Origin of the sequence: Pseudomonas fluorescens, assembly GCF_902497995.1 — a bacterium.
GTDB classification, from domain to species: domain Bacteria; phylum Pseudomonadota; class Gammaproteobacteria; order Pseudomonadales; family Pseudomonadaceae; genus Aquipseudomonas; species Aquipseudomonas fluorescens_BK.
In genome coordinates, this window is the sequence record NZ_CABVII010000025.1 from 1 (window position 1) to 57,671 (window position 57,671).

The following is a 57,671-nucleotide window of genomic DNA, read 5'->3' on the forward strand; positions in this document are numbered from 1 at the left end:
TTCGCCGGCCAGCTGGAAAACATGCTTGGCCAGGTCGACCGCCACGGTAGTGCAGGCCGACAAATCGGCAGAAGACAATGATTGATCAATCGAAGTATGCTTTTTCATGGACTCGCCCTCGCTGTCGATGGCTGTTTAGACTGCCACCGTGGCGCATTGACGCCTCGGCGTGGGCGAGTCCATCCAATTACAGGGGATCGCGTTTGTCAGGCCATTGCGCGGCGTTTAAGTAACAGGGTCAAACCGAGGCCGATCACCGACAACAGCGCCGCGCTAAAGAAAATCCACGAGTACCCCAGGTTCAAGGCGATTGCGCCCATCAACGGCCCGGCAATCGCCAGCGCCAGATCGAAAAACACCGCATAGGCACTCAACCCCGCGCCGCGACTTGAGGTAGGCACCTGCTTGATCGCCTCGACACCCAGTGCCGGGTACACCAGCGACAAGCCAAAGCCGGCCAGCCCGGCGCCGATCAACGCATAAGTGGTCGAGGGCGCAAGCCACAGCAGCACCAGGCCCAAGGTTTCAATGCTCATGCAGACGATAGCCGAGGTGAATCCACCAAAGCGGCCGATGCTGGAAATGAACAACAGCCGCGCCAGAATGAAACAGACGCCGAACACCGTCAGGCAGTAGGCCGCGCCAGCCCAGCCGCGGCTGACGTAATATAAGGTGATAAAAGTGGTCAGGGTTCCGTAGCCGATGGAGGCCAGGCTCAGGCTCGCGCCGAACGGCGCAATGCGTCCGAACACCGCCTTGAACGGCAGGCGCTCGCCGCGAATCACCGGCACCGAGGGTTTGTTGCGGATCAGCAGCAATGCCGCCAGCGCCAGCAGTGACAGCGCGATGCCCAGGCTGGCGAATCCCAGCTCACCGACCATCAGCACCCCCAGCGGCGCACCGATGGCGATGGCGCCGTAGGAGGCGATGCCGTTCCAGGATATCGAACGTGCAGTGTGTTCAGCGCCCACCAGGCCCATGCACCAGCTGATGGTGCCAACGCCGATCAGACCCTGGGCGACCCCCAGTAACAAGCGGCCGGCAATCAGGATCAACAGGCTCGGCAGGGGAAACCCTTGCAGTAGCGTTGAAATCAGGGTCAACACGCCGCTCAACACAATCCCCGATAGCCCGTAAACAATCGCCCGCTTGGTGCCGATGCTGTCCGACATGCGCCCGGCCATGGGCCGGCTAAGCAGGGTGGCGAGATACTGGCAGCCGATGGTCAATCCCGCCACGACGGCGCTGAAGCCCAGCTGTTCGTGCACATAGCCTGGCAAAACGGCGATCGGCAGGCCAATGCACAGGAAGGCAATGAAGGTATAGAAGACGATGGAGACGATCTGCAAAGTGATCGCCATGGAGCTTTGCGGGGGCAGTTGCTGCACAGACATGAGGGCTCGTTCGCGGGCGGCGGTAGGAGAACTGCATCATGGCGCGGGTGTGGGATAAAAGAAAGCAGGCTAACTATGTTGATTGGGATCCGGGGTGAGTCTTCAGCATTTTCATTGGCTGTCTTGGCCTCTTCGCGGGCAAGCCTCGCTCCTACAGGGGTTAAGTCGTGCACAGGATTTGTGTACGACATAAGCCCTGTAGGAGCGAGGCTTGCCCGCGAAGAGGCCCTCGGCACCGGCAAATCATCGACCATGAAATGCAAAAAGCCCCGTCACCAGGACAGGGCTTTTACTTGCAGCTTGAACCTGACAGCTGCCCTTAGAACACCACCCCTTGGCTACGCAGGTAGTCATCATAAGTACCGCTGAAGTCGATCACGCCGCTGGCGCTCAACTCGATGATGCGGGTGGCCAGGGACGATACGAACTCACGGTCGTGGCTGACGAAGATCAGCGTGCCCGGGTAGTTCTCCAGCGCCAGGTTCAGCGCCTCGATCGATTCCATGTCCAGGTGGTTGGTCGGTTCGTCCATGATCAGCACGTTCGGCTTTTGCAGGATCAGCTTGCCGAACAGCATGCGACCCTGCTCACCACCGGAGATGACCTTGACCGACTTGAGGATCTCGTCGTTGGAGAACAGCATCCGGCCGAGGGTGCCGCGAACCAGTTGCTCGCCGCCCTGGGTCCATTGGCCCATCCAGTCGAACAGGTTGCAGTCGTCTTCGAAGTCGTGCGCATGGTCCTGGGCGTAGTAGCCCAGTTCCGCGGCGTCGGTCCACTTCACGGTGCCGGCATCCGGGGTCAGTTCGTTGACCAGGGTGCGCAGCAGGGTGGTTTTACCGATACCGTTCGGGCCGATGATCGCCACGCGCTCGCCGGCTTCAACAACGAAGCTGAAGTCCTTGAACAGTGTCTTGCCGTCGAAGCCTTTGGCCATGCGCTCGACGATCACCGCCTGACGGTGCAGCTTCTTGGTTTGTTCGAAGCGGATGAACGGGCTCACGCGGCTCGAAGGCTTGACCTCGGCCAGTTGGATCTTGTCGATCGCCTTGGCGCGGGAAGTGGCCTGCTTGGCTTTCGAGGCGTTGGCCGAGAAGCGGCTGACGAACGATTGCAGTTCCGAAATCTGCGCTTTCTTCTTGGCGTTGTCCGACAGCAATTGCTCCCGGGACTGGGTCGCCACGGTCATGTACTCGTCGTAGTTGCCCGGGAACAGGCGCAGCTCGCCGTAATCCAGGTCAGCCATGTGGGTGCACACGCTGTTCAGGAAGTGACGGTCGTGGGAGATGATGATCATCAGGCTGGAGCGCTGGGTCAGGATATTTTCCAGCCAGCGGATGGTGTTGATGTCCAGGTGGTTGGTCGGTTCGTCGAGCAACAGCACTTCCGGATCGGAGAACAGCGCCTGAGCCAGCAATACGCGCAGTTTCCAGCCTGGGGACACTTCGCTCATCGGGCCAAAATGCTGCTCGATGCCGATGCCCAGGCCCAGCAACAGTTCACCGGCACGGGATTCGGCGGTGTAGCCGTCCATTTCGGCGAACTCGGTTTCCAGCTCGGCGACGGCCATGCCGTCTTCTTCGGTCATTTCCGGCAGCGAGTAGATGCGATCGCGCTCGGCCTTGACCTTCCACAGCTCTTCGTGACCCATGATCACGGTATCGATCACGGTGAATTCTTCGTAGGCGAACTGGTCCTGGCGCAATTTACCCAGGCGCACGTTCGGCTCCAGCATGACCTGGCCGCCCGACGGCTCGAGGTCGCCACCGAGGATTTTCATGAAGGTCGATTTGCCGCAACCGTTGGCGCCGATCAGGCCATAACGGTTGCCCGCGCCAAATTTCACCGAAACGTTTTCAAATAGCGGCTTGGCGCCGAACTGCATCGTGATGTTAGCTGTAGAGATCAAAGGTTTTTCCTGCGAAGCTTTAAGAGTAGCAAGGGTTGCGGCAGTACCGATTCAGTACCCGTTTCCGGTATCCGGACCACGGCAAATTCATCCCGGTCAGAAGCGGAAGGTCCATCTGGCAATAAGTGGACAGCAGCATAAGGAGCGCTTGGCCCGAGTCGAAGTGCGCTGAGGCGGGGTTCATTCCCGTCATCAACCAAGGGGGGCGCATAATGTTTGGCGGCGATTGTACTGGTCTGGCTCTTTAAACGATAGGGCGTTGAGACCGTACGGCAGCTTTGACGCCATCAGCGGACAGATTTTCACCGCTAAATACTAACAACTGGTTACAAACAGCGGATAAAATGCAATCTTTCATCCTTATGCCGACAGTCGGCATGCGCTCAGGGACGCGCCACCGGGAGCGCCGTTTCGAAATCAGACGCTGCACAAGGCCCCTGGCCGCAAGGCATCCAGGGGGCGCAGTTTGTTCACTTCTGACGTGTGACGATTTCCGTGAAGCTCATCATTGCTGTTATTTATGTTGCATCGATTGCGTACGTTCATCTGCGCGGACGCGTGCGTCACAAATTGGGCCGCCAGCTGAGTGATCACTCGACGTTTCTGGCACCGGTCAATTGCTTCCTTTACCTGTTCTCGAAAATCCCCAACAGGCCTTATCTCGACCCCGCCGATTTCCCTGACTTGAGTCCGTTGCAGACCCATTGGCAAGACATTCGCGCCGAAGGCCTGCACCTGCTCCGCGCCGGTGAGATCAAGCGCTCGAACCAGTACGACGATGTCGGCTTCAACTCGTTCTTCAAGACAGGCTGGAAGCGCTTTTATCTGAAGTGGTACGGCGACAGCCACCCTTCGGCGATGAAACTCTGCCCGCGCACCACTGCACTGGTGCAGAGCATCGGCTCGATCAAGGCTGCGATGTTCGCCGAGCTGCCGCCGGGCTCCAGGCTGGTCCGCCACCGCGATCCGTACGCCGGCTCTTATCGTTATCACCTGGGGCTGGACACGCCGAACGATGCCGGTTGCTACATCAACGTCGATGGCGAGAACTACTACTGGCGCGACGGTGAAGCGGTCATGTTCGACGAGACCTTCATTCATTACGCCGAAAATACCACCGATCAAAACCGCATTATTCTGTTCTGCGACATCGAGCGGCCGATGAAGTACCGCTGGGCAGCGGCGTTCAATGGCTGGTTCAGCCGCAATGTGATGGCGGCGGCGGGCGCGCCGAACGATGTGGGCGACAAAACCGGGGGGATCAACCGCCTGTTCGGCAGAATCTACAAGGTTCGCCTGCGGGGAAAGGCGCTCAAGAAGCGCAATCGCAAGCTTTATTACCTGGAGAAGTGGGCGATTTTGGGCGGGTTGCTGGCGGTTTTTGTGCTGATCTGAATGTTGTGTTGCAACTGATTACGCCTTCGCGAGCAAGCCCGCTCCCACATTTGATCTGTGTCGTTCACAGGACCAATGTGGGAGCGGGCTTGCTCGCGAAGGGGCCGGCACTTACACCGCATAACTCATGGATGCCCTGAGATCGATCAGCCACTGGAACGCTTTGAAGTTTTTTTGGCCGGCGCCGGCTTGTCGGTCGATTTAGCTTTCCCTGCAGGTTTGGCAGCCGCCTTACCCCCCAAACTACGCTTGAGCAACTCGGTCAAATCAATCACATCCGCAGTCTTGCGCTCTTCTTCCCCGGTCGTCGTTTCCACATCCTCGATCTTCCCTTCATGGGCCTTTTTCTCCACCAGCGCCATGATCTTGTCTTCGAAGCTGTCGCGATAGTCCTCAGGGCTCCACTCGGCGCTCATGTCTTCAACCAGCCGTTTGGCCATGTCCAGCTCGCCCTTGACCAGCTTCGCATCGGTGACGTCGCTGCCCAGTTCGAGCGTGTCCAGACTGCGCACTTCGGCCGGCCAGCGCAGCATCACCAGGACCATGGCCGACTCCAGTGGCATCAGCGCGGCCAGGTGCTGGCGAGTATGCAAGACCACATGGGCGAGGGCGACCTTGTTGGTTTTGCTGAGGGTTTCGCGTAGCAGCGCGTAGACCTTGCCGCCGCGTTTATCGGGTGCGAGGTAATAGGGGGTGTCGATGTTTTGCAGGGGAATCTGTTCACTGTCGACAAAGGAAAAGATGTCGATCGTTTGCGTGGATAGCGGGTGCGCCGACTTGATCTCCTCTTCACTGAGCACCACGTAGCGACCCTTTTCGTACTGCACACCTTTAACGATGTGCTCCTTGGTAACTTCCTTGCCGGTGACCTTGTTCACGCGCTTGTAGCCGACCGGCTCCATGCTCCGGCTGTCGAGCCAGTCGAAATCCACCCCTTGGGACGACGTCGCCGAGACCAGCGCGACCGGGATATGCACCAGCCCGAAACTGATTGCCCCTTTCCAGATTGCCCGTGCCATCGTCGTCTTCTCCCAAGTGATGATCAGGTGACCCGTGGCCCGGCGCAAAAGTTTCAGCCGCTTTGGGCCGCGTCTCGTGGGCGGATCAGCGGTACGGTCAAAGGGTGTTACATCTTGCCGGGGAGGTTTTGATTAACAAATGCGAACCCCGGGCGTAGCGTGCTATCGAAGACTTTATCCACGCTTACTTCCAGAGGCCTCCCGATGAACCGATTAATGCTTGGCATCACCGCGCTCGCATTGAGTGGTGTGCTGAGTCATCCGGCCCAGGCAGACGCTTCATCACTAATGCTGGCACAGAGTCCGACGGGCAATTCAAGCAATCCCTACAACAGCCCGATCCGCCAGGCCAACCCCAACAGCATGCAGGGCACCCAACCTGGCGCTCCGATCATTCGCGGGCCCAATACCGTACCCGTGCCGCGACCACCGACCCTGGACAATGGCGGCATTGGCAACCGCTATCCCCAGGACCGATCGGTTCCCGCCAGCCCACCAAAATTCATACCCAATCCGCCTCATCGAGACGCAGGCACCAGCAACCGTTGAGCGGCAAGACGCAAGCCCTGCCAGTCATTCTCACGACAAAAGGAATCGTGCATGTTGCGTACAACCGTCCTGGTCACACTCTGTGCCAGCGCATTGATCACCATCACCGCGCCGGCTTTCGCCGCGTCCGCTGAAGAACTGAAAAGCGAACAGGGCACCCTGGAGGTGACCCCGGTCGTCCAGGGACTGGATCATCCCTGGGCGCTGGCATTTCTACCCGATCGACAAGGGATACTGGTGACCGAACGCCCCGGCAACCTGCGAGTGGTCAGTTCCGACGGCAAGCTCTCGGCACCGCTCGACGGCGTGCCGAAAGTCTGGGCCAAGGGGCAGGGCGGCTTGCTGGATGTGGTGCTGTCGCCCGACTTCAAGCAAGACCGTACGGTCTATCTGTCTTATGCCGAAGGGGGTGGCAAGGGCGACAAGGCCGGGACAGCGGTCGGCCGCGGACAATTGTCGCAAGACCTGAAGACAATCAACAACTTCAAGGTGATCTTCCGCCAGGAGCCCAAACTCTCGGTCGGCAACCACTTTGGTTCGCGCCTGGTGTTCGACCGCGACGGTTATCTGTTCATCACCCTCGGTGAGAACAACGACCGGCCGACGGCCCAGGACCTTGACAAGTTGCAGGGCAAGGTCGTGCGGATCTATCCCGACGGCCAGGTGCCGGACGACAACCCCTTTGTCGGTCAGGCCGGCGTGCGCCCGGAGATCTGGTCCTATGGCCAGCGTAATTCACAAGGTGCGGCGCTCAACCCCTGGACCGGCGTCCTCTGGGAAAACGAACACGGCCCCCGGGGCGGCGACGAGATCAACATTATCGAGCGTGGCAAGAATTACGGCTGGCCGATGGCAACCTACGGCATCAACTATTCCGGCCTGCCGATTCCGGAAGCCAAGGGCGAGACCGCCGAAGGCACCGTCGCGCCACACCATGTCTGGGAAAAATCCCCTGGCCTGAGCGGCATGGCGTTCTACGATGCCGATCGCTTCAAGGCCTGGCAACACAACGTGTTTATCGGCGCGCTGGTCAGTCAGGAGCTGATTCGCCTGCAGTTCGACGGCGACAAGGTGGTTCACGAAGAACGGCTGATGGGTGAGCTGAACAAGCGCATTCGCGATGTGCGGCAGGGACCGGACGGCTATTTGTATGTATTGACCGATGAGGCTGACGGGGTGCTGTACAAGGTTGGCCTGAAGTGAAGATCATTAGCCGCCTTCGCGGGCAAGCCTCGCTCCTACAGGGTTTGCGTCGCCCCCATTCGGCTGGCAAACGCGGCTCCTGTAGGAGCGAGGCTTGCCCGCGAAGGCAATCTCAACAGCACCACAGAGCCCGGATTAGACCTTTTGATGGGCGATAGCGACTTGTTTCCGATCCTGTAGTCCACGCACCACCAAATACAACAACGGCCCAATGGAAACAAAAACTGCGGTAATCATAAGATACGGAACCACCGCTAACCCTGACCGCCCGCGCTTGCGTACATCCCTGTACATCCAGATGCCGGCAAGCGTGGCCAATAGATAAAGGTCGATCACCACTTGGGCAGTATCGGGCCGCGACATCAGGCTGATGCCGAAATCGATCAACGATTGCTCGGTCTGCAGCATCACTGAAAGGGTGTAGCCGGCAAAGGCGATCAGGGCAACGAGGGGCAAGGCGACAGCTTCATGATTTCCTTCCTTGGGATTGGATGAGTGCAATTGTCAGCCTACAGAGGCCGAAGGAATTCGGCGATGATTACTCTGTTGCCGAGCGCTCTCCTTGGCGAAGACGGTCTGGCAAGCAACGTGCTCATCGGACCAATGACTTTTCAGTCGACAACATTCAGCCCGACGGTAGTGATATAGGTCAAAAAGAACCCGTGATGGGCCTTGCGTGTGCGTGGGGTCGGCGGATACTGAGTCAGCGTCGTTACAACGTTATGGCCGGGGATCTTGCAAATTGCAGGGCCGCCATCGGCCTTTGTTGCATTTTGCATGAAAAGGCCAGCTGTCAGTACCGTTATATCGTTGAATTTACCGATGAGCTGCACGGCGAAATTCGCGGCATGTTTTATGCTGTAGCTGATCTTGAGCTGACCGGCTTTTCATTTGAGTCAGCGTTAAACCAGAAACCCGTCAGATGAGGCCTTGAAAAAGCCTGCAAGGAACTTGAGCGGGGATTTGGCACTGATCGACGTGGACATTCGATTGCATTATCACAAAAGGAGAGGGTCGTAATGTTTCTTTCTGCCTTGGAACTTCGAAACATCATTGAAAGCAGTTTTCTTCCGAAACGTTGTCAATGTACGCTGTCGCCGGACCTGTCGATGACTGTAAAAGTGTATTCCGATCGTAAAACCGATCACCTCGATCTGATGGTGACCGGAATAAATGCCAAACAGCTCAATGGCTGCCGGGAGATCAACGACCTGATTACTGGATTGCGTGTGGACATGCAAAACAGGGCCGATGTCCAGACTCTGCATCCAGACAGAAAAGCGCTTTAATTCACGGTTCCATGACTCGCGCTGGGTCTGGAGAAAAGCCATACCCAGCGCCAGCTCAACCCTAAGCAAGCAATATGCCCGGACCGGCATGGCGATCGAGCCATTCGCCGATGCTCTGTCCTGGGCGAAACCCCCGACTGGTCAGCTTTGCATGCTGCAAGCGTCGGACAGTTTTCGATAAGTGATTTGTGCAGGTTTGCCTGACGTGTCGATGTACTTCATTTCAGCTGTGATGACTTCGCAATACGGGGTCGAAGGCTCGGTCAGTGCGATCACCCTGGCCACGTGCAATGGCATCCCGTAGTAGTACGCAGGGGCTTGGGTGGAGGACGTATCGTCGGCCTGAACAAGACCGGCAAAGGCGGTGCAGGCGAGGGCGGCTGTCGACAACAATGTGCGCGTGTTCATGAACGATCTCCAGTGCAGGCGAAAAGTCAGCTCGACCTTGGGTCGAACCTGCCGCACTGGGCATCAGAGAGATCTGAGGGCGTGCGGTCCAGTACAGCTTTGGACCGCGGCGTTAAGAGATGGTTAACCCGGCTAAGTGCCACCTGTCGGCAGTTTCCGGTCTTGCTGCATGTTCGCTGTTTAAAGGGTTGCGACATGCTGTTGATAGCGTTCATAGGCCTGCTGACAGGCTGCCACATTGGCTGCGATCGGCAGGGTTTCGCTGGCTGGATCAAGCTTCACGCAGCGCTCGCACAGGTCTGCCAGGCTGTGTTCATGGCCGTTTGCCCAGGACTGGCACCACGCCGCCTGAATCGCAGCGCCCAGCGCCGCGGATTCGCTTTGCCCGGTGCAGATCACTGGGGTGTTCATGATGTCCGCGACCATCTGCCGCCACACCGGGCTTTTCGAGCCGCCGCCGGTCAGGCAGATGCTGCGGCTTTGCAGGCCATTGCGGCGCAACAGGTCCAGCCCATAACGCAAACCGAAGGTCGTGCCCTCTACCACGGCGCGACACAGGTTGGCCTGCGTCAGGTTGGTCATGGTCAGTCCCAGCAGGCTGCCCGTGGCATGGGGCAGGGCAGGCACCCGTTCACCGTTGAGAAACGGCAGCACGCACACGCCTTCGGCACCGATCGGCGCTTGCGCGACGAGTGCGTTGAAGCGCTCGATATCCAGCTCGAACAACTCGCGAATCACCCCGGTGGCATTGGTCAGGTTCATGGTGCAGATCAGCGGCAGCCAGCCGCCGCTGGAGGAGCAGAAGGTCGCGACCGAGGCGTCCGGGCTGATGTTCGGCTGGTCGGCATAGGCGTAGACCGTTCCCGAGGAACCGAGGCTCATGGTGATTGCGCCGGGCTTGATGTTGCCAGTGCCGATGGCGCCCATCATGTTGTCGCCACCGCCGCTGGACACCAATGCCCGGGGGTTGATGCCCAGGTGCTCGGCGATGCCCGGCAGAAGGGGGCCAACGGCCTGGTGGGCGTCGATCAACTCCGGCAACGCGGCTTGAAGGCGGCCGGTGGGGTCGATGTCGCGCAGCAGCTGCAAGTCCCACTGGCGGGTGCGAACGTTGAAATAGCCGGTGCCCGAAGCATCGCCATACTCGCTGCAACTGCGGCCGGTGAGCCAGAAGTTGAGGTAATCGTGGGGCAGCAGGATGCGGGCAATGCGGGAAAAAATTTCCGGGTACTGTTCTTTGGTCCAGAGCAGCTTTGAAACCGTGTAGCCCGGGGCGATGACCACGCCGAGGCGTTCCAGCGAGCCGCTTGCGCCGCCCAGATGGGTCAGCAGGCGGTCGTTTTCCGGGGTGGATTCGGTGTCGCACCAGAGCTTGGCGGGGCGCAGCACCTGGCCGTGATCATCGAGCAGGACCAAGCCGTGTTGTTGGCCGCAGACGCCGATGCCGAGGATGTTCCGGCCGTCGACATTGGCCGCAATCAGCGCTTGGCGAGTCGCCGAAGCGAGCGCTTCCAGCCATTGCGCCGGGTCCTGCTCGCGACGGCCATTGGCGCCACTGATCAGACTGTGGGTGGCGGCGCCCTGGCCGAGGACCTCGCCGCTGATTGCGTCGAGGACGATGGCCTTGGTGCCTTGGGTGCCGCAGTCGATGCCGAGGAACAATTGTTGGTTTGCCATGGAAGATCCTTGGATCGTCAGGTCGATATCAGTGCACATTCAATATATAGGGTGTCTGTCAGTCAGCCATCGCGGGCAAGCCCGCTCCCACAGTGTCCGGGGTGGAACACAGATTTGTGAACGACATTGATCCCTGTGGGAGCGGGCTTGCTCGCGAAGACGGCTTCAGTTGCACCGCCGTATTTACGCCAGCACCCGCTCCAGCGTCCGCGTCACACCCACATCCCGCAAGCTGTTGCAGCACCACTCGAACGCCGCGACAAACTCCGGCGAATGAGGTATCGCCGTACCAAAAATCTCCTCAACCGCCAACAACCGCTGGGTGATCAACGCATCATCGGCCACCAATGCCTGACAAAACGCCCCACGCGGATCCGCAATCGAGTACGTTTCGCCATTCTCATCCACACCCTTCAAATACAAGGCCCAGGCCGCCACCACCAACGCCGCACGCTTCGTCTCGCGGCCATCGGCAATCAAGCGATTGATGGTCGGCACGGTGAACTTGGGAAACTTCGACGAGCCGTCCGAACACACGCGCTCCAGCTGATCGGCAATCGCCTGATTGGAGAACCGCGCGACCAGGGTGTTCTGGTATTCGGTCAGGTCGATCCCCGGCACCGGCGCCAACTGCGGCGCCACATCCAGCTCCATATAAGCACGCATGTACCGGACAAACAGCGGGTCGTTCATGGCCTCGTGAACGAAGCGGTACCCCTTCAGGAAGCCCAGATACGTCAGGGCCAGGTGGCTGCCGTTGAGCAGTTTGATCTTCATGTCTTCGTAAGGCGTGACGTCGTCGGTAAACTGCACGCCGACCTGTTCCCAGGCCGGGCGCCCGTTGACGAACCTGTCTTCCAGCACCCATTGCGCAAAGGGTTCGCAAACCACCGGCCAGGCATCATCGACGGCGTGTGTGTCGGCCAGTCGCAGGCGATGATCAGTGCTGGTCATCGGCGTGATGCGGTCGACCATGGCGTTGGGAAAACTGACGTGGCTGTCGATCCAGTCGCGCAGGTCGGTATCGCGCAGGGCAGCAAACGCCAGGAGCGCCTTGCGGGTGACCGCGCCGTTGTGCGGCAGGTTATCGCAGGACATCAAGGTGAATGCAGGCGTGCCGGCGGCACGGCGTTTGACCAGGGCGGCGCAGAGAAAGCCGAACACGGTTTTCGGTGCGTCCGGATGGGCCAGGTCATGTTGGATCTGCGGCAAATGGGCCATGAATTCGCCGTTGCTGTCGTCAATGCAGTAGCCGCCTTCGGTGATGGTCAGCGAGACGATGCGAATCTCGGGGCTTGCCAGTTTGTCGATCAGCGCCTGGGCACCGTCTTCGGCCAGCAGCATGTCGCGGATCGCGCCGATCACCCGGACTTCGGTGTCGTCGGTATCGCCCAGCTCAAGCAGGGTGAACAGATAATCCTGCTCCTTCAGATCATCCCGGGCGCGACGGTCTTCGGCGCGCAGGCCAACGCCGCAAATGGCCCAGTCCAGATCCTTGCCGGTGTTCATCAAGGCGTCGGTGTAATACGCCTGATGCGCGCGGTGGAAGCCACCGACGCCGATGTGCGCGATGCCCTGGCGGGTATCGCTCAGGGTGTAGGCGGGCAGGACCACCTCGGGGGCGAGGTGACGCAAATTCTGTTTATTGAGTTTCATCACAGGCTCTCTGAATTCAGGCGGCAACGCGCAACGGACGGGTCAGCGCCACGCCGTCGGCATCGAATAAATGGCAGTGTGCGGCGTTCAGGTGCAGGCTCAGGGTTTCGCCATAACGGCTGGCCAGGTCACCGCGCACGCGCAGGGTCAGGGCCTCGCCGGACGCGGCCACGACGTGGCAGAAGGTGTCGCTGCCCAGGCGCTCGCTGACGTCGGCGGTAACCTGCAAGCTGCAGTCGCCGGTTTGCGCCAGCTCCAGGTGTTCCGGGCGGATGCCCAGGGTCACGGCGCCGCCGACGCTCAGGCTGGCGCCGCTCAACGGCAAGGTGATGCGGGTGCCGGCGTCCAGCAGCACTTCGCAGCTCTGGTTTTCGACGCGGGTGACCTTGCCCTTGAGCAAGCCCATCTTCGGCGTGCCGAGGAAGCCGGCGACGAACAGGTTGGCCGGCTGGTGATACAGCTCCAGCGGCGAGCCGACCTGTTCGACCCTGCCGCCATTCAATACGACGACTTTGTCGGCCAGGGTCATGGCTTCGACCTGGTCGTGGGTCACGTAGATCATGGTCGCTTGCAGTTCCTTGTGCAGCCGCGACAGTTCCAGGCGCATCTGCGCCCGCAGGGCGGCGTCGAGGTTGGACAGCGGTTCGTCGAACAGGAAAATTTTCGGGTTGCGCACGATCGCCCGGCCGATGGCCACGCGCTGCCGTTGGCCGCCGGAGAGTTGCTTGGGCTTGCGCTCGAGCATCGGCCCGAGTTCGAGGATGCGCGCGGCGTCGTTGACCTTTTTCTCGACGTCGGCTTTGGGCACGCCGGCCAGGTCGAGGGCGAACGACATGTTCTTGCGCACGCTCATGTGCGGGTACAAGGCGTAGGTCTGGAACACCATGGCCAGGTCGCGCTTGGCCGGGCTGACTTCAGTGATGTCGCGGCCATCGAGTTCGATGGTGCCGCCGCTGACTTCTTCCAGGCCGGCGATCAGCCGCAGTAGGGTGGATTTGCCGCAGCCCGAGGGGCCGACGAAGACCACGAATTCCTTGTCGCGCACTTCCAGATCAATGCCCTTGATGATGGAAAAGCCTTCGAAGCCTTTTTGCAGGTTCTTGATTTTCAGATTGGCCATGGTGATGGGCCTCCGTTTGTTGTTATTCAGTTGAGCCGTGGTAACGCCATGCAGGCTTTTCTGTAGGAGCCAGGCTTGTCGGATCGCCGCACCGCAGCGAAGGCGTCCGTCAAATCGCCTTCGCCGGCAAGCCTGGCTCCTACAGGGATCGGGTGTGGCTTATTTCACCGCGCCAAACGACAGGCCGCGCACCAGTTGTTTCTGGCTGATCCAGCCGAAGATCAGGATCGGCGCGCAGGCCAGGGTCGAGACTGCCGACAACTTGGCCCAGAACAGTCCTTCGGGGCTGGAGTACGAGGCGATCAGCGCAGTCAGCGGTGCGGCCTGGGACGAGGTCAGGTTCAGCGACCAGAACGCTTCGTTCCAGCACAGGATCAGCGACAGCAACACCGTGGAGGCCAGGCCGCCCTTGGCGATCGGCAGCAGTACCCGGACCATCTCCTGCCACAGCGTGGCGCCGTCCAGGCGTGCGGCTTCGAGGATGTCCTTGGGGATGTCCTTGAAGTAGGTGTAAATCATCCAGACCACGATCGGCAGGTTGATCAGGGTGTAGATCACGATCAACGCAATGCGGGTGTCGAGCAGGCCAAAGCTCTTGGCCAGCAGGTAGATCGGCATCAGCACGCCCACCGGCGGCAGCATCTTGGTCGAGAGCATCCACAGCAGCGTGCCCTTGGTGCGCTGGGTTTCGTAGAACGCCATGGAGTAGGCCGCCGGCACCGCGATCAGCAGGCACAGGGCGGTGGCGCTGAACGAAATCACCACCGAGTTCCAGGCGAAGCTGAAGTAGTCACTGCGCTCGTTGATGTGCAGGTAGTTCTCCAGCGTCGGGGTGAAAATGAACTGCGGCGGCGTGGCGAAGGCGTCGATTTCGCTCTTGAAGCTGGTCAGCACCATCCAGAAAATCGGGAAGAAGATCAGGATCGCGATGGCCCAGGCCAGGGTGCCCAGCAGCAGGCTTTGCAGACGACGGGATTGTTGAAGGGTCATGGCAATGGCCTCAGGCTTTGTCGGTCAGGTTTTTGCCGATCATCCGCACCAGGATGATGGCCGCGATGTTGGCGATCAGCACCGCGATCAAGCCGCCGGCGGAGGCCATGCCGACGTCGAACTGCACCAGCGCCTGGTTGTAGATCAGGTAGGCGAGGTTGGTCGAGGCGTAGCCGGGGCCGCCGTTGGTGGTGGTGAAAATTTCGGCGAACACCGAGAGCAGGAAGATGGTTTCAATCATCACCACCACCGCGATCGGGCGGGCCAGGTGCGGCAGGGTCAGGTGCCAGAAAATCGCGATCGGCCCGGCGCCATCGAGGCGCGCGGCTTCCTTCTGCTCCTGGTCGAGGGACTGCATGGCGGTCATCAGGATCAGGATCGCGAAGGGCAGCCATTGCCAGGAGACGATGATGATGATCGACAGCAGCGGGTAATGCGCCAGCCAGTCCACCGGCTGCGCACCGAACAGTTTCCAGACGTAGGCGAGAATCCCCGACACCGGGTGGAAGATCAGGTTCTTCCAGATCAGCGCACCGACGGTGGGCATGATGAAGAACGGCGAGATCAGCAGCACCCGCACGATGCCGCGACCGAGAAACTCACTGGCCTCCAGCAAGGCACTGATCAACACGCCGAACACCACGCTGATCAGCAACACGCTGCCCACCAGCAACAGGGTGTTGGTGGCGCCGGGCATGAAGCCTGAATCCGTGAGGAAGTAGCTGAAGTTTTCAAGTCCCACGAACTGGTTTTCACCGGGGTAGAGCAGGTTGTAGCGGATCAGCGAAAAGTAGACGGTCATGCCCAGCGGCACGATCATCCACAGCAGCAACAACGCCACCGAGGGGCTGACCAGGAACCAGCCGGGGTTGGCCAACCGGCTTTTACGCACGGGTTGGGGAAGGTCGATGTGAGCTTTGGCAGTTGAAATAGTCATGGCGATAGCACCGATTAATGCAGACCTAAGAAGATCAAACTGTGGGAGCGGGCTTGCTCGCGAAAGCGATATTTCAGTCGCTGAAGATGCATCGGATGTACCGGCCTCTTCGCGAGCAAGCCCGCTCCCACAATGGATTGCGTTAAGCCTGTGGGAGCGCGGCTTGCCCGCGATGGTGTGTCAGTCGACACCGATGTACCTGACACACCAAAGCGAGCAAGCTTGCTCCTACAAGGGGCCGGGGTTATTTGGGATAACCGGCGCGCTTCATTTCACGTTCGGTGGTTGACTGAGCGGCGGTCAGGGCTTGGTCGACCGTGGTCTGGCCGATCAGCGCCGCCGAGAACAATTTGCCGACCTGGGTGCCCACGGCCTGGAATTCAGGAATGGTCACCAACTGAATGCCGATGTACGGCACCGGTTTGGCGCTCGGCTTGCTCGGGTCCGCCGCTTTCAGCGACTCCAAAGTCACCCGGGCAAATGGCGCGGCCTGCAGATAGGCCTCGCTGTAGGTCGAGGCCCGAGTGCCTGGGGGCACATTGGCGATGCCATCTTTTTCCGCGACCAACGTCCCGTACTCCCTGGAAGTGGCCCAGGCGCTGAAAGTCTTGGCGGCGTCCTTGGCCTTGGAACTGGTCGGGATCGCCAGCGCCCATGAATACAACCAGGCCGAGCCCTTGTCGGTGGTTTCGTGCGGTGCGTAGGTGAAGCCGACGTGTTCGCTGACCTTGCTCTGGGTCTTGTCGGTGACAAAGGAGCCGGCCACGCTGGCATCGACCCAGATCGCGCACTTGCCGCTGTTGAACAGCGCCAGGTTTTCGTTGAAACCGTTGCTCGAAGCACCCGGGGGGCCGGATTTTTTCATGGTGTCGACGTAGAAATTCAGCGCGTTCTTCCATTCCGGACCGGTGAATTCCGGCTTCCACTGCTCATCGAACCAGCGTGCACCATAAGCATTGGCGACGGTGCTGATCAGCGCCATGTTCTCGCCCCAGCCGGCCTTGCCGCGCAGGCAGATGCCGTACTGTTCTTTGTCCTTGTTGGTGAGTTTGCCGGCGAACTCGCCGATCTGCGTCCAGGTCGGGCGTTCGGGCATGGTCAACCCGGCGTCCTTGAACAGGTCGGTGCGGTAATAGATGATGGAGCTTTCGGCGTAGAACGGCAGGGCATAAAGCGAGCCCTTGACCGACAGGCCTTCACGCACCGAAGGGAAGACATCGTCGAGGGCGTAGCTGGCTGGCAAATCCTTCATCGGCTCCAGCCAACCCTTGGCGCCCCAGAGTGCGGCTTCGTACATGCCGATGGTCAGCACGTCGAACTGGCCGCCCTGGGTGGCGATGTCGGTGGTCAGGCGCTGGCGCAGGACGTTTTCTTCCAGCACCACCCAGTTGAGCTTGATGTCCGGATGCTCGGCCTCGAAGGCTTTCGAGAGCTTTTGCATACGGATCATGTCGCTGTTGTTGACGGTGGCGATGGTCAGGGTCTGGGCGCCGAGGCTGACGCTGCTGAGGGTCATGCAAGTGAGGGCTAGCAGAGCTTTTACAGAAGGTTGCATCGTGCACTCCTTTTCTGCTCCCGGCGGGTTGCAGAAGGATGGTTATTGTTTTTGTGTCTTCCTGCGGCAGGAAGAATGTGCACTGATTACAGCGTTCAATTGATGGCGTGACAAATCATCGGTCGCACTTGAATTGATACTATTTTGCACTGCTACTGGAGGCGAAAGGTGGTGGGGGCGGCTTTGCTGCAGTTGGATACCATTGGATTTGTACAGGTTTTGAGGGCCCTTTCGCGGGCAAGCCTCGCTCCTACAGGGCTACGCAATACCTGTAGGAGCGAGGCTGCCCGCGAAGGCGATCTAAAAATCACCACATGACCAATGCCGTCAACCGAGGTTTTGTTCGGTCAACCGCTGCACCGCCAACCGCCGGTAATGGGAAGGCGTCATGCCCTTGAGCTGCTGAAATCGCCGATTGAAATTGGAAATGTTGTTGAAGCCCGACTCGAAACACACATCCGTCACCGGTTTGTCACCGTCGGCCAATAGTTCGCAGGATTTGCTGATGCGCAGGCGATTGACGAACTCGATGAAGCAGCGCCCGGTGGCCTGCTTGAACACACGGCTGAAGTAGGTCGGCTTCATGCCCAGGTGCTCGGCCACTTCCTCCAGCGGCAGATCCCGGGCGTAGTGGGCGAAGATGTAATCCACTGCCCGGTTGGTGCGATCGATGTTGTGTTCGTCGGCCAACTGCGGCGTCGTGGCGCCGGAGAGCGTTTGGTAATCGTCGCAAGCCGCCAGCAGCTCCAGCAGAATGAAAAAGTGCCCGAGCCGGGTTACGCCTTTCGTATCGGCGATACGCTGCATCAGGCCCATCGCCTGGCGGATGGTGTGTTTGCAGCGGAACTCGATGCCGTACTGCGCACGCTCCAGCAGCGGTGCCAGGCTCTTGAGCTCGGCAAACACCAGATGACCACTGTCGAACAACTCATCGGTGAAGTTGACCAGCATGTCGCGCTTGGGCACCACTTCGTCTTCGGCCACCTGGCTGATCCAGTTGTGGGGCAGGTTGGGGCCGGTGAGGAACAGGGATTCGGGATAGAAGTTGCCGATGTAATCGCCGATAAACACCTTGCCCGAACTGGCGACGATCAGGTGCAGTTCGTATTCCTTGTGGAAATGCCAGCGCACCAGCGGGCAGGGGAAGCCGTGCTGGCGATAGATGATGGACAACCCGTTATGGTCGTCCATCAGCTCGTAGGAAGGGTCGGTCACTCTGGCGGTGCGAGTCATATCAGGGTGCTTTTGTGGTTATCGCACGCTGATCATGCCTCGTTCCAGCCGGTGAATGCTACCCGCCGGCTTGTCGAGGTTTGCTACGTGCGATGCAAGGAGTGGCCGTAAACCGCTTTCATGCTCGTAGCGATCCAGCAGTAAGAGACAATCTCGGATTCATCAAAAAAATCGGTGCTGATGATACTGCAGCGCGTCACCCAATCCCGACTTTGGTGAAACCAGTCATTGATGTGATGCCTGATGTCTTGAGGCCCACCCAGAAAACCATAACTGGTGGCCGATAAGGACCATAAACCGGTGTCGGAAGGTACGCTTTGGAGTGTGCTGGAGATGTGCTTTTTCAGATCATCGGTATCAGTGAAATGCTTGCCGCTCCACTTGTGCCATATGCGCGGCCAGAAGTAATTATCGTCCAGCGCTCGCACAGCCGGCGCGGCCAACACTACCCTTCGTTGTGCGCTCGCCTGTTTCAGTTGGCCCACCGTTAGCGTGGCGTCCGCAGGCGATATGATCCGCTGTCGGAGCTTGTCAATCAGTAAGTCACTGAGCTTTTTATAATCGAAAGGCTTTTCACCGTCGCCGAGTTGATGAAAGTCGAAAACGATAAACTCATTCGGGTTCTGATCGAGAAAGGTCGACACCGCCGTGATCAGCTCCTCGAGGACGCGATGAGACTGGTAGCCATTGTGATGAAAGTAGAATATCGATTGGTCGTGCTTCTCGGTGTAGCCGAGACGGATATCAAAGACCCGCGCACCGTTGGCTAATTGCCAGGCGAATGAATCATTTTGACAGGTGGTCCAGTTACCGATGATGACATTGTAATTGGGCGCTTTTTTGTCCATGCCCGAGTTGTGAGTGCCGGGCCAGACGATATCGGTCAGTTTCAGTTCGTCGATGTCGAGCGTGTTGCTCATCCATGTTTTTTTATTCAGATTCCCTTCTGTATTTGTCACTGTCGATCCCTATAGTGACTCCGCCCATCCATGGGGCGAAGTTGATTGATGGAAACCCGATCATAGAGGGTCGCCCCGGCAATACCAAACGCGGAAACATGTACACAAATCAAGTGATCTGACGGTTTTTCGCTTCAATCCATTGCGACATGTATTGAGTGCTCTTGTGCTGATGATGGCGCAGCATGTTGCCGGTGAAGTTATCCCGTCTGATAACCGCTAACTGTTGTCGGCACTCGTTGATTCGGGCGATCAATGCCGGACCATGGCTCGTGCGCTGGTAACGACTGGCCAGCAGTTGCACTCCTTGCGCTTGTGCATCCAACCAGCGGGTCTTGTCTGTATAAAGTTGTACGGCGCAATCGGCGAACGCCCGGGCGGTCCGGGTCACCGCCCCTGGCCATGGCTCGTCTCCGTGCATGGCTTCGGCCCCGATCGGCGTGGTGACACTCGGCGTACCGCAGAGCATTGCGTCAACGAGCTTGCCCTTGATGCCCGCACCGAATCGCAATGGCGCCAGGCACACTCGCGCCGCGGACATGACGTGCAAGGCATCTTCTGCCCAGTTCATCACATGAAACCCCTGAGCCGCGTTGTGCAACGCAGTGGCCTTGGGCGGTGTATAAGCGCCGTAGATGTGCAGCTGGGCAGCTGGCAGCCGCTCGCGGATCAGCGGCCACAGGGTGGTTTTCATCCAGAGCACCGCGTCCCAGTTCGGGGCGTGGCGAAAATTGCCGATGCTGAGAAAGTGTGCCCGGTCCTCAAAGGCCGGCGATGGCGCGCTGGGCAGGTCGACCATCAGCGGGCACCAGTGCAACACGTTGCGCGGCACCTTGAATTGTTCGACCAGCAACTCGATTTCCACTTCGGAAATCATCAGGTTCAAGTCACAACGATAAATCGCGGCGATCTCCCGTTTGGCCAGATCGGTCTCGGCCATGAACTCGAACTCTGCACGCAAAGCCTTGGCGAACAACTCGCTGAAATCATGGGTGTCGTCACTGGCCTTCAAGCGCTCCTTGAGGCGTTGATGGCGGGCATCGCGCAGGCTTTGCAGATCGGAGGTTTCAAGCACGCGCAAGGCATCGGGACAGTGTTTCTCAACGCGCCAGCCGAACTGTTCTTCCATCATGAACCGGTCGAACAGCACCACGTCCGGGGCCAATTGGCGGATGAATGTGTCGAAACTGCTGTTGTTCAATTCGATCGGCACTTCGCGAATGCCCAGGGCCGCCAGGTCTGCCCGGTGTTCGCCAGTGCCGGCCGGACTGCTGAAGGTGATGTCCCAGCCTTGCTCCAGGAACGTCTCGAGAATTTGCATCATATGCCCGCCAGCCGCCGAAGAGCGGGGCTCGGGCCAGACGTAACCAATGACCAGGACGCTGGTTGCGCGGGGCTGACTCATGAATGGATATTCCTTGAAACGGGGCAGGGGAGCATCGGGGGGACGATTAAACCACAGGCGATGGCAAACCCTGAGCCCTGCCTCGGCGCAGACTAGGCGTTGGCAAGAATATCCTTGACCTTGTCGCGCAACTGATCGATCGAGAATGGCTTGCCGATCACATGCATCCCTTCAGGTACCTCGATGCTTTCGGCATATCCGCTGGCGAACAGGATCGGCAATTGCGGACGCAGCATCCGCGCCTGCCTGGCCAGCTCGCGGCCATCCATCACCGGCAGACCGACGTCAGTCATCATCAAATCGATGGACTGGTCTTCATCGTTGAGGAACTCCAGTGCCTGTTCGCTGCCATCGGCCTCGAGCACCTTGAACTCCAGTTCCTCCAGCACATCGGCGATCAGCATGCGGACGATGGCATCGTCTTCGACGACAAGGATGATGGACGCATTGGAGGACATAGTGGGGTTCCCGAAAGTTGAAAGGGTGTTGCCGGTCGATCGAAACTGCCGGGCTCTTGCATGAGTAAGTGGCGGATCCCCACAAGTTCCCTGCGCGGTTAAAAAAGGATAGCTACCCGAAACCGGCAAGGATAACCGCTCCTTTGCGCTGGAGCAGGTGAATGCAGGATTTTGCTGGAAAACCTGGCAGAAAGTTGGATCATCGTGGCGGTTTTGGGGCAAACTCCGTGGTTTTCAATGGATCGACAAGGCTTCCCCATGACCTCCGCGTCTTCGGTTGACGAGCAACGATTTCGTAAACTCCTGAGCCGCAACGTGAGTCTGCCGTTGGGCGTCGGCGTAATCAGTGCCGTGTTCTTCGTTTCGCTGATCGCTTATCTGCTGTCGGTGATCCAGTGGGTCGAGCACACCGACCGGGTGATCAATAACGCCAATGAGTCGATAAAACTGACCGTCGATCTGGAAACCGGGATGCGCGGCTTCCTGCTCACTGGCGACGAGCAATTCCTCGAACCCTACGAAACGGCGAAGCCGCGAATCGCGGTCACCCTCAAGACCTTGCTCGAACTGACTGCGGATAACCCGGTGCAGACCGACCGCCTGCACCGGCTGCAGGCTTTGCAGGATGAATGGGCCGCTTACGCCACTACCATAATCGATTTGCAGCGCTCCCGCGGGGACTATCGCGGCGCGCTCCAGGCCGGGCAGGGCAAACGCCTGACCGACGAGATCCGCAAGCAATTCGAAGACGTGATCGACATGGAGCAGCAGTTGCGCACCGCGCGCAACGAGGAAGTACGCCGCACCACCGTCTGGAGCATCGGCCTTTATATGGTGTTCATCGCCGGTCTCAGCGCAATGCTGGCCTACATCGGCCGCCGGGATTTGCTCAACCTTGCGCAAAACTACAGTGCCAACCTCGCCGCGCAACAGGCCAGCGCCCGTCGCCTGGAACAGCAGGCCTGGCTGCGCAATGGCCAGACCGAACTGGCCGAGCAAGTGCTGGGGCAGCTGTCACTCAATGTGCTCGGGCGTAACATTCTGCAGTTTTGCGCGCAGTACCTCGGTACGGCGGTGGCCGCTATTTATGTCCGTGAAGAACACGGCGGTCTCAAGCGCATTGCGTCTTATGGTTTCTCCCGGGAACAGGAAGCGCTTGAACAACAGATCCACAGTGGCGAAGGCATTGTCGGCCAGGTCGCGCAACAGGCTCGCTTGATCCGCCTCGACGATGTACCGAGTGACTACTTCAAGGTCAGCTCCGGCCTCGGCGAAGGCTTGCCCCATAGCGTGCTGGTGGTGCCGACCAGTGACGATGAGCGGATCAATGGGGTGATCGAGCTGGGTTTCCTGCGTCCGCTCGAGGACCGCGATGTCGAACTGCTTGAACTGATCGCCGGCAACATCGGCACGTCCATCGAAGCCGCGCGCTATCGTCAACGTCTGCAGGAAGTGCTGGCCGAAACCCAGCAGCTCAACGAAGAGCTGCAGGTTCAGCAGGAAGAACTCAAGACCGCCAACGAGGAGCTGGAAGAGCAATCGAGTATTCTCAAGGAGTCCCAGGCACACCTGGAAACCCAGCAGGTCGAGCTTGAACAGACCAATGAACAACTGGCCGAACAGGCGCAGATCCTGGCCGATCAGCGCGACGCCATGGACCGGAAAAACACTGAACTCAATCAGGCGCAGATCCAGCTCGAAGAACGCGCCGAAGAGTTGCAGCGTTCGAGCAAGTACAAGTCCGAATTCCTCGCCAACATGTCCCATGAGTTGCGCACACCGCTCAACAGTTCGTTGATCCTGGCCAAGTTGCTGGCGCAGAACCCTCAGGAAAACCTCAGCGCCGAGCAGGTCAAATTCGCCGAGTCGATCTACTCCGCCGGCAATGACTTGCTCAACCTGATCAACGATATTCTCGACATCTCCAAGGTCGAGGCCGGCAAGCTCGAGGTGCGCCCGGAGAACACCAGCGTCGCGCGTCTGGTGGAGGGCTTGCGCGGGATGTTCCAGCCGCTGGCAGCAGACAAGCAGCTGGACCTGCAGGTCGAACTGCAGCCGGGCGCGCCGATGATGATCTATACCGACCGCCAGCGTCTGGAACAGGTCATCAAGAACCTGCTGTCCAACGCGGTGAAATTCACCGAAAAAGGCACGGTCAGCCTGACAGTGGCCAACCAGCCTGGCGACAGTATCGCCTTTATCGTTCGTGACTCCGGGATCGGCATTGCCGCGGATCAGCAGGACAGTATTTTCGAAGCCTTCCGCCAGGCCGATGGCACCACCAGCCGTCGCTACGGCGGCACTGGCCTGGGCCTGTCGATTTCCCGCGACCTGGCGGCATTGCTCGGCGGTTCCATCAGCGTCACCAGCGAGCCGGGGCAGGGGAGTGTGTTTACCCTGGTCTTGCCCCGGCAATACGTTGAACCGGGGGATGGGCCGGTCGAACCGATGAAGGCCTCACCGGTTGCCATGACCTCCAGAGTCATGCCCGCCGCGCCGGTGCCGCTGATTGCCGCCGTCGATATCCCGCGTTTCGACGACGATCGCTCAAAGGCGCCATTCGCCACACGTTGTATCCTGGTGGTGGAGGATGAACCGAACTTTGCGCACATCCTCTACGACCTGGCCCATGAACTGGGTTATCAGTGCCTGGTGGCCCATGGGGCCGACGAAGGCTACGACCTGGCCACGGAGTTCATCCCGGACGCCATCCTGTTGGACATGCGTCTGCCGGATCATTCCGGATTGACCGTATTGCAGCGACTCAAGACACATGCGCACACCCGACACATTCCGGTGCATGTCATTTCTGTGGAAGATCGCGTCGAAGCCGCCATGCACATGGGCGCCATCGGGTATGCGGTCAAGCCGACCACCCGCGAAGAACTCAAGGACGTGTTTGCCCGCCTCGAAGCCAAGCTGACCCAGAAGGTCAAGCGTGTCCTGCTGGTTGAAGACGACGATGTGCAACGCGACAGCATTGCCCGGCTGATCGGCGACGATGACATCGAGATCACCGCCGTAGGCCTGGCGCAGGAGGCGCTGGACCTGCTGCGCACGACGGTTTTCGACTGCATGATCATCGACCTGAAGCTGCCGGACATGCTCGGCAACGATCTGCTAAAACGCATGTCCACCGAGGATATCTGCTCGTTCCCGCCGGTGATCGTCTACACCGGGCGCAACCTGACCCGGGACGAGGAAGCCGAACTGCGCAAGTATTCGCGTTCGATCATCATCAAGGGCGCGCGCTCGCCCGAGCGTCTGCTGGATGAGGTCACACTCTTTCTGCACAAAGTCGAATCCGGGTTGTCCCATGAACGGCAGCGGATGCTCAAGACCGCGCGCAGCCGCGACAAGGTCTTCGAGGGCCGCAAGGTACTGCTGGTGGACGACGATGTACGCAACATCTTCGCCCTGACCAGTGCGCTGGAGCACAAGGGTGCGGTGGTGGTCATTGGCCGCAACGGCCGTGAGGCGATTGAACGCTTGAATGAAGTTGAGGACATCGATCTGGTGTTGATGGATGTGATGATGCCGGAAATGGATGGTTTTGAAGCCACTACCCTGATCCGCAAGGACCCGCGCTGGCGCAAGCTGCCGATCATTGCGGTGACGGCCAAGGCCATGAAGGACGATCAGGAGCGCTGCCTGCAGGCCGGCTCCAACGATTACCTGGCCAAGCCCATTGACCTGGATCGCCTGTTCTCGCTGATTCGCGTGTGGTTACCGAAGATGGAACGCATTTAGTGGAACGCATTTATTCAGGGGAGCGCAACAGCGAAATCGAATTGCGCTTGTTGATCGAGGCGATTTACCTCAAGTACAGCTACGACTTTCGCGATTACTCCGGCGCGTCAATCAAGCGTCGCGTCCATCACGCGCTGAGCCAGTTTGAATGCGCCACCATTTCGGCGTTGCAAGAGAAGGTGCTCCACGATCCGACAGCGTTCATGCAGTTGCTGCAATGGCTGACGATTCCGGTCAGTGAAATGTTCCGCGACCCCTCGCACTTCCTGGCCATCCGCCAGGAAGTGGTGCCGTTGCTCAAGACCTATCCTTCGATCAAGATCTGGATCGCCGGTTGCAGCACCGGCGAAGAAGTCTATTCGATGGCAATTCTGCTGCGCGAAGAAGGCTTGCTCGATCGCACCATCATCTACGCTACTGACATCAACCCGCGTTCGCTGGACAAAGCCAGGCAAGGGATTTTCTCCATGGAGAACGTCCGCGCCTACACTCATAACTACCAGAAGGCAGGTGGCCAGCATTCGTTCGCCGATTACTACACGGCGGCCTATGGCTACGCCATTTTCGACAAGAGTCTGTGTGACAACGTGACCTTCGCCGACCACAGCCTCGCGACCGACAGTGTCTTTTCAGAGACTCAATTAATTTCATGCCGTAATGTATTGATTTATTTCAATAAAAAACTTCAGGATCGTGCTTTCGGGTTGTTCCATGACTCGCTGTGCCATCGGGGATTCCTGGTGCTGGGCAGCAAGGAAACCCCGGATTTTTCGGCTTACGGCAAACAGTTCGAACCCTTGGCCAGACAAGAACGGATCTACCGCAAATCATGAACAGTGCAAAGGAGTTGCCATGCATAGAAGCTATAGTGATCGGCGCCTCGGCGGGCGGCGTGGAGGCGTTGCTCACGCTCCTCGGCCCGCTGCGCGAAGGCTTCGTTCTGCCGATCATTGTCGTGCTGCACCTGCCTGAAGCGGGTCGTAGCCAACTCGCCGAAGTCTTCGGGCGAAGAGTGTCCCTGCCGGTGCTGGAAGCCCGCGACAAGACGCGGGTCGAAGCCGGAACCCTGTATTTCGCCGGGCCCGGATACCACTTGTCGGTAGAGCAGGACCGCAGCTTTTCCTTGAGCCTGGAAGACCGCGTGCATTATTCGCGTCCGGCCATTGATTACCTGTTCGAGTCGGCTGCCGATGCGTATGGCCCGGCGCTGGTCGCGGTGTTGCTGACCGGCGCCAACCGCGACGGCGCGCGCGGCCTGGCCCAGGTCAAGCAGCGTGGCGGCCTGACCATCGTGCAGGATCCGGACGAAGCCCAGGTCGCGACCATGCCCCTGGCTGCGCTGGATATCGTTGCGCCAGACCACATCCTCCCCATACGCGGCATCGGCCGTCTGCTTGTCGAGCTGGAACGAATAGCATGCTAAGTAACATCCAAGCCAAACTGCTGATCGTCGACGATTTGCCGGAAAACCTGTTGGCGCTCGAAGCGTTGATCAGGCGTGAAGACCGAATCGTCTACAAAGCCTTGTCCGCTGACGAAGCCTTGTCCCTGCTGCTGCAACACGAATTCGCCATGGCCATTCTCGACGTGCAGATGCCCGGCATGAACGGTTTCGAACTGGCCGAGCTGATGCGTGGCACGGAAAAGACCCGAAACATTCCGATCGTGTTTGTCAGCGCTGCCGGCCGCGAGCTGAATTACGCATTCAAGGGCTACGAAAGTGGTGCGGTGGACTTCCTCTACAAGCCGCTGGATATCCACGCGGTCAAGAGCAAGGTCAACGTGTTCGTCGATCTGTTCCGCCAGAGCAAGGCAATGAAACAACAGGTCGAAGAGCTGGAGCAAAGCCGACGCGAACAGGAAGCACTGCTCAAACAGTTGCAGAGCACCCAGCTCGAACTGGAACAGGCGGTGCGCACGCGCGACGATTTCATGTCGATCGTCGCTCACGAAGTCCGCACGCCGCTCAATGGCCTGATTCTCGAAACCCAGCTGCGCAAGCTGCACCTGGCCCGGGATAACGCCGCGGCGTTCACCCTGGAAAAGATGCACGCGATGGTCGATCGCGACGAGCGGCAGATCAACAGCCTGATCCGACTGATCGAAGACATGCTTGATGTGTCGCGAATCCGCACCGGCAAGCTGTCGATCCGGCCGACGTGTTTTGATTTGTCGGCGCTGGTCCTGGATTTGTTACAAAACTTTGCCCCGCAGATCGAAGCCGCCGAGTCCTCCGTCACCCTGCAGGCCGGGCAACCGGTGGTGGGTAACTGGGACGAGTTTCGCATTGAACAGGTCATTTCCAATTTGTTGACCAACGCTTTACGTTACGGCGCCAAGAGTCCGATCACCGTGAAGGTGTACAGTGAGAGCGGCCAGGCGCTGGTGGAAGTGCGGGACCTGGGGATCGGCATTGATGAAGAAAACCAGAAGCGCATTTTCCAGCAGTTCGAGCGGGTTTGTGCTAAACACGCCGTCGCCGGATTGGGCCTGGGGTTGTTCATTTCAGAACAGATTGTGACCGCCCATGGCGGTTCCATTACCGTCGAGAGCCGGATTGGCGAAGGCGCCTTGTTTCGCATTTGTCTGCCGCTGTAGGAAAACAGCCAGGTAAACGCAACCTCTGATCGACCCCACGGTCGTATCAGCAGCTATTGACCGAACAAAGGCTACCCATGAGTGAAGATGCACAAGACGTCGTACTGATCGTCGAAGATGACCCCTCGATATTGATGGTGCTATCGGCCTATCTGTCGGGTGAGGGCTACCGGGTATTGCAGGCCGAAAACGGCGAGCAGGCCTTCGAAATCCTGGCCAGCAAGCCGCATCTGGACATGATGATCACGGACTTTCGCCTGCCGGGCGGGATCTCCGGCGTGCAGATCGCCGAACCCGCCGTGAAATTGCGGCCGGAGCTCAAGGTGATTTTCATCAGCGGTTATCCGCAGGAAATCCGCGAGACCGACAGCCCGATCACGCGTAAGGCGCCGATCCTGGGCAAGCCGTTCGACCTGGATGTGTTGCAGGAGTTGATGCAGCAGATGCTCTCGTAAAGCGCTTTTGCAGGAGCGAAGCTTGCTCGCGAAGACGTCACGTTTGACACACCGCGTTATCGTTCTTCGCCTGTAGGAGCGAGGCTTGCCCGCGAACCAGGCGCTGCGGTGTATCTGTAATACTGCGTTATCGTTCTTCGCCGGCAAGCCTGGCTCCTACAGCGAACCAGACGCCGCGGTCTATCTGTGACACCGCGTTATCGTTCTTCGCCGGCAAGCCTGGCTCCTACAGCGAACGAGGGGGGCTTCAGATCTGGATCATCTCCCGCACCTTCGCCGTCAACAGGTCAAAGGTGAACGGCTTGGTGATCATCTGCATGCCCGGATCAAGGAAACCGCCGCGCACCGCGGCGTGTTCGGCGTAGCCGGTAATGAACAACACCTTGAGTTCAGGCCGATATTGCCGGCCGATTTCTGCCAGCTGCCGGCCATTCATGCCGGGTAAGCCGACATCGCTGATCATCAGGTCGATACGTTGCGCCGAATCCAGAATCGGGACCGCACTGTCGGCATTACCGGCCTCGACGAAGGCATAACCCAGGTCGCTCAACACGGTACTGACCAACACTCGCACCGCCGGGTCGTCTTCGACGATCAACACCGTTTCGCCGTGTTGCGCGAACGGAGCGTGCTGGACGTCTACCGGAACGTCCCGGGGCAGATCACCACCGAACCGCGGCAGGAACAGGCTCACCGTGGTGCCATTGCCCACTTCGCTCTGAATGGCGACGTGGCCGCGCGATTGTTTGCTGAAACCATAAATCATCGACAACCCGAGGCCTGTGCCCTGGCCGATCGGCTTGGTGGTAAAGAAGGGGTCGAAGGCCCGGTTGATGGTGCTTTGCGGCATGCCACACCCGGTGTCGGTGACGCTCAGCATCACATAGTCGCCCGGGTCGAGGTTGCTGTGGGCCTGGGTGAAGCCGGGGTCCAGATGCCGGTTGCGGGTCTTCACGACCAGTCGGCCGCCATCGGGCATGGCATCGCGCGCATTGATCACCAGGTTGAGCAAGGCGCTTTCCAGTTGATTGGGGTCGGCCTCGGCCACCCACAACTGCTCGCTCAGCTGCATGTCCAGATGAATGCTTTCGTTGATACTGCGTTGCAGCAACTCGCCCATGGAAACCACCAGGGTGTTCATCTCCACGGGTTTTGAATCCAGCGACTGGCGCCGGGAGAAGGCCAGCAGGCGGTGGGTCAGGCCTGCCGCGCGGTTGGCCGAGGTCACCCCCAGATCGATCAGGCTGTCCAGGTCTTCGGTACGGCCACGGGCCAGGCGCCGGCGCAACAACTCCAGGCTGCCGATGATGCCGGTCAGCATGTTGTTGAAGTCATGGGCGATGCCGCCGGTGAGTTGGCCGACCGCTTCCATTTTCTGTGACTGGCGCAGGGCTTCTTCGTTGTTTCGCAGCTGGGCGGTGCGTTCCTCGACCTGCTGTTCGAGGGTTTCGAGGGTGTTCTGCAACCGCAGCTCGCTTTGACTCAGATCGATCAGCCGGTCCCTGGCTTCATACTGTCGTCGTCGTCCGCGCAACGCGGTGGTGACCAGGCTGATCAGGGTCACGGGATGAAAAGGGCGCTCGAGAAAGGTGACATTGCCCAGTTGCGGGCCGAACCGCGACGCGGGGTTCTGTTCCGGGCCGCCATGATGGGTCAGCAGGACAATCGGCAAGTCCGACCAGGCCGGCTGTTGCTCGATCAGGCCGAACAACGGTTCAAGATCACTGCCCAGCAACGCCTCGGAAGCGATCAGCAGCAAGCCTGCGCCTTGCGTCAACTCGCTGCAAAGGTCCACCAGATCGCGAGTGATGATGCCGTCGTAACCCGCTTCATTGAGCATCATCAGTGCAATCTGGCTGTCACGTCCCAGCGGCGCGAGAATGATCGCGCGCTCGGACATTGCTTCCAGGGCCGTCACGGGCTCTCTTCCCCGAGCAACGGATTGCTCGCGCCCATATAAGTGGGCACACCGCGCAGTACGCCCTGGAACGCGTCCAGCGGTTCGCCGATGGTCATGCCCTCGCCGCTGATGCGGTATTCACGAATGGTCGACTCATGGCTGCCGGTGCGTTTCTTGATGATCGAAATCGCCCGGCGAACCTTGCCCAGTGCTTCGAAATAACGCAACAGGATGACCGTATCGGCCAGATAGGTAATGTCCACGGGGGCCTGCATGTCACCGACCAGGCCGTGCTGGGCGACGGTCATGAAGGTCGCGGCACCCCGGCGATTGAGGTACAGCAGCAACTCGTGCATGTGCAGCACCAGGGCGTTTTCTTCAGGCATTGCCGCCTGATAGCCATTGATGCTGTCGATCACCACGGTCTTGATATCACGCTGGTCGACGCAACGCCGGACCCGGTGGGAAAACTCCCCGGGGGACAGTTCGGCTGCATCCACTTGTTCGATCAGCAGGTTGCCGGTGTCTTGCAGGGCTTGCAAATCGATGCCCATGTTGTTCATGCGTTCGAACAGCAGCCCCAGTTCTTCATCAAAAATGAACAACGCGGCTTTCTCGCCCCGGGTCACGGCCGCCGCGGCGAAGATCATCGAGATCAGCGATTTGCCGGTGCCGGCCGGGCCGAGGATCAAGGTGCTGGACCCGGTCTCGATGCCGCCGCCGAGCAGGGCATCCATTTCCTTGATACCGCTGGTCAACTGCTGACGGGTGTACACGCCGCGATGTTCGGCGGCGACCAGGCGTGGGAACACATGGACGCCATCACCCATGATGGTGAAGTCGTGGAAGCCGCCACGGTACTTCTGGCCGCGATACTTCACCACGCGGATCCGCCGGCGCTCGGCGCCATAGTTGGGGGTCAGTTCTTCCAGGCGAATCACCCCATGGGCGACACTGTGCACGGTCTTGTCGAGGGATTCGGTGGTCAGGTCGTCGAGCAACACCACCGTGGCGTCATAGCGCACGAAGTAGTGCTTGATCGCGAGGATCTGGCGCCGGTAACGCAGGGAGCTTTGGGCCAGCAGGCGGATCTCGGAAAGGCTGTCGAGCACGACGCGAGTCGGCTTGACCCGCTCGACCACTTCGAAAATCTGCTTGGTGGCTTCGCCCAGTTCCAGGTCCGAAGAGTACAGCAGACTCTGTTGATGCTCGGCATTGAGCAGGCTTTCCGGGGGCGTCAGCTCGAAGATGTGGATGTTCTCATCCAGTTCCCAGCCATGGGACAGGGCGCCTTGGCGCAGCTCGCGCTCGGTTTCCGACAAGGTGATGTACAACGAGCGCTCGCCAGCTCGAGCGCCGGCCAACAGAAAGTGCAAGGCGACGGTGGTTTTACCCGTGCCGGGTTCACCTTCCAGCAAAAACACATGGCCGCGGGACAATCCACCGGCCAGGATGTCATCCAGACCTTCGATGCCGGTGGCGGCTTTAGCACTGAACAACTCGTTAGATGTAGACAAAAAATGCCCTCTCAAGATCAGGGGAAACGAGGCAGCAGGTCTGCAAGTGCCTGAATGGACTGCCTGATCACTTGACCTTTGGCCGCGAAGAGCGTTCAACACTTTTTGCTGGGGTTGGTTTGATTGTGTACATATCCGGTTCTGCGGTCACGGCTGACGACCGGCCGGCCTGGTCGGTCACAGGATTTGCGTACACCCCGATTCCTTGTGGGAGCGGGCTTGCTCGCGAAGAGGGCATGTCAGTCGACATCAATGCCGGATGCCAGTCCGCCTTCGCGAGCAAGCCCGCTCCCACATGGGATCTTTGTCGGTCACAGGATTTGCGTACGCCTGGTGACGCGTCGCGTTCGGACGATCTTTTAAAGCCCCTGCTGCAACGCCGGATCATCGGGATTGAGCTGTTCCAGTTGCGCCAACAGAATCTGCACGTTCTGCAGTTGTCCGCTTTCCTTCCAGTAATTGATCAACAGCACCCGGGCCCGGCGGTCGGCCGGATGGCGCTGGACGATTTCCTGCAGCTGTTTCTGCGCCGCTTCCAGCTCCAGTTCGCCGTGCAGCGTGGTCGCCAGGTCGTAGCGGTAATCCTTGTTGTCCGGTTCCAGTTCCACCGCCTTGGAAAGGCCGAGCAGGGCGAATTCACTTTGACCGTGATGCAGCAGCCAGAGCCCCAGGGCATGTTGCAGGTAGGCCGAATCGGGTTGGGCCTTCAACTGTTTGGCCAATAGCAGCCGAGCGGCTTCGCTTTGGCCCTGTTTGTCCAGCACTTCAATTTGCATCACCAGCGCGGGCAGGTTGCCGGGCGCAAGACGCAAGACGTTCTCCAGTGCCTGTTGCGCTTCTTTCAACTCGGCATTGTGCAGATGCAGCCGCGCCAATTGGTAGTGGTTGTCGGCGCTTTCGGGCTGACTGTTCAGGTCTTGTTCCCAGGCGTCGATGGCCTGCTCCAGCGGCCCGAAATACAAACCGAGATCGTCGGGCGAAAGCCCCAGCAAGGCGTTCACGGCGCCATAGCGCACGCGCTGATCGCCGTCATCGAGCAGCGGGCCCAGCAGCAGGCTGCGCTGGCCGTTGGGCACCAGGGCGCTGATGCTGTTGATCGCCGCAACGCGCACGTCTGGCGATTCATGCTGCAAGTCCGCAGTCGCCAGTTTCAGCGCTACGGAGCTGGGGTAGTTGGGCAGTTCGGCATGTAGCCAGAGGCGTCGTTTCGGTGAAAGGTCCGGGCGTGCCAGTTGCTGGTAGAGCACCCGCGCCGCACCCGGTTGACCCGCCCGGGCCTGGTTGAGTGCTGCGCTGTAACCGCGCTTGATCGCTGCCGGCACCTCGGGGGTGGTGCTGCGCAGGAAAAACCAGGCAAGGCCGATGGCAAACAGGGCGCAGAGGCCGATGATCAGGTAGCGGCGGGACTGGGGCATGCAGGAATCCGGGAGCTGGCAAGCTGTTGTAGAGCCGCCAGCTTCGGTCAGGCGGGGCCGTGAGTCAAACCCTGACGCCATTCAATGCATCGTGACTGAAACCTGTCGAGGCAACCCATCAATGACTACGCTTGCTGGAGTTGACCCAACGGGCATTCCCATGCAACCGCTGCTTTTATACTTCAAGGCGATGCTCAACCCCGGGCGCGGGGTGCTGTTGTTCGCCTTGAGGACGATCGTCGCCGGGCTGTTGACCCTGTATCTGGCCTTCCTGTTCGACCTTGACCAGCCCAAGTGGTCAATCATGGCGGTGGTCATCGTCAGCCAGCCATTGGGCGGCATGGCCCTGGCCCGCAGTTTCGGCCAGGTCATCGGCACCACACTCGGGGCGGTCGTGGCGGTGTTGATCATGGGGATTTTCCCCCAGGCGCCACTGCCTTTCATCCTCACCCTGGCCCTGTGGCTGGCGCTGTGTACCGCCGGTGGCACCTTGTTGCGCTACACCAGTTCCCAAGCGTTTGTGTTGAGTGGCTACACGGCGGTGGTCGTGGCACTGCTGGCGGTACCTGATCAGGACGGCACGTTCCTGTTGGCCGTAACTCGCGTGACCGAGACCCTGTTGGCGGTGGCCTGCGTGTGCGTCGTCAGCCTGCTCACCGCCCGGCCGGAAACCGTGGCCCGGGACTACTTTGCCAGGATCGATCAAGTGATCAAGCTGCTCGCGACCCACGCGGCAGCTGTCATTCGAACCGAAGAAAGCGAAGCCGACTTCCGCCGGCGACAGATGCAACTGTTAGGCGAAATCAGTGCCCTGGAGGGGGTACGTCGGCATTTGTACTTCGATGCGCCACGTTTGCGCAGCGCCAATAGTCTGGTGCAGTTGCTTGGCAATCAGTGGGTGCTGCTGGCTTCACGGCTGACGGCGTTGCGTCACCAGCGGGAACTGCTGACCGCGCGCTGGGAAGGTCCGCTGCCCTTGGACTCACAGCGATTACTCAGCGAAGAACTGGACTTGCTCGATGAGGTGGCCCGGCAGGGGCGCTCGTTGTCGACTGAAGCCAGGCACCGTTTCGCGGCCCTGCAACAACGCTTCGAGGAACTCGCCTACAGGTCAGAACAGTTGACCGAGACGATGCCAGCCACGTTGCGCTCCCTGGCGTGGTCGCTGCGTTGGGAACAGGCACGGATGTTAGAGCAGCTCAGTCAGATTCTGGACCTGAGCGACGCGATCCAGGAAGGGCGTGAAGCCAGTTGCGTGTTCCGCGGCCAGGACAATCCGCTGCACCTGGACTTCACGTTGGCGGCGATGAACGCGATCCGGGCATTTACCGCATTGCTGGTGGCCGGACTGATCTGGATCGAGACCGCTTGGGACGGGGCGCGGGGCGGGATGATTGTAGTGGGAGTTCTTTGTTCGCTGATGGCGACTTTTCCGCGACCGCTGCTGGCTGCCCAGAGTTTTGCCAGGGGGTTGGGCCTGGCATTGGTGGTGTCGGCGTTCTATCTGTTCATGCTGATACCGATGATCAGTGACTTCGAGTTACTCGCCTTGTTGTTCGTCCCATTGCTTTATGCCGTCGCGGTGGGGCTGGCCAGTCCGGCAACCACGGGTATGGGCATTGGTCTTGGACTGACGACGATTCTGTTGCTGGGCCCGCAAAACACGGAATTCGGCCAAAACACGGCCATTGCGTGGTTCGAGTTTGCCGGTGCCTATATCTGTGCAGCTGCGCTGGCACTCAGTGTCTACGCCTTGATCTTCCCGTTCAGACCCGATTTGCGGATGCGCCGGCTGTTCAATGAGAACCGCGAGCAGGTCTACGCTTTGCTGAAGACGCCGGCCACCGATGAGCAGCAATTTGCGTTTGAAAGTCGCATGGTCGATCGCCTGACCATGATGTTGGGACTGTTGCCGGCGACCCGTGACCAACAGTCCGGCGAGTTGTTCGAAGTGAGCCTCGGGTGCATGGCATTGGGTGTTGCGTTGAACCAGCTCAGGCAACAGGGGAAAAGCAACGCCTTGCTCAGTACCGATCAACAAAACCGTTTGCTGGCTGCAGTCCGTGAAACAGGAAGATGGGTCGCCGGGCGCCCCGGGATTGATCTTGAGCAGTTGCTGGAAAACTTGCGTGTCCTGGGCGATGAAATGGACAACTTGCATTTAGATGTGCATGAGCACCTGTGGTCGGTATTCAGGATGCGCGTGGCGCTGCTGATCGTGGTGTCGTTTGTGCAGCGACACCGCGGCCACTTTCAACCTGCAGACGTGGAAGGAGTACCCGCCCTTGCCCATTGATCTGGAAGTAGGTGGCGTCTACTTGCCACCGATCGCCCAGGCTTTGCTGCTGGCCGTGCCGATTTTCCTGCTGCTGGACTGGACCTTGCGCCGCCTGGGCGTGCTGCGTTTCGTCTGGCATGAAGCCTTGTTCGAAGGCGCGTTGTACGCCTGCGTGTGCGCGACGCTGATTCTGCTGATGGGAGCCTGATGCATTGAACAAGATCCTTGCCCGGCTGGTGACGGCGGCGGTGGTATTGCTGGCCTTTGTGCTCGGCTGGTTCGCCTGGGAGCATTACACCCGCGCGCCCTGGACCCGGGATGCGCGAGTACGCGCCGATGTGGTGACGTTATCCGCAGACGTCTCGGGTCGTATTGTCAGCCTCGCTGTCCACGACAATCAACATGTGGAGAAAGGTCAGTTGCTGCTGGAGATCGACCCGGCGCGCTATGTCCTGGCGGTGGAGCACGCCAGGCGCTCGGTGGAAGTGGCAAAAGCGGCGCTGGGTCAATCCGAAGCGACGATTGTCGCCAGCGGCGCACTGCTCAGGCAGCGGCAGAGCGAAGAGCGCCGACGTCGCACCCTCAAGGATCGCGCCGCGATCTCTGGCGAGGAGTGGGAGAAATCCAGCACGGACGTGGCCGTGGCGCAGGCGGAGTTGCTGCGCAACCAGGCCATCCTGGGACTGGCCCAGGCCAACGTGCAACTGGCCATCGCGGCATTGACCCAGGCTGAACTGGACCTGCAGCGCACCCGGGTCGAAGCGCCTGTCACCGGGTACGTCACCAACCTGCTGACCCGTCAGGGCGACTATGCAGCCGCCGGCGGGGCGCTGTTGGCGCTGGTGGACAGCGACTCGTTTTATGTCAGCGGCTACTTTGAAGAAACCAAGTTGCCGCGAATCGAGGAGGGCGACCGGGTCCGGATCGAATTGATGAGCGGGGAAACCTTCGGCGGCACGGTGAAAAGCATTGCCTTCGCCATCGCCGACCGGGAAAACCTGCCCGGCGGCCGCCTGCTGGCCAACATCAATCCCAGCTACACCTGGGTCAAACTGGCGCAGCGGGTGCCGGTGCGGATACAGATCGATGCCGACTACGCGGGAAAAAACCGCCTTCGCGCTGGGACCACGGCCACCGTCACCGTCGAGGAAAACCACAACGCTGAAAATCAACGCTAACCCTGTGGGAGCGGGCTTGCTCGCGAAAGCGGTGTGTCAGGCGACATCAATATTGACTGTGCCACCGTCTTCGCGAGCAAGCCCGCTCCCACAGGGGAATGCCGTGGATTCAACAGGCATGCAGACAAAAAAAGCCCCGCGACCGAATGGGGCGCGGGGCAAAAAATATGATTGGTTGCGGCCAACCCAAGGAGCTCGTTGAAACGTTACTTGCTGGCGACCGTCTCTGGTTGCCAGCCACCGCCCAGTGCCTTGTAGATCGCGACAATGCCGCGATACAGATCGACTTCCGCCTGGGCCTGGGTATCTTCCGCGGCCAGGCGCTCACGCTGGGCATCGAGCAGGATGAGGAAGTCCGCCGTGCCTTCGCGGTAGCGGATTTGTGCCAGGTCGGCCGCAGCGCGGCTCGATTCACTCTGGCGAATCAGCGAAATCAGGCGTTGCTGGCGCTTGCCGTAGTCGCTGAAAGCGTTTTCCGACTCTTCCAGGGCCAGCAACACTTGCTGTTCGTAGGTCGCCAGGGCGCCTTCGGCTTCGGCGTCGGCGCCGCGCAAGCGGGCGCGCACGCTGCCCAGATCGAACGCAGCCCAGGTGATGCTCGGGCCAAGCGCCCAGGCGTTGGCCGCCGAGGAACCGATCTGCGAACCGCGCCCGGCAGTGAAGCCGAGGAAGCCGCTGAGGCTGACCCGCGGGAACAAGTCAGCCTTGGCCACACCGATACGGGCGGTGGCCGAAGCCAGTTTGCGCTCGGCGCTGAGAATGTCCGGACGGCGTTGCAGTAATTCACCCGGATCGCCGATTGGCAGGGCCTTGGCAATCGCCGGCAGGTCCTTGGGACTGAGGTCGACGGTCAATTTGTCCGGGCGCTCACCCAGCAGGGTGGCGATGCGGTTTTTCTGCCGGACCTGTTCCGCCTGCAGTTGCGGCACGCTGGCTTCGACAGACGCCAGGCGTGCATCGGCGCGTTCCACATCGAGCTGATCGCCGACGCCGGCATCACGCAGGCTGATGGTGATCTTGCGCGATTCCTGCTGGTTGTTCAGGTTGGCCAGGGCGATCTTTTCCCGCAGTTGCGCACCGCGCAGTTGACCGTAGGCATCCACCAATTCGGCAATCATGCTGACTTGCAGTTGGTACAGGTCGGCTTCGGCGGCCTGCTGCTGCGCGTCGCTGGATTCCAGGTTGCGCTGGATTCGGCCAAACAAGTCCAGTTCCCAGGCCATGTCCAGACCCAGGTCATAGCGCTCGCTATTGACCCGTTGGGTGGTCTGGCCAGGAATCTGCCCCTTGCCCAGCTGACTGCTGGCGCGACTGGTGATGGTCGGCATGGCATCATTGCTGACGTCATCGCGAATCGCCCGGGCCGCTTTCCAGCGCGCGAAGGCCACACGCAGATCACGGTTGCCTTGCAGCGATTGAGTCACCAACCGGTTGAGGGTCGGGTCTTCGAACTGCTGCCACCAGATGCCTTCGAAACGTGCACGGTCGAAGTTCTTCTGACCGGCGGCGCCATCGGTGGCCGTAGTGATGTTGGCCGGTTCCGTGGCTGGGGTCTTGTAGTCCGGGCCAACGGCACAGGCACTCAGGGCCAGTACCAGAAGGCTCGGCAGGAAGGCTTTCAGGCTCATTGTTGTGCCTCCAGTTTCAGGGCCTTGGCCGCTTTGCGCGCTTCACCGCGCTCGACAAAGTTGCGAATCAATACGTAGAACACCGGCGTCAGCAACAGACCGAAAAAGGTCACCCCGAGCATCCCGGAGAACACTGCCACACCCATGGCGTGACGCATTTCGGCACCGGCACCGCTGGAGAACACCAGTGGCACCACACCCATGATGAACGCGAAGGACGTCATCAGGATCGGCCGCAGACGCAGACGGCACGCTTCGAGCACCGCAGCCAGCGGGCTAAGGCCTTCGTCCTGCTGTTTATCCTTGGCAAACTCGACGATCAGAATCGCGTTCTTGCACGCAAGCCCCACCAGTACGATCAAGCCGATCTGGGTGAAGATGTTGTTGTCGCCTCCCGAAGCAATCACCCCGGTGATGGCCGACAGCAGGGTCATCGGCACGATCAGGATCACCGCCAGTGGCAGGCTCCAGCTTTCGTACTGGGCCGCGAGCACCAGGAACGCCAGCAGCACGCAGAGCGGGAACACAAACAGCGCGGTGTTGCCGGACAGAATCTGCTGGTAGGTCAGGTCGGTCCATTCGTAGGTCATGCCGTTGGGCAGTTCTTCCTTGAGCAGTTTCTCGATGGCTTTTTCGGCCTGGCCGGAGCTGTAGCCGGGGGCTGCCGCACCGTTGATTTCAGCGGTGATGAAGCCGTTGTAGTGCATGACGCGGTCCGGCCCCGAGGTGTCGCTGACCTTGATGAAGGTCGCCAGCGGGATCATCTCGCCTTTGTTGTTGCGCACTTTCAGCTGACCGATCTGGTCCGACTCGAGACGGAACTGTTGCTCGGCCTGAACGTTGACCTGATAGGTACGACCGAAGCGGTTGAAGTCGTTGGCATACAGCGAACCCAGGTAGATCTGCAGGGTGTCGAAGATGTCGCTGACGGCCACGCCATGGGTCTTGGCTTTTTCCCGGTCGATGGCGGCATCGACCTGCGGCACGTTCACGGTGTAGCTGGTGAACAGTGCAGCCAGTTCCGGCACGTTATGGCTTTTGTTAATGATGTTCATGGTTTCTTTGTACAGCTCGTCATAGCCCAGGTTGCCCCGGTCTTCGATCTGCAGGCGGAAACCACCGATGGTGCCCAGGCCCTGTACCGGCGGCGGTGGGAAGATCGCCATGTAGGCTTCCTGAATCCCGGCGAACTGGCCGTTCAACGCGCCGGCAATCGCCCCGGCCGACATGCTCGGGTCTTTACGCTCGTCGAACGGTTTCAGAGTCACGAACACGATGCCGGAGTTCGGGCTGTTGGTGAAGCCGTTGATCGACAGGCCGGGGAAGGCCACCGCGCTGTCCACGCCCGGCTGTTTCAGGGCCAGGTCGGACATGCGCTTGATCACGTCTTCGGTACGGTCCAGGCTCGAGGCATCCGGCAGTTGCGCGAAGGCCACCAGGTATTGCTTGTCCTGGCCGGGGACGAAACCGGTCGGGGTACTGGAGAAACCGAAGAAGGTCAGCACCATCAGGCCGGCGTACACCAGCAGGGCGATGCCGCTGCTGCGGATGACCCGGCCTACCGTACCGACGTAGCTATGGCTGGCCTTGTCGAAGAAGCGGTTGAACGGACGGAACAGCCAGCCACCGAAGATTTTGTCGAGGACCTTGGAGAAGCGGTCTTTCGGCGCGTCGTGGCTCTTGAGCAATACCGCAGCCAGTGCCGGCGACAGGGTCAGCGAGTTGAAGGCCGAGATCACCGTCGAAATCGCAATGGTCAGGGCGAACTGCTTGTAGAACTGCCCGGTCAACCCGGAGATGAAGGCGGCCGGGATAAACACCGCGCACAGCACCAGCGCCGTGGCGATGATCGGGCCGGTCACTTCGCGCATTGCCCGTTTAGTCGCTTCGACCGGGGTCAGTCCCAGTCCGATGTTCCGTTCGACGTTCTCCACCACCACGATGGCATCGTCGACCACGATACCGATGGCCAGCACCAGGCCGAACAGCGACAAGGCGTTCAGCGAGAAGCCGAACAAATGCATCACCGCAAAGGTACCGATCAACGACACCGGCACCGCCACCAACGGAATGATCGAGGCGCGCCAGGTTTGCAGGAACAGGATCACTACCAGAACCACAAGAATCAGTGCTTCGAACAGAGTGTGAACCACCGCTTCGATCGAACCGCGCACGAAGATCGTCGGGTCATAGACGATGCTGAAGTCCATCCCTTGCGGGAAGCTCTTCTTCAGCTCCGCCATCTTGTCACGCACTTCGTTGGAAATTTCGATCGCGTTGGAGCCAGGGCGCTGGAAGATCGGGATCGCCACCGCCGGCTGGTTGTTCAACAAGGAGCGCAGGGCGTATTGGCTGGAGCCCAGTTCTACGCGGGCGATGTCCTTGAGACGAGTGATTTCACCGTTGTCGCCTGCGCGAATGATGATGTTCTCGAACTCTTCTTCGGAAACCAGACGACCTTGCGTGTTGACCGACAGCTGGAACGCCGTGGCATTTGGCGCAGGTGGCGCGCCCAGGGCACCGGCCGCCACTTGACGGTTCTGCTCGCGAATCGCGGTCACCACATCGGTAGCGGTCAGGTTACGCGAAGCGGTCTTGTTCGGATCGAGCCACACCCGCAGCGAGTAATCGCCCATGCCGAACAGCTGCACATCACCGACACCGCCCAGGCGCGCCAGCTCGTCCTTGATGTTGAGCAGGGCGTAGTTGGACAGGTAGAGCATGTCGTAGCGTTTGTCCGGCGAGGTCAAGTGCACCACCATGGTCAGGTCGGGCGATGCCTTGTCGACGGTGATACCGATGCGCGTCACTTCCTCGGGAAGTTTCGGTTCGGTGCGGGTCACACGGTTCTGCACCTGCACCTGCGCGTTGTCCAGGTCAGTGCCCAGGGCGAAGGTGATGGTCAGGGTGATCTTGCCGTCAGCGGTGGACTGCGAGGACATGTACAGCATGTTCTCGACGCCGGTGATGGCTTGCTCCAATGGAGCGGCCACGGTTTCACCGATGACTTTAGGGTTGGCACCCGGGAAGTTGGCGCGGACCACAACGGTCGGTGGCACCACTTCCGGGTATTCGCTGATCGGCAACTGGAACAGCGAGATGGCACCGGCGATCAGGATCAGCAGCGACAGCACCGCTGCGAAGATCGGCCGTGAAATGAAGAATTGGGAAAAATTCATCGTAGAGATCCCTTAACCGCGTGGTGTCGCAGCAGCCACTTTCACAACCGCACCCGACGCAACCCTGGCAGGTGCGACTTGGGGCAGGTTGCTGGCTTCCAGCGCTTGTCGTTGTTGAGCCAGAGCGGCGAGGGTTTCCTGGGTGGCCATCGGGATCACTTCAGGCGTGACCGGCGAACCAGGACGTACACGTTGCAGGCCCTTGACGATGACGGTGTCATCCTTGTTCAGGCCGTTGCGCACGATGCGCAGGCCTTCGATCTTCGGACCCAGCTCGACCGAGCGATACACCGTCTTGTTGTCGGCATCCATCACCAGCACGAACTTCTTGCCCAGGTCGGTGCCGACTGCTTCGTCGTTGATCAGCACGGCGGAGTAGGTGCCGCTGCCGACCAGTTTCAAACGTGCGTAGAGGCCCGGGGTGTAGGTGCCGTCGGTGTTATCGAACACCGCGCGGCCGCGGATGGTGCCGGTCTTCGGGTTGACCTGGTTGTCGACGAAGTTCATCACACCCTGGTGCGGATTGCCGTCTTCGTTGGACAGGCCGAGGTACACCGGGGTGGTGGCGCCACGTTTACCCTCGCGGGCGAGGGCGGTGTACTTGAGGAACACGCGCTCATCGGCGTCGAAGTAGGCGTAAACCTTGTCAGTGGAAACGACGCTGGTCAGCGCGGTGGTATCGGCAGTCACCAGGTTACCGGCGGTGATTTGCGCACGGCTGATGCGACCGCTGATCGGTGCGGTGACGCGGGTGAAGCTCAGGTTCAATTTCGCCAGATCAAGCTGCGCCTGGAGGGCGCCGACCGCGGCACGGGCTTCCTGGGCAGCGCTGGTGCGCGAATCGGCCAACTCGGCGGAGATCGCGTTGCTGGTGCGCAGGCGTTCACCGCGCTGGGCTTCATTTTCGCTACGGGTGGCGTTGGCGCGGGATTGGGCAACCAGGGCTTCGAGTCGGCGGACCTCAGCCTGGAACGGACGCGGGTCGATCTGGAACAGCAGGTCGCCTTTCTTGACCAACGCGCCTTCAGTGAAAGCCACTTCATCGATCTGGCCGGAGACGCGAGGCCGGATCTCCACGGTTTCCGGCGCTTCGAGGCGCCCGGTGAATTCGTCCCACTCGTTGACCGGTTGTTCCAGCACCTTGGCCACACTGACCTTGGCCGCGGGCAGCGTGGCGGCGGTGTCCGGAGCCTTGCCGCAAGCGCTCATCACCAGTACGGCCAACAGGGCCAACGGGAAGCGCAAATATTTGAGTGATTGTTCCATGGATGCATCCGCCAATGTATTGAGAATGGACGGATGATGCTCGGCGAGGGGGTATCTCACGAATCGAATGAAGCAAAGGTAACTATCATTCGCAATGATATAAGCGGGAAGTGAGCCCTCTAGCCTGCGGCTTTCGTTAGGTGGCTATCAATTTCGATAATGACGATTCAGTGTTGCGTAGCATGCCAAGGACGGGTTTGAGACCCAGTCGCGGCCTTCGCGGGCAAGCCTCGCTCCTACAGGGATTTAATCCACACCACAAATCCCTGTAGGAGCGAGGCTTGCTCGCGAAGAGGCCATCAGCCTCAAAGGAAATTATGCGCCAGTACCCTTCCTGCAATGTAACCGAACGTCATGCCCGGCCCGAGGGTGATACCTCCGCTGGGGTAATAGCCGTTCATGATGCTGTTCATGTCATTGCCCACCGCGAATAACCCTGGAATCGGCGCGTCATGTTCGTTCAATACTCGCGCACAGGCATCCGTGTTCAATCCGGCGAAGGTACCCAGGCTGCCGGGAACCAGCTTTACTGCATAGAAGGGGCCTTTACCCAGGCTGCCAAGGGACGGGTTAGGGCCATGGAGGACTTCCCCTTGAGCTTTGTTGTACAACGACTCACCCCGCTGGAAGAGCGGATCGCAGCCTTTTTCGGCGTGCTGATTGAAGGTGCTGACCGTGGCTTCGAGTTGCTGCGCATCAATCGCGCATTGGCGCGCCAGCCCGGTCAGGGTCGCGTCCTTGAACAGATAGCCACTGCGAACATATGACGCCGTCGGGAACGGAAAGGGTTTCGACCAGCCCAGGCCATAGCGCCGCTGGGCGCGGTGGTCGCAGATCAGCCAGGACACTGGGGTTTCTCCCGGGCCGGTGGCATCGAACAGTGCGCACATATAGTCGTGGTAAGAGTCGGCCTCGTTGACGAAGCGTCGGCCATCCTGGCGCACTGCGATAAAACCCGGCTTCGCCCGTTCCATCAAATGTGGAAAGCCGCTGAAACCACCGTCCCCTCGCGGCACACGAGAGACCGGTGCCCAAGCGGCGGCATGCAGCATGTCGGGCGCGATGCGTGCCCCGACACTTTCGCCCAGGCTCAGGCCATCGCCCGTATTGCTTTTGGGCGCTGCGCTCAAGTGCTCGGTGCCATTAGGTGCATGGGCGAACTGGCGGGCAATGCGCTGCTGGTCATGGGGGAAGCCACCGCAGGCCAACACGACGCCACGCCGTGCGTGGATTTCAAACAACCTTCCGGCCCGCTCAAGACGAGCCCCGACCACGCGTTCGCCGTCGCGCAGCAGCACTCGGACCGGCGTATCGGTCAGCAGCCGGACCTTGCGATCCACCGCGCTTTTCAGCAACCGGGCTACCAGTGCATTGCCGTTTACCAAGTGCATGCCCCGGCCATGGCAGAGCAGGTCACGAGCATGGCGCAACAGGCGCTTGCCGGCGTACAGCATTGATTTCGCGGACTGGCTGGCATTGAGGAAATGATTGAGCTCGGCACCGCCCGCTATGCCCATTCCACCAAGGCTGATGATGTCCAGCGGACGTCGAAGTTTTTTGATCCAGGGACCCAGTCGACGACCATCGAACGGTTGGGCGCAGACCGAGCGCCCCCCTTTGGCGAAGCCTTCGCTGGCGTGAAAATCAGGCATCTTGCTGCCGGAAAAAAACTGGACTTCGGTATGGTGCTGAAAGAACTCGACCATGTTCGGACCCTGTTCGAGGAACATCTCTACACGAGGGTCGAGCACGTCGCTGTGCAGTTCATTGCGCAGGTAGATCCGCGCCAGTTCGGGTTCTTCAACTATCCCGTCGTCGACGGCCAGTGGGTTGCGGGGAATCCACAGCCAGCCGCCCGACCAGGCGCTGGTACCACCGAACGTCGGCTCTTTTTCCACCACGATGACGTCGAGGCCAAGCTCGGCGGCGGTGACGGCAGCGGCCAGACCCGAGGCGCCGGAACCGATGACTAGGACATCACACTGCATGTGCTCACTGTTGTGCATAAGGATCGCCATTGAGAGTGAGGTTGGGCGAGGCCGGCGGTGGGTGTGAGGCTACCTTCGAGGAGTACCGCGATGCCGGCGATCTGGGCGGCTGGCCGCTCCCGGGTGGAAGCGGCTCAACGATGCGACGGGTTATTTCAACGGTGAAAAGTCGGTCGGGCGCAACAGTCGCGATTCCAGGGTGACCACGGCGTCCAGTTCCTTGTTCTGGCGTGCGAAGTCCTGCCAGCGCGGGTCGGCCGCCATGGCATTGCGACGGGCCATCCGGTCGTCGAGGCTGGTGTAGCCCCAGATGTGCACCACCTGGTTGACCTCGCCGATTTCGGTGGTGAAGAAGCCCACGAGGTTGCCCAGGTGCTCTTGTTGCACGGCCAGTGCGGCGCTTTTGTACAGGGCCAGCCAGTCGCCGAGCCGGGTCGGTTTAATCGTGTAGGTGCGCAGTTCGTAGTACATGCTGTTCTCCAGTGAGGGATGGTTGTGCGGTGCTGTGGTCGAGCCGCTCGGCGATATCGCGCGCGGCGAGGTAACCGAAGGTGATGCCGGGGCCGAGGGTGATGCCGGGACCTGGATAGGTGCCGTCCATGATTGAGTTCATTTCGTTGCCGGCGGCGTAGAGCCCGTGGATCGGCTCACCGCTCATGTTCAGCACGTTGGCCTGTCCATTGGTGACCAGGCCGCGGGCCGAACCGAGGTCGCCGGTAAACAGGCGGATGGCATAAAAGGGCGCCTTGCGCAGAGGCTTGAGGCACGGGTTGGGTTGGTGCAGTGGGTCACCCATGTAGCGGTTGTAGGCCGTGCCGCCCTTGTTGAACGGGTGGTCGACACCTTGTTCGGCATCAGTGTTGTACTGCACCAGGGTCTGCTCGAGTGTCGCGGCATCAATGCCGGCGATCTGGGCCAGTTCGGCGAGACTGTCAGCGCGCAGCAGATAACCGGCTTCGATCAGCGCGCTGTTGTTGACCGGTCGTGGACGGGCCAGCCCCATGCCATAGTTGTTCAAGGCTTCGCTGTCACAGATCAGCCAGCAGGGGGCATTGGCGCCGTCGTTGGCGAACATGCCTTCGACGAAACAGTGGTAGGAGTCGGACTCATTGACGAAACGCCTGCCGGCGCGGTTGACCGCAATCACGCCGGGTTTGGCACGGTCGGTCACCAGATGCGGAAAACGCTCCTGGCTGCCGTCGGCCTTGTGCAGCACCGAGACCGGTGCCCAGAAAAAATTCGCTGCCAGGTTATTGCCGATTGCCGCGTTGACCGAGGCCGCCAGTCGTTGCCCGTCACCGACGTTGGCCGGTGGTGACATCGTCCAGTGTTGCGCGTCGCCGTGCGGACGCTGTTCGGCTGCCTGCGGGCTGGCGGCGAATCCACCCATGGCCAGCACCACACCGCCACGGGCCAATACCCTGCGGTTTTGATTGCGCCAGGTGATCTGCACACCCTTGACCATTCCCTGCTCGACGATCAGCGCCTCGGGCGTGGCCTCAAGCCACAGATCGACGCCATTGGCCAATGCCGTGGTGGCCAGGCGCGCGATCAAGGCATTGCCCACGGTCAGGCGAGTTCCACGCGGATGGCTGAGGCGATCGACGGCATAGCGGCCCATCAGTTTCAGGCAGTGCCAGAGGGATTTGGGCGAACGCTTGAAACTGAGGAAGTGCTGGATATCCAGGCGATTGACCATCATGCCGCCGAACAGCAGCATGCCATCCGGTGGGCGCTTCAGGTCTTTGAAATGCTCACCGAGCCGGCGCCCGTCGTACTCGTCGATTTCCAGCGCCCGACCGGTCAGCGTGCCGCCGGGCAGGTCCGGGTAATAATCGGGCGACAGCGGCCGCAAGCTGTATTTAAGCTCGCTGTGCGCCTCCAGATAGTGCAGGGCTTCACGCCCGTGTTCGATGAAAGCGTCGATCAATTCAGGGTTGTAGCCGGCCCCGATGACTTCTTTCAGATAAAGCCGCATCTGCTCGGCGGGCAAGTGATGCCCGGCCGCCCGCGCCTGGTCAGTGTCGTGCAGCCAGACGGCACCGCCGGAGATCGCCGACGTGCCGCCGAAGACCTCGGTCTTTTCCACCAGCAAGACCTTGAGTCCGCGGCAACTGGCGGTCACCGCAGCGGCGAAACCGGCGGCACCGCTGCCCAGGACAATCACGTCATAGGTCAGGTCGGGACTCGCAGAGGGCCGCGTAGTCGTCATGTTCATTGTCTATCGCCTGTTGAGGACGGGGCCGCAGAATCAGATCTGCAGCGGCGTCACGCCCATGAAGTGGCCGAGGTTGCCCAGTTGCGCCAGCGCCATCTCCGGGCCGGTCTGGATCGGGCACCCCAGGCGTTGGGCAAAGGCGAGGAAGGACGTCACCGCTGGGGAAGTCACGACATCGGCCACCAGGGTCCTGGTCTGCAACGTTTGCATCAGGGCGAGCGGTAACGGCATCGCCTTGTCATCAGGGGCGGCACCCATGCCGACCGGCGAGGCGTTGACCACCAGGTCGAAAGGCTCGAGCGAGGCCGGATTGGCGCTGATCACAACCTTGGGGAAGGCACCGCGCAACAATTCGCCAAGCATTTCAACGCGCTGTTGACTGAGATCGCTGATGGCCAGGTGACTGACCCCCGCCTGGCACAGCGACCAGGCAATCGCGCTGCCGACACCGCCGGTGCCGATCACCATGGCCTGTTTGTCTTGTGCGTTGAAATCGTGCTTGCGTGCGGCACTGAGAAAGCCTTCGCCATCGACGATATCGCCCACCAATCGACCATCGGCCTCGCGGCGGATCACATTCACCGAGCGCAGCGCCGCCGAGCGTTCACTGATGCTGTCCAGGCGACTGGCCAGTAGTTGTTTGTACGGAACGGTCACCACGCACCCGCGCAGGTTTTGCCAGCCGCGCAGCGTCTGTATGAAATTCTGCAGGGCGCTCGGCGCAAGGTCGATCGCGAGCATGGCAACGTTCTGCTGGTGGTCGGCGAACCAGCGATTGAAGTTTTCCGGCGATTTCACCTGAGCAATGGGTGAGCCGACGATGGCGACCAGTTCAGTCGAACCCTGAATCATATGGAACTCCCGCTTATTGGCTGTGTTGTGCAGCCGATACTGCAAGCGGGGGCAGGTTGCGAACAATCAGTTACAGGGCCAAAAACGTTGATAATCGCAGCCTGAGTGCGATAATCGCATTCAATATGCAATTCAGAAGGCGAATTGATGAAGCAGCCGACCATTCACGCTCGGGATTTGATCGTCGGCCTGCAAAAGGGCCTGGCGTTGTTGCAGCTGTTTTCCCAAGAGCATCCGCGTCTGAGTGTGCCCGAGGCTGCCCGACTGGCCGACATGACCCAGAGTGCTGCGCGGCGCTTTTTGCTGACGCTGGTGCATGACGACTTTGCGCAAACCGATGGCCGTTATTATTGGCTGACCGCCAAGGCATTGCGTATCGGCCAGGCTTATGTCGATTCGGCGGTGTTGCCGCGCATGCTGCGGCCCATCGTCGAACAGGTGGCGCGAACGACCCAGGAGCACGTATCGGTGGGCGTTCGCGACGGTGATGACATCGTGCATATCGTGCGCAGCCGCTACAGCCATATCACCTCAATGTCGATCCGCCCTGGATCAAGGGTACCGATGTATTGCACGGGCAGTGGCCGGCTCTGGCTGGCGAGCCTGTCAACCGAGGCGCTCGACATGTATTTCGCCCGCAATCCGCCACAAGCCATTACTCCTTATACGGTGACCGATGAGGCGAAAATTCGCGCAGAAATCGCCTTGGCGGGCGAGCGCGGTTATGTCCTGGTGGATCAGGAATATGAAGTGGGCATGCGGGTACTGAGCGTGCCGCTGATAGATCGGGCAGGGCAGTTGCAAGCGACGTTGACACTCACCACCCATACCTCGCGCATGACCGTCGAGGAGATGCGCGAGCGGTATTTGTCCACGTTGTATGAGGGGCAGGCGCTGTTGCGGCCGATAATGACGCTTTGAATTTCTGTGGCGGGTGACCGGGGGTGAAAGGCGTGGCGAGTCTTGAACTGAATGTTGGTTAATTCTATAGTTATGGGTATTAAGTTGTGTTTTACGACGGAAAGCACGCTATGTTGGATTTAAGCTTCAGTAAGCCGAGTGAGATCGTCAAGCGACTCTGTGAGCGCCTGCGCACGGAGCGGCTGGCTCTGCAGATGACGCAAGCCGATGTGGCCGGTCGCGCCGGTATCGGGACCAATACCGTGTCCAACCTCGAAGCCGGGCGCAATGTCGGGTTCGAGAATGTGGTCCGCGTGGCCATGGTCCTTGGACGAACCAAGGAGCTTGAAGGGCTGTTCTTGCCAAAGCTGGACAGCCTTGAAGACATTCGCCGATACGAAAGCAGTGCCAATCGTCATCGTGCCAGGAGGAAGTCCGACGATGCTTAAGCAAGTTGACGTCTACTACGATGGTTGGGGTGAGCGTTGGCTGTGGGGCACGCTTGTGTCTACGACCGCCATCACCGGTCGCCCACAGATTGTGTTTGAGTTCAGCAATGAAGCGAAGCGTAGAGGTCTGGAGCTGTCGTCCTACACACTTCCATTGGAGGGGCTCCAGTTACGTCGAGGCTTTGCGTCCCACCAGTTAGGCCTGCCAGGGCCTGTCTATGACTCATTGCCGGACGGTTGGGGCATGCTGCTGATGGACCGGTTGTTCAGGCGCCGCGGCCTCAATACCGCGCGCATAGGACCTTTGGAACGGCTGGCCTATATTGGCAACAATGCCATGGGCGCAATGTCGTTCGAACCCTTGGCGCCCGAGGGGCAGGAGCCGCGAGCGCATATCCCTCTTGAGCTTCTTGCGGCTGAGGTTCAGGAAGTTCTCAAGGGTGAAGGTGGGGAGTTTTTGCAGACGTTGATGCTCGTAGGGGGCTCGCCTCAAGGTGCCAGACCCAAGGCGTTGGTCTATCGCGATCCTCAAACTGGAGCCTTTACCACCGCCGCCAAGCCGGGCTTTGAAGCCTGGCTGATCAAGTTCCCGGCAAAAGAAGAACATCCCGAGGTGTGTGCTATCGAAATGGTCTATGCCGAGTGCTTGCGCATGTGCGGCATCCAGACCCCGGACACGCAGCACTTCAGTCTGCCCAACGGGCTGGCAGCCTTCGCGAGTAAACGCTTTGATCGTATAGACGGTCAACGCGTGCCCATGCAAAGCCTTGCAGCCTTTACCGGGGCCGACTACAAGTCGCCGGGGTCTTTGGACTATGTCAACTTCTTGCGTGCGACACACATGTGCACCAACGACGTGCGAGAGAAAGCCATCGCCTTCGAGCGTGCCGTCTTCAATGTCGCGTTCAACAACCGAGACGATCACCCCAAAAACTTCGCCTTCGTCATGTCGCCGTCCGGTGCCTGGCAGCTGGCGCCGGCCTACGACGTGACTTTCTGCGAGGGGCCGGGCGGTTATCACCAGATGGACGTGATGGGCGAGGCCTTGGAGATTGACCGAGATGCAATGCTCAGACTTGCAGGCGAAGCAGAGGTCTTGGTGGAGACTGCTGGCGACATCATTGACAGAGTTTGCCGCGTCGCCAGCCAGTTCGCGGCCATCGCCGGGAACATGTACCCATGCATGATCACCCAAGACACCCTGGAGACCATTCAAGGGCGAATCGACGAGAACATCGAACTGCTGCGCTAACGCCACTGCTCGCCTTCCGACCGCAGATTCAGCGCAAATGCACGTAGGTACCCGGCGCAGCCTCAGCAGCGGCATAAGCCCTGTTGCCCAGTTTACGGGGAGCCTTTTTGCGATCGCCCGAGCGTGCCTGCAGCCAGGCCAGCCAATGGGGCCACCAGGAACCCGCCTGTTCACTGGCCGCTTCCATCCACTCCTGAGCCTCGACTGGCAGCTCGCTGCCGGTCATGAAGCGCGCCTTGGGGTTGCCCGGCGGGTTGAGGATGCTCTGGATATGGCCGCTGTTGGACACCACGAACTCGCCCTGACCGCCAAATAGATGCATGGAGCGGTAGCAGGCGTCCCACGGGGTGATGTGGTCGGTCAGGCCTGCGATGCAGTAGAAGTCACTGGTGACCTGACCGAGGTCTATCGGTGTGCCGCAGACCTCCAAAGCACCGGCGCGGGCGAGCGGATTGGTCTGGTACATGTCAATGAATTCGCCGTGCAGCGTGGCCGGCAGGTTGGTTGTGTCGTTGTTCCAGTAGAGGACATCGAATGCCGGCGGCTCGTTGCCAAGCAGGTAGTTGTTGATCCAGTAATTCCAGATCAAGTCATTGGGGCGCATCCAGGCGAAGACTTTGGCCAGCTCGCGACCCTTCAGCACGCCAGCCTGATAGGAACGGCGCTTGGCCGCCACTAGCGACTTCTCGTCGGCGAACAGCCCGACCTGGGTGTCGGGACGTATGTCCAACATACTGACCCCCAGGGTAAAGGCATTGACCTTTTTCTCGTCCAGGGCAGCGTAGTGGCCCAACAGCGAGGACAGGGTGCAGCCTCCGGAACAGGCTCCGAAGGTGTTCAGGTCGGCGCTGCGGGTTATCGCAAGAACCCCGTCGATCGCTTCCTTCAGGGCTTCTACGTAGCTGGACAACCCCCATTCACGCTGTGCCTTGCCCGGATTGCGCCAACTGACAGCGAAGGTCTGGATACCGCTGTCGAGGAGAAAACGGATCAGGCTCTTCTCCGGCGTCAGATCAAACAGGTAGAACTTGTTGATCTGTGGCGGTACCACCAACAATGGACGCGCCTGCACCTGCTCGGTACGGGGCGTGTACTGGATCAGCTCCAGCCACTCATTGCGAAACACCACCGCACCTTCGGTGATGCCCAGATTGTGGCCCACCTCGAAAGCCGTCTTGTCCACCTGGCTCGGCATGCCGCCGTTTTCGATCAGGTCCCGGGTCAACTGCGAGAAACCATCCAGAATGCTATTGCCGCCGGTTTCAAAGAAGCGTTTGAGCGCTGCCGGGTTGGCCAGGGTGTTGGTCGGCGCCATCGCCTCGGTCAGCAGGCCAATGACGAACTGACCACGATGAGCGTCCTGTTCGCCAAGGTTGCTGGTGCTGATCCAGTCGTTCATCTCCTGACACCAGGCCAGGTAAGTCTTCATGTAGCGACGGTATAGCGGGTTGCGCTGCCAGGTCTGCTCGTCGAAACGTTTGTCTCCCGCCGCTGGCTTGAGCTGCGAGCGGTCGAGCAGGACATTTTTCAGCTCAACGCCGAATGCCGCCATATGCCGAGCGCTATGCACGGGTTGCTTCAACACTTGTCGCAGGACCATGCGGGCGGTGCCGAGCAGATCGCGCCGGCGAGGACCGAGCACCGGATTCAGGCTCAACGTGTGCATTGCAGTTTGCTGGGAGAGGTCTTTATTTTTCTTGTTCATTATGACACCCGGTAAGGCACCCAAGACGGGGCCCGGAAGTTGTAGGGCTACGGGCAAGCGGCCGGGCGAGCCGCAGAAAGGCACGGCTTGCCACGCAGATCTTGAGAAGTTTATAGAAGGGGGGGCGGCCAGCATTTCATTGGGCGACAACGCTTTTTCAATTCATGACAATCCATGACCTTTGATCCCGGATTGTGCATGGCGTTGCTTAAGTGCAGCTTTTGGCCGATTTTGGAAAACCCATTTCCCCTGCAGCCTGGGGTATGGCGATGTGGCAAAGCTTCGACCAAAAGGCGACCATTCACGCAGGGTCACGGTGCTGAAGCTTCAGGGGTGGCACCCGTAATATCCGGCGATCGCCGCCAGGGCGAACCCGAGCTGCGCCCCACGGTTAGCCCATTTCTTCCAGTCGATGCCCGCGAGGGCTTTTCTGAAATTCATCGCGCTTGCTCCTCGCACAGCGCCCGCAGGCGCTCCAGTTTTTCAGCACAGACGAGCATTTTGTCGGGCTTGGCATCGGCTGTCATGTGCACCGGTCGCCGACCTCTGACGCATTGGCCGACCGTGACCCCTGTACAACCGTTGATAACGGCTGGACAGGGGCGTGTGCTGTAGCGCAATGCCCGGTCAACCCATCACAGCGGGTTGACCAGATGCCCGCCATCCACGGTCAACACCGCGCCCGTCATGAAGGCGCCGGCGTTGCTGGCCAGCAGCAGAAATGGCCCTTCCAGTTCCTGCAGCTCACCCAGACGGCGCATGGGTACGCTGTCGCGGATGTAAACCTGGCCCTTGTCGCTGTCAAAGTAGTCGTCGTTCATTTCGGTCTTGAAGTAGCCCGGTGCGATGGCGTTCACGCGAATCTCATAGCGTGCCAGCTCCAGGGCCAGTGACTTGCTCAACTGGACCACGCCGGCCTTGGCTGCGCAGTAGTGGCTATAGCCGGTGCCAACACGCAAGCCCAGTATCGAGGCAATGTTGACGATGCTGCCGGGCTTCCCGGCCTTGACCAGGCGTTGCGCAGCGACCTGGGCAACACGCCAGACCCCATCGAGGTTGGTCGAGAGCATCTGCCGCCAATCTTCCTCGCTGACGTTCAGTACCTGTTGCGCGTTGCCGATGCCGGCGTTGTTGAGCAGCACGTCGACCACGCCGAATGCCGCTTCGGCGGCATCGAAGGCGGCTTCGACGCTGGCCCGATCCGTGACATCGAGTGTCACGGCCAGGGCCTGGCCGCCTTCGCGCTGAATGTCTTCAGCCACGTTGCCCAGACGTTCCAGGCGCCGAGCCGCCAGCACCACTCGGGCGCCAGCCTGCGCCGCCACCCGAGCCAGGTGTGCGCCGATGCCACTGGAGGCACCGGTGACCAGTACGGTTTTTCCAGCCAGGGAAAAGCTGTTGAAAATGTCCATCACAGCACCTCGAACAGGCCGGCCGCACCCATGCCGCCACCGACGCACATCGTGACCACCACATATTTCACACCGCGCCGTTTGCCTTCCAGCAGGGCATGGCCGACCATCCGTGCGCCGCTCATACCGTACGGGTGGCCGATGGCAATCGCACCGCCGTTGACGTTCAGTTTGTCCGGATCGATGCCCAGGGTGTCACGGCAGTACAGGACCTGGCAGGCGAAGGCCTCGTTGAGCTCCCACAGGCCGATATCGTCCACCGTCAGGCCGTGTTGCTTGAGCAGCTTGGGCACCGCCAGCACCGGGCCGATGCCCATTTCTTCCGGGGCCAGGCCGGCCACGGCAATCCCGCGATACAGGCCCAGCGGTGCCAGGTTACGTTGTTCGGCCAGGCGTGCGTCCATCAGCACGCAGGCGCTGGCACCGTCCGACAGTTGGCTGGCATTGCCGGCGGTGATGCAGCCGCCGTCGATCACCGGCTCGAGTTTGCTCAGGTCGCCCAGCACGGTCTGTGGGCGATTGCCTTCATCCTGGTGCAAGGTGACCTGCTCGTAACTGACAGAGCCGGTAGCCTTGTCGACCACTTGTTTGGTGGTGGTGACCGACACAATCTCGTTGCTGAACAACCCGGCCTGTTGGGCCGCGGCGGTGCGCAGTTGCGACTGCAGGGCATAGGCATCCTGGGCTTCGCGGCTGATGCCGTAGCGCTGGGCGACCCATTCGGCGGTCTGCAGCATCGGCATATAGGCATGCACGGCGTTGCGGACGACCTGAGCATCTTGCTCGGCCATGGCCCATTCCATATGGTGATTCTGCACCAGGCTGATGTGTTCCTGACCGGCGCCCAGGGTGACCTGCATGCCGTCGACCATGATTTGCTTGGCGGCGGTGGCGATGGCCATCAGGCCCGAGGCGCACTGACGGTCCAGGGTCTGACCGCTCACGCTGGTGGGCAGGCCGGCCGCCAATGCGGCCATGCGGCCCAGGTTCCAGCCAGCGGTCCCGGCCGGCATGGCGGTGCCCATCACCAGGTCTTCGATTTCGCCGGCTTCGATACCGGCACGCTCGACGGCTGCGCGGATGGCGTAGCTGGCCATGCTCGGTGATTTCAGGTTGTTGAACGCGCCCCGAAAGGCTTTGGCGATCGGCGTGCGGGCGGTGGAAAGGATGACGGCTTCACGCATTTTCAAATGTCCTGTGCAGGGTGAGGGCGGCCATCGGTTGATGGCCGCGCAAAAAAATCAGCGCTGTTCGATTAGCAAATTTTCTCGATCCGGGTCTTGCCGGCGGCGACCAGGCGCTCGAGCAGCGGGGCAGGCTGGAGCCACATCTGACCATAAGCCCCCAGGCTCTGGCGGTAGTGCTGGATGCGGCTCAGCAGCACATCCAGGCCGAGTGTCTCGGCATAGTGCAGCGGGCCGCCGCGCCAGGCCGGGAAGCCATAGCCGTTGATCCAGACCAGATCGATATCGCTGCTGCGTTGAGCGATGCCTTCGTCCAATAGCTGGATGCCTTCGTTGATCAGCATCAACAGGCACCGATCATGAATTTCCTGGTCGCTGATAGCGCGTCGTTCAATCCCCAAGTCGCCTGCGATGTCCTCGGCAATCGTGACTGTTTCGGGGTCTTCAACGCGCTCACGGCCCTGGTAAATGTAGAAGCCCCGCGCCGTTTTTTGTCCGTAACGACCGAGGGCATAGAGTGCGTCGGCGACCTTGCAATAGCCGGGGTCTTGCTCGATTACATCACGGCGTGATTCGCGCACCAGGAAGCCAACGTCGATGCCGGCCAGATCGGACATGCTGAACAGGCCCATGGCCAGTCCGAGATCGGTCAGTACCTTGTCTACTTGTGCCGGGCTGGCACCTTCGAGCAACAGGCGATGAGCTTCACGGGAGTAGGGTTCGAGCATGCGGTTGCCGATGAAGCCGAAGCACACCCCGGAGACCACCGGGATCTTGCCGATGTGCTTGGCGATCTTCAGCGTGGTGGCCAGTGCATCGGCTGCCGTGGCTTGGCCGCGCACCACTTCCAGCAGGCGCATCACGTTGGCCGGGCTGAAGAAGTGCAGGCCGACGACATCCTGCGGCCGGCGGGTGACAGCAGCAATGGCATCGACATCCAGGGTCGAGGTGTTGCTGGCGAGGATTGCTCCAGGCTTGCACACTTCATCCAGGGTACGGAACACCTGCTGCTTGACGGCCAGGCTTTCGAATACGGCCTCGATCACCAGGTCGGCATCGGCGATTTCGGCATAGTCGAGGGTGCCGTGAAGCAGCTCCATGCGCTGTTCCAGTTGCTCGGCGGTCAACTTGCCGCGCTTGACACTGATCTGGTAGTTGTTGCGGATCTGTAGCAAGCCACGGTCCAGCGCTTCAGGCTTGAGTTCAAGCAAGGTGACCGCAATGCCCGCGTTGGCAAAGCACATGGCAATGCCGCCGCCCATGGTGCCAGCGCCAATGATGGCGACTTTGTTGATGGGGCGAATCGGCGTCTGGGCATCCACTCCCGGCAGTTTGCCAACTTCACGCTCGGCGAAAAACACATGCCGCAGGGATTCTGACTGGCTGGATGATTCGACTTGCCGGAACAGTTCGGCCTCTTGCGCCAGGCCTTCGGCCAGCGGCAGGGTGCAGGCGGCTTCGAGTGCGGCCAGCACCTGTTGTGGAGCGAGCTGGCCTTTCCAGCGGCGCTCGTTGGCGCTGCGGTATTGAATGAAGAAATCATCCGGCAGGCCGCTGGCCGGATTCGGATAGGCAGGGCAAGGGCGGGCCGGGGCGTGGCAGGCGAGCAGTTCACGGGCCCATGCGCGAGCCTCGTCCAGCAGGCTCTCGGCGCTGCCGGCCAGGCGTTCGAGCAAGCCTTGCTCCAATGCTTGCCGAGCATTGATCGGTTGGCCGCTGGCGATCATCTCCAGCGCCTGTGCCGCGCCAATCAGACGGGGCAAGCGCTGGGTACCGCCGGCGCCAGGAATCAGCCCCAGTTTGACTTCCGGCAGGCCAAAACGGGCATTGGGTTCGCCGATGCGGTAACCGCAGGCAAGGGCCAGTTCCAGGCCACCGCCCAGGGCCAGGCCGGAGATCGCGGCAATCAGCGGCTTGTCCAGTTGCTCCAGGCGCTGGAGTATGTCAGGCAGGTGAGGGCTGGCGAACGCCGCCGAATTGCCGAACTCGTTGATGTCGGCACCGGCACTAAAGGGCAAGCCGTGACCATGCACGATGATGGCGTGCACGGCCGGGTCGGCAGCCGCCTGCTCGAAGGCTTGCAGCAGCTCGGCACGCATTGCCTGACCGAGGGCATTGACCGGCGCGTGAGACAGGCCGATCAGGGCCAATTGACTGTCGACTTGATAGTGGATCAGGGCACTCATGGAGCGTCTCCTTGCAATCGTTGAAATGAGTGTAGGAATGGATTCAGAACCAGCGGTCCTGCATGTCGAGGCAGAGGCGATTACCCGCGCTCAACAGCCGCGCACAGGCCTCGAGCGGCGCCAGCTCCCAGTCCATGAAGTAGCGGGCAGCCTGTAATTTGCCCTGATAGAAGTGGGCTTCGCTGTTGTCGGCGCCAAGCCCTGGGTGGTTCAGTGCGCGACTGGCGAGCAGCGCCTGGCGCAGCCATAGCCAGCCCACCAGCACCCGTCCGAACAGGTCAAGGTAGGCGGTGGCATTGGCAAGGCCGGCCGTGGCATCGGCAGCGACCCGGGCCTGCAGGTCAGTGGTTACCCGTTCAAGGATGCCCAGGGCATCCTGCAGCGCACCGGCCAGTGGTGCGCAGGCGGCATCGTCGCGGGCCTCGACCAGGCTGTTGCGCACGACGGCGAGAAACAGTCGATAGCCCTCACCCCCCTTTGGACCCAATTTGCGTCCCAGCAGGTCCAGTCCCTGGATGCCTTCGGTCCCTTCATGAATGGGGTTGAGCCGATTGTCGCGGTAGTACTGCTCCAGTGGGTATTCACGGGTGTAGCCCGCACCCCCCAGGACTTGAATGCCGATGTCGCTGGCAATCACGCCGTAGCGCGACGGCCAGGACTTGACCATGGGGGTGAGCAGATCGAGCAATTCAGCGGCGTCGTGGCGTGCTTGTGGGGTGGCGGCGCTGTGGGCATCTTCAACCAGCGAGCTGGCATACAGGCACAAGGCCAGGCTGCCCTCGGCATAGACTTTTTGTTGCAGCAGCATGCGGCGTACATCGGCGTGCTCGATGATCCGCACCTGCGGTGCCAGCGGGTTTTTGTTGTCCGGCAAGCGACCTTGCGGGCGTTCGCGGGCGTAATCCAGTGCATGCAGATAGCTTTGAACGGCCAGGCTGGCCGCACCCAGGCCGACACCGATGCGCGCCTCGTTCATCATCTGGAACATATAGCCCAGGCCTTTGTGAGCCTCGCCCAGCAGATAGCCGACGGCACCCCCGTGCTCGCCGAAACCGAGCACCGTGGAGGTGGTGTTGCGGTAGCCCATTTTGTGCAGCAGGCCCGCCAGCGCCACGTCATTGCGTGGGCCGATGCTCTGATCTTCATTGACCAGGAATTTGGGCACCAGGAACAGCGAAATACCCTTGACCCCAGGTGGTGCACCT

At 60.3% G+C, this 57,671-nt stretch carries 46 protein-coding genes (1 of these 46 running past the window's edge); 16 read left to right on the forward strand and 30 right to left on the reverse strand.

What is annotated here, in order from left to right:
* Positions 1–206: 206 nt before the first annotated feature.
* A complete protein-coding gene (locus tag F8N80_RS24670) occupies positions 207–1,394 on the reverse strand; it encodes an MFS transporter (protein ID WP_150745560.1) in 1,188 nt (395 codons plus the stop codon).
* Positions 1,395–1,713: 319 nt separating this feature from the next.
* Positions 1,714–3,303, reverse strand: a complete 1,590-nt coding sequence (locus F8N80_RS24675; protein WP_150745559.1) for an ABC-F family ATPase — start codon at positions 3,301–3,303, stop codon at positions 1,714–1,716.
* Positions 3,304–3,798: 495 nt separating this feature from the next.
* On the opposite strand from F8N80_RS24675, the gene lpxO reads away from it, so the two are divergent.
* On the forward strand, positions 3,799–4,698 hold the full coding sequence (lpxO, locus tag F8N80_RS24680; protein ID WP_150745558.1) for a lipid A hydroxylase LpxO: 900 nt from the start codon (positions 3,799–3,801) through the stop codon (positions 4,696–4,698).
* A 146-nt stretch (positions 4,699–4,844) separates the two neighbouring features.
* Here lpxO and ku read toward each other — a convergent pair whose 3' ends face one another.
* Positions 4,845–5,717, reverse strand: a complete 873-nt coding sequence (ku, locus tag F8N80_RS24690) for a non-homologous end joining protein Ku (RefSeq protein ID WP_150745556.1) — start codon at positions 5,715–5,717, stop codon at positions 4,845–4,847.
* A gap of 204 nt (positions 5,718–5,921) precedes the next feature.
* Here ku and F8N80_RS24695 point away from each other — a divergent pair, with 204 nt between their 5' ends.
* Complete coding sequence (locus tag F8N80_RS24695) at positions 5,922–6,266, forward strand: hypothetical protein (protein WP_150784885.1); 345 nt, start codon at positions 5,922–5,924, stop codon at positions 6,264–6,266.
* Between the two features lie 51 nt (positions 6,267–6,317).
* Entirely contained in the window at positions 6,318–7,469 is a 1,152-nt protein-coding gene (locus F8N80_RS24700) for a PQQ-dependent sugar dehydrogenase (protein WP_150784886.1), read from the forward strand.
* A gap of 135 nt (positions 7,470–7,604) precedes the next feature.
* Here F8N80_RS24700 and F8N80_RS24705 read toward each other — a convergent pair whose 3' ends face one another.
* Entirely contained in the window at positions 7,605–7,877 is a 273-nt protein-coding gene (locus tag F8N80_RS24705) for a DUF2834 domain-containing protein (RefSeq protein WP_224790760.1), read from the reverse strand.
* Positions 7,878–7,960: 83 nt separating this feature from the next.
* On the opposite strand from F8N80_RS24705, the gene F8N80_RS24710 reads away from it, so the two are divergent.
* Together F8N80_RS24710 and F8N80_RS24715 are read left to right on the forward strand one after the other, a co-directional pair.
* Positions 7,961–8,395 carry a hypothetical protein gene (locus tag F8N80_RS24710; RefSeq protein WP_150745552.1) on the forward strand — a complete coding sequence of 145 codons (435 nt, stop codon included), beginning with the start codon at positions 7,961–7,963 and terminating at the stop codon, positions 8,393–8,395.
* Between the two features lie 93 nt (positions 8,396–8,488).
* Complete coding sequence (locus tag F8N80_RS24715) at positions 8,489–8,758, forward strand: DUF1652 domain-containing protein (protein WP_150745551.1); 270 nt, start codon at positions 8,489–8,491, stop codon at positions 8,756–8,758.
* 141 nt (positions 8,759–8,899) lie between these two features.
* Here the strand turns inward: F8N80_RS24715 and F8N80_RS24720 are convergent, their stop codons facing one another.
* The 11 genes from F8N80_RS24720 to F8N80_RS24770 form a co-directional block, all read right to left on the reverse strand.
* Positions 8,900–9,166, reverse strand: a complete 267-nt coding sequence (locus F8N80_RS24720; RefSeq protein WP_150745550.1) for a DUF2790 domain-containing protein — start codon at positions 9,164–9,166, stop codon at positions 8,900–8,902.
* Positions 9,167–9,346: 180 nt separating this feature from the next.
* Positions 9,347–10,843: a xylulokinase gene (xylB, locus tag F8N80_RS24725; RefSeq protein ID WP_150784888.1), complete on the reverse strand. Its 1,497-nt coding sequence runs from the start codon at positions 10,841–10,843 to the stop codon at positions 9,347–9,349.
* A gap of 183 nt (positions 10,844–11,026) precedes the next feature.
* Positions 11,027–12,499: a mannitol dehydrogenase family protein gene (locus F8N80_RS24730; RefSeq protein WP_150784889.1), complete on the reverse strand. Its 1,473-nt coding sequence runs from the start codon at positions 12,497–12,499 to the stop codon at positions 11,027–11,029.
* A gap of 16 nt (positions 12,500–12,515) precedes the next feature.
* Positions 12,516–13,619 (reverse strand): ABC transporter ATP-binding protein, encoded by a 1,104-nt coding sequence (locus F8N80_RS24735; protein WP_150784890.1) that lies wholly within the window; start codon positions 13,617–13,619, stop codon positions 12,516–12,518.
* A gap of 159 nt (positions 13,620–13,778) precedes the next feature.
* Positions 13,779–14,609 carry a carbohydrate ABC transporter permease gene (locus F8N80_RS24740; protein WP_128873487.1) on the reverse strand — a complete coding sequence of 277 codons (831 nt, stop codon included), beginning with the start codon at positions 14,607–14,609 and terminating at the stop codon, positions 13,779–13,781.
* A gap of 10 nt (positions 14,610–14,619) precedes the next feature.
* A complete protein-coding gene (locus F8N80_RS24745) occupies positions 14,620–15,546 on the reverse strand; it encodes a carbohydrate ABC transporter permease (protein ID WP_150745546.1) in 927 nt (308 codons plus the stop codon).
* 244 nt (positions 15,547–15,790) lie between these two features.
* Positions 15,791–17,101, reverse strand: a complete 1,311-nt coding sequence (locus tag F8N80_RS24750; protein ID WP_150784891.1) for an ABC transporter substrate-binding protein — start codon at positions 17,099–17,101, stop codon at positions 15,791–15,793.
* A 327-nt stretch (positions 17,102–17,428) separates the two neighbouring features.
* The gene (locus F8N80_RS24755; protein WP_150745544.1) at positions 17,429–18,334 is read right to left on the reverse strand and encodes an AraC family transcriptional regulator; all 906 of its coding nucleotides are present in this window, start codon (positions 18,332–18,334) and stop codon (positions 17,429–17,431) included.
* Between the two features lie 83 nt (positions 18,335–18,417).
* Complete coding sequence (locus tag F8N80_RS24760; RefSeq protein ID WP_150784923.1) at positions 18,418–19,254, reverse strand: phospholipase; 837 nt, start codon at positions 19,252–19,254, stop codon at positions 18,418–18,420.
* Positions 19,255–19,402: 148 nt separating this feature from the next.
* Positions 19,403–20,698: a glycosyltransferase gene (locus F8N80_RS24765; protein ID WP_150784892.1), complete on the reverse strand. Its 1,296-nt coding sequence runs from the start codon at positions 20,696–20,698 to the stop codon at positions 19,403–19,405.
* Between the two features lie 92 nt (positions 20,699–20,790).
* A complete protein-coding gene (locus tag F8N80_RS24770) occupies positions 20,791–21,156 on the reverse strand; it encodes a response regulator (protein ID WP_150745542.1) in 366 nt (121 codons plus the stop codon).
* A gap of 258 nt (positions 21,157–21,414) precedes the next feature.
* Here F8N80_RS24770 and F8N80_RS24775 point away from each other — a divergent pair, with 258 nt between their 5' ends.
* From F8N80_RS24775 to F8N80_RS24795, 5 genes are all read left to right on the forward strand, one after another.
* Positions 21,415–24,906 (forward strand): response regulator, encoded by a 3,492-nt coding sequence (locus tag F8N80_RS24775; RefSeq protein WP_150784893.1) that lies wholly within the window; start codon positions 21,415–21,417, stop codon positions 24,904–24,906.
* Positions 24,906–25,739 (forward strand): CheR family methyltransferase, encoded by an 834-nt coding sequence (locus F8N80_RS24780; protein WP_150784894.1) that lies wholly within the window; start codon positions 24,906–24,908, stop codon positions 25,737–25,739. Before F8N80_RS24775 ends, F8N80_RS24780 begins: the two co-directional genes overlap by 1 nt.
* Entirely contained in the window at positions 25,736–26,329 is a 594-nt protein-coding gene (locus tag F8N80_RS24785) for a chemotaxis protein CheB (RefSeq protein WP_150745539.1), read from the forward strand. The genes F8N80_RS24780 and F8N80_RS24785 overlap by 4 nt, the downstream gene beginning before the upstream one ends.
* The gene (locus F8N80_RS24790; RefSeq protein WP_150784895.1) at positions 26,323–27,504 is read left to right on the forward strand and encodes a hybrid sensor histidine kinase/response regulator; all 1,182 of its coding nucleotides are present in this window, start codon (positions 26,323–26,325) and stop codon (positions 27,502–27,504) included. Before F8N80_RS24785 ends, F8N80_RS24790 begins: the two co-directional genes overlap by 7 nt.
* Positions 27,505–27,581: 77 nt before the next feature.
* On the forward strand, positions 27,582–27,959 hold the full coding sequence (locus F8N80_RS24795; protein ID WP_054046198.1) for a response regulator: 378 nt from the start codon (positions 27,582–27,584) through the stop codon (positions 27,957–27,959).
* Between the two features lie 247 nt (positions 27,960–28,206).
* Here the strand turns inward: F8N80_RS24795 and F8N80_RS24800 are convergent, their stop codons facing one another.
* The 3 genes from F8N80_RS24800 to F8N80_RS24815 all read right to left on the reverse strand — a co-directional run bounded on the left by F8N80_RS24800 (position 28,207) and on the right by F8N80_RS24815 (position 32,791).
* Positions 28,207–29,877, reverse strand: a complete 1,671-nt coding sequence (locus F8N80_RS24800; RefSeq protein WP_150784896.1) for a response regulator — start codon at positions 29,875–29,877, stop codon at positions 28,207–28,209.
* Positions 29,874–31,376, reverse strand: coding sequence for an ATPase domain-containing protein (locus F8N80_RS24805; RefSeq protein ID WP_150784897.1), 1,503 nt, complete (start codon positions 31,374–31,376; stop codon positions 29,874–29,876). Before F8N80_RS24805 ends, F8N80_RS24800 begins: the two co-directional genes overlap by 4 nt.
* Positions 31,377–31,735: 359 nt before the next feature.
* Entirely contained in the window at positions 31,736–32,791 is a 1,056-nt protein-coding gene (locus F8N80_RS24815; RefSeq protein WP_150745535.1) for a tetratricopeptide repeat protein, read from the reverse strand.
* A 160-nt stretch (positions 32,792–32,951) separates the two neighbouring features.
* On the opposite strand from F8N80_RS24815, the gene F8N80_RS24820 reads away from it, so the two are divergent.
* The 3 genes from F8N80_RS24820 to F8N80_RS24830 are packed head-to-tail and all read left to right on the forward strand — an operon-like array spanning position 32,952 to position 36,247.
* On the forward strand, positions 32,952–35,087 hold the full coding sequence (locus tag F8N80_RS24820; protein ID WP_150784898.1) for an FUSC family protein: 2,136 nt from the start codon (positions 32,952–32,954) through the stop codon (positions 35,085–35,087).
* Positions 35,077–35,277, forward strand: a complete 201-nt coding sequence (locus F8N80_RS24825) for a DUF1656 domain-containing protein (RefSeq protein ID WP_150745533.1) — start codon at positions 35,077–35,079, stop codon at positions 35,275–35,277. Before F8N80_RS24820 ends, F8N80_RS24825 begins: the two co-directional genes overlap by 11 nt.
* 4 nt (positions 35,278–35,281) lie before the next feature.
* Complete coding sequence (locus tag F8N80_RS24830; RefSeq protein WP_150745532.1) at positions 35,282–36,247, forward strand: HlyD family efflux transporter periplasmic adaptor subunit; 966 nt, start codon at positions 35,282–35,284, stop codon at positions 36,245–36,247.
* Positions 36,248–36,453: 206 nt separating this feature from the next.
* On the opposite strand, the gene F8N80_RS24835 is transcribed toward F8N80_RS24830, so the two are convergent.
* From F8N80_RS24835 to F8N80_RS24865, 7 genes are all read right to left on the reverse strand, one after another.
* Positions 36,454–37,875: an efflux transporter outer membrane subunit gene (locus F8N80_RS24835; protein ID WP_150745531.1), complete on the reverse strand. Its 1,422-nt coding sequence runs from the start codon at positions 37,873–37,875 to the stop codon at positions 36,454–36,456.
* The gene (locus F8N80_RS24840; RefSeq protein ID WP_150784899.1) at positions 37,872–41,054 is read right to left on the reverse strand and encodes an efflux RND transporter permease subunit; all 3,183 of its coding nucleotides are present in this window, start codon (positions 41,052–41,054) and stop codon (positions 37,872–37,874) included. Before F8N80_RS24840 ends, F8N80_RS24835 begins: the two co-directional genes overlap by 4 nt.
* Positions 41,055–41,066: 12 nt before the next feature.
* On the reverse strand, positions 41,067–42,320 hold the full coding sequence (gene mexE, locus F8N80_RS24845; RefSeq protein WP_150784900.1) for a multidrug efflux RND transporter periplasmic adaptor subunit MexE: 1,254 nt from the start codon (positions 42,318–42,320) through the stop codon (positions 41,067–41,069).
* A gap of 305 nt (positions 42,321–42,625) precedes the next feature.
* Positions 42,626–44,326 (reverse strand): FAD-dependent oxidoreductase, encoded by a 1,701-nt coding sequence (locus tag F8N80_RS24850; protein WP_150745528.1) that lies wholly within the window; start codon positions 44,324–44,326, stop codon positions 42,626–42,628.
* A gap of 132 nt (positions 44,327–44,458) precedes the next feature.
* A complete protein-coding gene (locus F8N80_RS24855) occupies positions 44,459–44,779 on the reverse strand; it encodes an NIPSNAP family protein (RefSeq protein WP_150745527.1) in 321 nt (106 codons plus the stop codon).
* Positions 44,748–46,526 carry an FAD-dependent oxidoreductase gene (locus tag F8N80_RS24860; RefSeq protein ID WP_150784901.1) on the reverse strand — a complete coding sequence of 593 codons (1,779 nt, stop codon included), beginning with the start codon at positions 46,524–46,526 and terminating at the stop codon, positions 44,748–44,750. The genes F8N80_RS24855 and F8N80_RS24860 overlap by 32 nt, the downstream gene beginning before the upstream one ends.
* A gap of 33 nt (positions 46,527–46,559) precedes the next feature.
* Positions 46,560–47,378 carry a shikimate dehydrogenase family protein gene (locus F8N80_RS24865; protein ID WP_150745525.1) on the reverse strand — a complete coding sequence of 273 codons (819 nt, stop codon included), beginning with the start codon at positions 47,376–47,378 and terminating at the stop codon, positions 46,560–46,562.
* A gap of 147 nt (positions 47,379–47,525) precedes the next feature.
* On the opposite strand from F8N80_RS24865, the gene F8N80_RS24870 reads away from it, so the two are divergent.
* From F8N80_RS24870 to F8N80_RS24880, 3 genes are all read left to right on the forward strand, one after another.
* Complete coding sequence (locus tag F8N80_RS24870; RefSeq protein ID WP_150784902.1) at positions 47,526–48,299, forward strand: IclR family transcriptional regulator domain-containing protein; 774 nt, start codon at positions 47,526–47,528, stop codon at positions 48,297–48,299.
* 110 nt (positions 48,300–48,409) lie between these two features.
* Positions 48,410–48,727, forward strand: coding sequence for a helix-turn-helix domain-containing protein (locus F8N80_RS24875; protein WP_150745523.1), 318 nt, complete (start codon positions 48,410–48,412; stop codon positions 48,725–48,727).
* Positions 48,720–49,979, forward strand: coding sequence for a type II toxin-antitoxin system HipA family toxin (locus F8N80_RS24880; RefSeq protein ID WP_150745522.1), 1,260 nt, complete (start codon positions 48,720–48,722; stop codon positions 49,977–49,979). The genes F8N80_RS24875 and F8N80_RS24880 overlap by 8 nt, the downstream gene beginning before the upstream one ends.
* Before the next feature lie 28 nt (positions 49,980–50,007).
* On the opposite strand, the gene phaC is transcribed toward F8N80_RS24880, so the two are convergent.
* The 5 genes from phaC to F8N80_RS24905 all read right to left on the reverse strand — a co-directional run.
* Complete coding sequence (gene phaC / locus F8N80_RS24885; protein ID WP_191632977.1) at positions 50,008–51,684, reverse strand: class II poly(R)-hydroxyalkanoic acid synthase; 1,677 nt, start codon at positions 51,682–51,684, stop codon at positions 50,008–50,010.
* Positions 51,685–52,319: 635 nt separating this feature from the next.
* Entirely contained in the window at positions 52,320–53,096 is a 777-nt protein-coding gene (locus tag F8N80_RS24890; RefSeq protein ID WP_150784903.1) for an SDR family NAD(P)-dependent oxidoreductase, read from the reverse strand.
* Entirely contained in the window at positions 53,096–54,280 is a 1,185-nt protein-coding gene (locus F8N80_RS24895; RefSeq protein ID WP_150784904.1) for an acetyl-CoA C-acyltransferase, read from the reverse strand. The genes F8N80_RS24890 and F8N80_RS24895 overlap by 1 nt, the downstream gene beginning before the upstream one ends.
* A gap of 71 nt (positions 54,281–54,351) precedes the next feature.
* Positions 54,352–56,466: a 3-hydroxyacyl-CoA dehydrogenase NAD-binding domain-containing protein gene (locus F8N80_RS24900; protein ID WP_150784905.1), complete on the reverse strand. Its 2,115-nt coding sequence runs from the start codon at positions 56,464–56,466 to the stop codon at positions 54,352–54,354.
* Between the two features lie 43 nt (positions 56,467–56,509).
* On the reverse strand, positions 56,510–57,671 hold the 3' portion of the coding sequence (locus tag F8N80_RS24905) for an acyl-CoA dehydrogenase (RefSeq protein ID WP_150784906.1). The gene runs 650 nt beyond the window's last position; only the last 1,162 of its 1,812 coding nucleotides appear in the window; its start codon lies off the right edge, out of view — the gene reads right to left on this strand; the stop codon is at positions 56,510–56,512.

Bases quoted from the DNA above. Each gene is read 5' to 3' on its own strand.
- F8N80_RS24670 (WP_150745560.1), bottom strand. From the start codon at position 1,394: ATGTCTGTGCAGCAACTGCCCCCGCAAAGCTCCATGGCGATCACTTTG.
- ku (WP_150745556.1), bottom strand. From the start codon at position 5,717: ATGGCACGGGCAATCTGGAAAGGGGCAATCAGTTTCGGGCTGGTGCAT.
- F8N80_RS24695 (WP_150784885.1), top strand. From the start codon at position 5,922: ATGAACCGATTAATGCTTGGCATCACCGCGCTCGCATTGAGTGGTGTG.
- F8N80_RS24700 (WP_150784886.1), top strand. From the start codon at position 6,318: ATGTTGCGTACAACCGTCCTGGTCACACTCTGTGCCAGCGCATTGATC.
- F8N80_RS24705 (WP_224790760.1), bottom strand. From the start codon at position 7,877: ATGCTGCAGACCGAGCAATCGTTGATCGATTTCGGCATCAGCCTGATG.
- F8N80_RS24710 (WP_150745552.1), top strand. From the start codon at position 7,961: ATGAGTGCAATTGTCAGCCTACAGAGGCCGAAGGAATTCGGCGATGAT.
- F8N80_RS24715 (WP_150745551.1), top strand. From the start codon at position 8,489: ATGTTTCTTTCTGCCTTGGAACTTCGAAACATCATTGAAAGCAGTTTT.
- F8N80_RS24720 (WP_150745550.1), bottom strand. From the start codon at position 9,166: ATGAACACGCGCACATTGTTGTCGACAGCCGCCCTCGCCTGCACCGCC.
- xylB (WP_150784888.1), bottom strand. From the start codon at position 10,843: ATGGCAAACCAACAATTGTTCCTCGGCATCGACTGCGGCACCCAAGGC.
- F8N80_RS24730 (WP_150784889.1), bottom strand. From the start codon at position 12,499: ATGAAACTCAATAAACAGAATTTGCGTCACCTCGCCCCCGAGGTGGTC.
- F8N80_RS24735 (WP_150784890.1), bottom strand. From the start codon at position 13,619: ATGGCCAATCTGAAAATCAAGAACCTGCAAAAAGGCTTCGAAGGCTTT.
- F8N80_RS24740 (WP_128873487.1), bottom strand. From the start codon at position 14,609: ATGACCCTTCAACAATCCCGTCGTCTGCAAAGCCTGCTGCTGGGCACC.
- F8N80_RS24745 (WP_150745546.1), bottom strand. From the start codon at position 15,546: ATGACTATTTCAACTGCCAAAGCTCACATCGACCTTCCCCAACCCGTG.
- F8N80_RS24750 (WP_150784891.1), bottom strand. From the start codon at position 17,101: ATGCAACCTTCTGTAAAAGCTCTGCTAGCCCTCACTTGCATGACCCTC.
- F8N80_RS24755 (WP_150745544.1), bottom strand. From the start codon at position 18,334: ATGACTCGCACCGCCAGAGTGACCGACCCTTCCTACGAGCTGATGGAC.
- F8N80_RS24760 (WP_150784923.1), bottom strand. From the start codon at position 19,254: ATGAGCAACACGCTCGACATCGACGAACTGAAACTGACCGATATCGTC.
- F8N80_RS24765 (WP_150784892.1), bottom strand. From the start codon at position 20,698: ATGAGTCAGCCCCGCGCAACCAGCGTCCTGGTCATTGGTTACGTCTGG.
- F8N80_RS24770 (WP_150745542.1), bottom strand. From the start codon at position 21,156: ATGTCCTCCAATGCGTCCATCATCCTTGTCGTCGAAGACGATGCCATC.
- F8N80_RS24775 (WP_150784893.1), top strand. From the start codon at position 21,415: ATGACCTCCGCGTCTTCGGTTGACGAGCAACGATTTCGTAAACTCCTG.
- F8N80_RS24785 (WP_150745539.1), top strand. From the start codon at position 25,736: ATGAACAGTGCAAAGGAGTTGCCATGCATAGAAGCTATAGTGATCGGC.
- F8N80_RS24790 (WP_150784895.1), top strand. From the start codon at position 26,323: ATGCTAAGTAACATCCAAGCCAAACTGCTGATCGTCGACGATTTGCCG.
- F8N80_RS24795 (WP_054046198.1), top strand. From the start codon at position 27,582: ATGAGTGAAGATGCACAAGACGTCGTACTGATCGTCGAAGATGACCCC.
- F8N80_RS24815 (WP_150745535.1), bottom strand. From the start codon at position 32,791: ATGCCCCAGTCCCGCCGCTACCTGATCATCGGCCTCTGCGCCCTGTTT.
- F8N80_RS24820 (WP_150784898.1), top strand. From the start codon at position 32,952: ATGCAACCGCTGCTTTTATACTTCAAGGCGATGCTCAACCCCGGGCGC.
- F8N80_RS24835 (WP_150745531.1), bottom strand. From the start codon at position 37,875: ATGAGCCTGAAAGCCTTCCTGCCGAGCCTTCTGGTACTGGCCCTGAGT.
- F8N80_RS24840 (WP_150784899.1), bottom strand. From the start codon at position 41,054: ATGAATTTTTCCCAATTCTTCATTTCACGGCCGATCTTCGCAGCGGTG.
- mexE (WP_150784900.1), bottom strand. From the start codon at position 42,320: ATGGAACAATCACTCAAATATTTGCGCTTCCCGTTGGCCCTGTTGGCC.
- F8N80_RS24850 (WP_150745528.1), bottom strand. From the start codon at position 44,326: ATGCACAACAGTGAGCACATGCAGTGTGATGTCCTAGTCATCGGTTCC.
- F8N80_RS24855 (WP_150745527.1), bottom strand. From the start codon at position 44,779: ATGTACTACGAACTGCGCACCTACACGATTAAACCGACCCGGCTCGGC.
- F8N80_RS24860 (WP_150784901.1), bottom strand. From the start codon at position 46,526: ATGAACATGACGACTACGCGGCCCTCTGCGAGTCCCGACCTGACCTAT.
- F8N80_RS24865 (WP_150745525.1), bottom strand. From the start codon at position 47,378: ATGATTCAGGGTTCGACTGAACTGGTCGCCATCGTCGGCTCACCCATT.
- F8N80_RS24870 (WP_150784902.1), top strand. From the start codon at position 47,526: ATGAAGCAGCCGACCATTCACGCTCGGGATTTGATCGTCGGCCTGCAA.
- F8N80_RS24875 (WP_150745523.1), top strand. From the start codon at position 48,410: ATGTTGGATTTAAGCTTCAGTAAGCCGAGTGAGATCGTCAAGCGACTC.
- F8N80_RS24880 (WP_150745522.1), top strand. From the start codon at position 48,720: ATGCTTAAGCAAGTTGACGTCTACTACGATGGTTGGGGTGAGCGTTGG.
- phaC (WP_191632977.1), bottom strand. From the start codon at position 51,684: ATGAACAAGAAAAATAAAGACCTCTCCCAGCAAACTGCAATGCACACG.
- F8N80_RS24890 (WP_150784903.1), bottom strand. From the start codon at position 53,096: ATGGACATTTTCAACAGCTTTTCCCTGGCTGGAAAAACCGTACTGGTC.
- F8N80_RS24895 (WP_150784904.1), bottom strand. From the start codon at position 54,280: ATGCGTGAAGCCGTCATCCTTTCCACCGCCCGCACGCCGATCGCCAAA.
- F8N80_RS24900 (WP_150784905.1), bottom strand. From the start codon at position 56,466: ATGAGTGCCCTGATCCACTATCAAGTCGACAGTCAATTGGCCCTGATC.